Origin of the sequence: Arthrobacter stackebrandtii, assembly GCF_017876675.1 — a bacterium.
In the GTDB taxonomy this organism is placed as follows: domain Bacteria; phylum Actinomycetota; class Actinomycetes; order Actinomycetales; family Micrococcaceae; genus Specibacter; species Specibacter stackebrandtii.
Window position 1 is genome coordinate 401068 of sequence record NZ_JAGIOI010000001.1, and the last position, 57671, is coordinate 458738.

Genomic DNA, 57671 nt, shown 5'->3' on the forward strand with positions numbered 1-57671 from the left:
TCAGTGTCTACGAAGTGCCGACGTTACACACCCGATACACCCACACCCGCTACCGCATCAACCCACACGTGCTACCGAAAGCCTCTGCTAAACACAATGCTTGAAAACGGCGCTCTGGCGGCGCCAACACAGCAATAGACCGGTCAGCAAGGGGCTTTTGCACCACTCGGACGCCGACCGTCAGTACACCTCGATCCGCTACACCGACACCCTGGAAATTGAGGGGCTCATTCCTTCCATTGGCAGTGTCGAGGACGCGTACGATAATGCGGCCGCCGAAACCGTCATGGGGTTGTTCAAGAACGAAGCCGTCGCCAAGGGTTCACCGTTCCGTGCCGGTGCATTGAAGGCCGAAACCGACGTCATTGAGCTCGTCGTCGGCTGGGTCCACTGGTACAACTGTGAGACTTGTTTTAGCTGGTCTGGGACTGGCTGGCAGGATAGTTACCGGCCGCTCCACACTGCAGGCGTGACCCTTGGTACAACTGACCCTCATGGTGTCCTTTTGTGGACTTGTCCGTCTACCAGGATGGTTCGGCCGGTACCCGTCCGGCCCACCACGGTAGCTTGATTAGAAGATTGTCCACCCTCACGGGCGTGACCCCTCACAGTTCTGTTCCGTAGTGATTCCTACCCGGACTTGTACCGGCCGTCAACGGCCACCAACCAAGTCCATCACAAAAGGAAAAGCACGGTGACCGCTCTGTCTATCGTCTCTCATTGCCACCCATTTGTCGTGGGTGTCGACACTCACGCACGCAACCACGTCTACGCCATCCTTGACGCCACCAATGGCGCACTGCTGGATACGCAGTCTTTCCCGACTACCGCGGCCGGTATCAACCGCGCCATCAAATGGGTCGCACGCCGCACCAACGCCGACGCCGATACCCTCTGGGTTATCGAGGGAGCCGCGTCCTACGGAGCGATCCTCGCCGGTACCGTAGCCGCCCATGGATTCCCCGTTACCGAGGCTCCTCGTATGGATGCCAAGAAGAACCGCGGTGTCGGTAAAACCGATGCCTTGGACGCCCACCGGATGGGCATGGCCGTGCTGTCGTTGCCGGTCGAGAAACTGCGCTGCCCCCGCTTGAATGAAGGGATCCGCCAAGGCTTGCGGATCCTGGTCACCGCCCGCGAGTCCATGACCAAGGGCCGTACCCGTTCGATCAACGCATTGAACGCTTTGGTACGAAGTAACAATCTCGGCATTGATGCCCGCAGGAAGCTCACCCCAGTCCAGATCGAGGAGATCTCACGCTGGCGTGAACGCGTGGAAGAACTGGCTTTGAGTATCGCCCGCTCCGAGGCGGTCCGCCTCGCCAAACACATCCTGGACCTCGGTGAGCAGTTGGAGTCCAACGAGCAAAAGCTGGACGAGCTGGTCAAGGTCAGCGAAGCCGCGCCCCTGCTTGAGGAGAAGGGATTCCAGGCGGTCGCCGCGGCGAAATGTCTGGTGGCGTGGTCGCACGAGGGACGGGTCCGTAGCGAGGCTGCCTTCTCCTGTCTGGCCGGCGTGAATCCCATCCCCGCATCGTCCGGGAACACCGTTCGGCATCGGCTGAACCGTGGAGGCGATAGAAGGCTCAACAGTGCTCTTCACATGGCCGCGATCACCAGGATGACCTACGACTCTGAAACCTGCGACTACGTCGAGAAACGACGTGCCGAAGGTAAGACCGACAAAGAAATCCGACGTTGCATCAAGCGCTATCTGGCCCGTCGGGTGTTCAGGATTCTGACTGCCGCGGCTCAGGCGACAAAGGTGCAGGAAGCGGCTTGACAGATATAGAAGAGTCCATGATCGCCTGCATTCCTCACTAGATCACCAGACCCCGGAGGAATGCGAGCGAACCTACTAGGATGAAAATTCCGGCTCGTTACCCGACGCCGCCACAAAACGGCGGCATGACTCCTGGGACGGTTCAACTATCACCTCGTCCAAGGTTAGGTTAACGTCAAGAAAAGCTGAGCCGTTTGCCTAGCATATGAGGTAGGGACACTATGCTGGATTTGGCTCGCTCCGCTTATATCTGCTCACTTGAGGTTTATCGCGCAGCTTCGCGTTGACGGACATTGTCATAGCTAGAACGGAGCCACTAATCAGCCAAAGGATTGGAGTCGAAGCCATCGACGAAGCAGACTCCGACGATGCGACAGTCAGAAGGAATGCGATCGCAGTCCATATCTGCAAGCTATTCACCCGAGGAGTCTTCCGTAAGAGATGAAGCAGCTGGATCACAAAGACCACAAGTGCGATAATCATAGGCCAACCCAGCCAAGCCAGATAAAGGCCAAGCAGACTCTCACTGCCTACGCCAGTGGAGGTGCCCTCAAGTGCAGCTTGATATCCGGTGGTACCGAAGCCTTGACCGAACGGTGACCGGGCCCCAGCTATGAATCCCGTGACAAGCCCGTCTGAATGACTTGCAGTGGCGCCCTGTTCCAAGAACGTGGCTATCATGTATCCACCAAGTAGGAGTCCGACGAGAATTCCGGCCGACTTTCCAACCTTAACCCAGATAAAATAGATGATAGTGACGACAGCGAAGATCAAAATTCCAGCCCGAGCGTAGGAAAAATATAACGCCATGCCTGCCAGAACCAGAAATACCACCTTAGTTACCCCTCGCAGCTGGGCAACTGCCGCATATGCGCCCAACCCGACCATGAATCCCATCACCGGTGGATTCATGTACGGACCTCCGGGGCGAAATACAGTTTCTCCGCCAACTCCATCAGCAAAATATGCCGGTGGGAGCCCCTGTCGCAACCCCCTAGAGTCCCCGCCGATTGCCTCGACGTAATACCAGGTTGGATCAATTAGCGGCTTCTGCAGGAATTCTTCTAGAAGAACCCAAGCCACTGTCAAACCTGTAAATAATACAAGATAATTTCTCACCTTACGCCAAGGTATTTCTGCACGGAAGACATAGCCAGCGAAAATCAAACCGAACGGAAGAAGCACTTGTCTAGCCTGCGCCATGCCTACACCTACGTCAGGGGAACGAAGCACCCCGACGGCAACCAGGGCCAACAACAAGGCAAACAAGACGAATGCCCTGCTATCGCATTTTCTATTGCTGGTTAGGCTCTTGGGTACAGCAGCTGCGATCAGAACCGCGACCGGAACATCATCAATAAGCTGAAAGGCCGATGATTCCGTGATGCTGAGCAGTGATGCTTGCGCCCAACCAGAAGCGATGATGAGCAGGAGAAGAAGGTGATACGAACGCCGGAGGAGAAGGAAGATGCTGAAGAGGGCGACAGCGCCTCCTATGAAAATTGAAATCATCGGCTAATTATCCTTCTGGGTCGCCTTCGAGAATTCGAACGATAACACAACGCTCGAGTTTATCCGCATCGAAGTCAATCCTGGGCCGGTTGTCTCCGTTTGTGCCAGCGGGGGTCTGATCAAGAGCGGCACTCCGCAAGCACTGAAGGACCTCTGCGTCAAACGCTGTATATGCTCCATAAGGACAATTATACGGAGACAGAGACCCCTAAGTTTCCACTCTAAAAATCTCGAGATTTCATAGTCGTGAGGCTTTGCCGCGTCATTAATGCCTGTAGGGTGCCTCTGGCATGGGAGTGCGTAGTTACCACTCAACATTCCCTACCTAGTTGTTTCAGCCAAGGCTCGCCCGATTGCCCATTGCTGGCCTGGGTTTCGCCGTGGCTGACCCAACTAGTTTCGGGGGCACTTGGCGGTAGTGCGAGAGGAGACCACATCTGTTAAGCCGCTCGTTGTGAGGAGACGGGCGATGTTGTCAGTGCAACCGGCACAGACTGGACTTTATCTGACTCCGAATAGGTATCTCAATATCTACGGTCGTGGCCCAGCCGAAAACTGGGACCGACTATTTGTTGTCTACCAGTCCGAGGAGGTATGAGCCGTAGCCGCTCTTGACGAGGGGCTCTGCACGGCGTCGTAGTTCATCGTCGCTGAGAAACCCTTGGCGCCATGACACCTCTTCCGGGGATCCGACTTTCAGTCCCTGGCGGCTTTCGATAGTCCTGACGAAGTTCGATGCGTCATTCAGGTCGGCAAAGGTTCCCGTGTCGAGCCATGCCGTACCGCGCGGCAATATTTCAACCTGTAATTTTCCCCTGTTAAGGTAGACCCGGTTTACGTCTGTAATTTCGAGCTCACCCCGGGGGGAAGGCTGCAGTTCGCTTGCGATGTCGACTACTTCGTTGTCATAGAAATATAGCCCCGGCACTGCGTAGTGGCTGCGTGGTCGCTCCGGCTTTTCTTCAAGTGAGACAGCCAGCCCATTTTCATTGAGTTCGACGACGCCGTAGGCTTGTGGGCGCTGGACCCAATAGCCAAAGATGGCGCCACCGTCTATGTTGCTGTGACGCTGCAGCTGGGCGCCCATGCCTGCGCCGTAGAAAATATTGTCGCCGAGCACAAGTGCGACGGAGTCTTGGCCAATGTGGTCAGCACCTAGTGTGAACGCTTGTGCGAGACCATCGGGGGAGGGTTGTGTTTTGTAGGTCAGGTTTACGCCGAACTGGCTGCCATCGCCAAGGAGCCGCTGAAACTGCTCCACGTCGTGTGGCGTCGTGATGATCAGGATGTCGCGGATGCCGGCCAAGATAAGCGTCGAGAGCGGGTAGTAGATCATCGGCTTGTCATAGACCGGCACCAGTTGCTTGCTGATGCCGTGAGTAATGGGATGCAACCGAGACCCGGTTCCGCCGGCAAGTATTATTCCGCGCATCTTTCCATTTTGGTCGATAGAGCTGAAAAGTCCAAATTGTCGTACCTGTATCTCGCGTAGAGACTTGAATTACGACCATTCAGGCCCTGCAATGTCTCAGAAAGCACCGCAACCCAGTAGATTTGTGTGAATGAAGACTCTTTTGGTTACCGGTGGGGCCGGGTTCATTGGTTCTAATTTTGTCCATTATGTGCTTGAGCACACGGAGATGTCCGTGACGGTGTTGGACAAGCTGACGTATGCCGGGAATTTGGCGTCGTTGGAGGGTTTGCCGGCGGAGCGGTTCACGTTTGTGCGTGGTGATATTTGTGATGCGGGGCTGGTGGATTCGCTGGTGGCTGGGGTGGATGCGGTGGTGCATTACGCGGCGGAGTCGCACAATGACAATTCGTTGCAGGATCCGCGCCCGTTCCTGGAGACGAACATCATTGGCACGTACACGCTGATTGAGGCGGCCCGCAAGCACGGCAAGCGGTTCCACCACATCTCCACCGACGAGGTTTACGGGGATTTGGAGTTGGATGACCCGCAGAGGTTCACGGAGGAGACGGCGTACGCCCCCTCGAGCCCGTATTCGTCCACGAAGGCCGGTTCGGACATGCTGGTCCGTGCCTGGGTGCGCTCCTTTGGCCTGGCGGCGACGTTGAGCAACTGCTCGAACAACTACGGCCCGTACCAGCATGTGGAGAAGTTCATTCCGCGCCAGATCACGAACGTGATCGACGGGATCCGTCCCAAGCTTTATGGTGCGGGGGAGAACGTGCGGGACTGGATCCATGCCGATGACCATTCCTCGGCCGTGCTGGCGATCCTGGAGCGGGGCCGCATTGGGGAGACGTACCTGATCGGTGCCGACGGGGAGAAGAACAACAAGGACGTGGTGGAGTTGATCCTGTCGATGATGGGCCAGGCCCCGGACGCGTACGACCATGTCATTGACCGTCCCGGCCATGACCTGCGCTACGCGATCGAGTCCTCGAAGCTGCGCACGGAGCTGGGCTGGGAGCCGGAGTTCGCGAACTTTGATGCCGGCCTGGCCGAGACCATCAAGTGGTACCGGGAGCATGAGGGATGGTGGCGCCCGCAGAAGGCCGCGACCGAGGCGAAGTACAAGGAACAGGGCCAGTAACCGTCATGGGCATCGAATTTTCCAAGCCGCTCACGGCCACGCAGACCCCGATCCCCGGCGTCATCCTCTACGAACTGCCGGTCCATGGTGACAACCGGGGCTGGTTCAAGGAAAACTGGCAGCGGGAGAAGATGCTGGCCCTGGGCCTGCCGGACTTCGTCCCGGTGCAAAACAACATCTCCTTCAACGAAAAGGCCGGCACGACCCGCGGGATCCATGCCGAGCCGTGGGACAAGTTCATCTCCGTCGCGACCGGGAAGATCTTCGGCGCCTGGGTCGATTTGCGCCAGGGCCCCTCGTTCGGGGCCGTGTTCACCACCGTCATGGACCCCTCCCAGGCGATCTTCATCCCGCGCGGGGTCGGCAACGCCTTCCAAACCCTGGAAGACAACACCGCGTACACCTACCTCGTCAACGACCACTGGTCAGCCGACGCGCAGGGCCAGTACACCTTCTTGAACCTTGCCGATGAGCAGACGGCCATTAACTGGCCCATCCCGCTGGGGCAGGCCGAACTCTCCGAGAAGGACAAAAACCATCCCCGCCTGGCCCAGGTCACCCCCATGGCGGGCAGGAAGACCCTGGTGCTGGGCGCCGACGGGCAACTCGGCCGCGCCCTGCGCACCCTCTACGCCGGGGATGCCAGTGTCGAGTTCGCGGCCCGGGACGGCTTTGACCTGAGCAACCCGGACTCCTACACGGGCCGGAACTGGAGGAACTACGCCACGATCATCAACGCCGCCGCGTACACCGGCGTCGACACGGCAGAAACCCCCGCAGGCCGCACCCAGGCATGGGCCATCAACGCCACCGCCGTCGCGGACCTGGCCAAGGTCGCGACCGCGCACGGGATCACCCTGGTCCACATCTCCAGCGACTACGTCTTCGACGGCACCACCAACCTCCACACCGAGGACGAGGCCCTGTCCCCGCTGGGTGTCTACGGCCAGTCCAAGGCCGCCGGCGACCTCGCCGCGGCCACCGTGCCAAGGCACTACATCATCCGCACCAGCTGGGTCATCGGGGACGGGAACAACTTCGTCGCCACCATGGCATCCCTCGCCAACCGGGGCATCAAACCCGCCGTCGTCAACGACCAAACCGGCAGGCTCTCCTTCACCACCGACATCGCAGCAGCCATCAAACACCTCATCGACACCGGTGCGGCCCACGGCACCTACAACCTCAGCAACGACGGCGAGCCCCAAACCTGGGCAGACATCGCCGCCGACGTCTACGAACTCACCGGCCACCACCGCGCCGACGTCACCGGCACCAGCACCGCCGACTACTTCAAGGACAAAAACGCCGCCCCCAGGCCCCACCACAGCACCCTGGACCTGGCCAAAATCAAGGCCACCGGATACACCCCCGCCCCCGCAGCACAACGCCTGCGCGAATACCTCGCATTTATGTCGCCGATCACATAACGAAATGCGGTAGTTGACCGCATGAATCTGAGATACTGGAGTAGAAACCCCGCACAGTAATGCGAGCCGGTATAACAGCAGAAACCCCCCAGGGCGGTTCTCTTTAGGCGACGCCCAGACCAAGATCCAACTGTAAAGCAATTGCGTCGTTATTGAGCATCATTGGCGGCAACTCTTCAAACAAAGGACTGATCCCGCCAATGACAAAAGCAGTAGCCATCCTAGGGACACGCGGATACCCGAGTTATTACGGAGGATTTGAGACAGCAGTTCGTCGTTTGGCGCCGTATCTCGTTGACAACGGGTGGGAAGTTACAGTTTATGGCCGTCCTGGTGCTGTCAAAGTCGACGACCCAGAGCTCGACCGTCGAGTTGTAGCGATCAATACCCAAGGCATCGATTCCAAGAAGCTGAGCACGCTGACATTCGGTTTCACGTCCGCGTTGTCGACAATCGTAGCCAAACCTGACGTGGCGCTCATCATGAATGTTGCCAACGGTTTCTGGCTGCCGTTACTTAAGATGCGAGGCATCCCCACGGTTGTAAATGTCGACGGCATCGAGTGGGAACGTGCAAAATGGGGTAAGGCCGCGCGAAAGATGTTCCGTGCCGGTGCACGCTTCACCGCTACCTTTGCCAACCACTTGATTGCAGATGCAGAGGAAATTCAGCATCGATGGGAAACAAAGACGCATCGTCGTCTGGACTTCATACCCTATGGCGGTGACGTACCCGGGAGCTTGCCGGTGCCACGGGGAGTTACACCAGGAAACTATGCTCTCCTCGTCGCACGATTTGTCCCCGAAAATACCATCAATGAGTTCTTGGAGGCTGCGCGAACGATCGCAAAAACTCACGATGTCGTACTCGTCGGCACTGCGGGATATCAAGATCCAATAGAAGACAAAGTGAGAGAGCTCGTTGAGTCTGAAGCTAGAGTTACATGGCTGGGACACGTCAGCAATGACGAAGTCCTACACGGCTTGTGGCAGCATGCCGGCGTCTATTTCCATGGTCACAGTGTCGGTGGAACAAATCCAGCACTTGTTCAGGCCATGGCTTGCACAACACCCGTAGTTGCACGTGATACACCCTATAATCGTGAAGTCCTAGATGGTGCCGCGCTTTTTGTGGAACCGACACCAGACGAGATCGCCTCCGTCTGCCTCAAGGTGCTAACCGACTCTGATCTTCGACGAGAACTCGGTGAACGAGCATATGCTCGCTCTCGGTCCCACTACAGCTGGGAATCAGTCTGCGGCGCCTACGAGACGCTTCTAGAGAAGGCCATCGAATCTGGAAGTCGACATATTCGGATCTAAGACGAGCCGCTTTGTTGAAACTGTCAAATTTCTGGAGATTGGTGACAGTTTTATGCGTCAGGACTTAGGCGACGGTTGCCGTGGTTTATTTTCCAAAGGGTGTGCGGAAATTGGTGATGCCAACGTAGCTGATGCCTTTCGGTGGCCATGCGTAGCCTGCGATGATCTCACCTTGGGTGTTGGCGAAAGTGATGCCTTGAGCAAACCAGATCGCGGTGACAATTCATCCGCGCATCACCGCGGTCAAGGTGAATATGGTCCGTCCGATGTAGACGCCTCCATTGGAGTAGACCTTCAACTACTGGCTTCCGTGTCCCCAAGGATGGGTGATGCTCCTAGTGATTGTCCGCGGGATGCCCGTCTCCAAGGCGGTTTCTTCCCCCGCCTCGGCAACGGCAACCGTGGGTTCTGCTTGGTTCATGGAATCGAAACCGGGTTGGGCAACACTACTGGAATCTGAGCAAGGAACGCTAGCCTGCGCAAGGTTCGAGAAGGGTGCGGGCCTGGGGAGCTTCGGTGATCTCTGTGGCCTCCCAGGCTTGTTGTAGGGTACCCGTCCGGGTAAACCTTGGAGCGGGCGTTCGGTGTAGTAGATCAGGTCGAACCCATCAACCAACTCTCGCAGTTCTTGAAGAGTGTCTGCCAGTGGGTGCTTTTCTAACCAACGGAACTATGTCTGTTGAAACCTTTCGTTCATTCCCTGCGTGGTGGGATTGTCGGTGATCCCCTCGACCCCGAGGGAAGCCACATAGGTAAAAAGTTGTCCTACGTATGTCGCGCCGTGGGGAACTCGAGGCCGCACCGTTGTCCGTCAGCAAACTTTGCGGCACCCCGCGGGCTGCGGTGTCTTCGTTCACTACCGTCAGGCTCGCTTCGCTGCTTTCGGGCCAGGCCACGTAGGTGGCGACCACGAGACGGGAATGGTCATCCTGGAGCTGGAAGATCACGCATTTGGGCCCTACGGTGAGGACATACTCGATGGCGTCCAATTGCCAGCTGGCATGCAGCGCAAGATAGACAAATCTGCGGTGCGCAGCACGCGCTCGCTTCTCCGGCTCCGCCCAGGCAACACCCCCGCTCCCGAAAGACCCGAGCCAGCGACGCCTCGGACGGGGCATCCACCCGTCAGTGCCACCATCTTGTCGTGCACGCTGATCGGGCCGTGGCCCAGCCCCCGAGGAATCCAGGGCGGCATGCACCTTCACCGCTTCGTACTTGCGGTGCTCAGAGACTTTCGTGGGCGAGGTCTTCGTCCGGCGTGAGCGTCCGCAGACTCCAAGGCAGCAACCTGGCCCTCATCACGGGCCCTACCCCGGGTCACATAGAAGCTCTTGCGCCTCATCTCATGCTCAGTGCAGAAAACGTGGTCACGGCGCCCCGTGAGGCGTCTTCGGGCCATTGGGCGATAGCGAGGCGGCCACGAAGATCTACAGGCTCATTCATATGCGCCCACATTCTTTGCCACCGGCACCGGACGCCCGACGAAGTTCAATTCCGGCGGGAAGTGTCACCACCAAGAGGGCCGTTGTGTCACCGATGGGCTGAGGCAGAACTGTCACCGGTGCCCTGCGAGATAACATCATTACTCAACTACTGAGAGGCTTGATTGTCCTGTTGATGAGGTTGCGCGATCACCAGCGGGAAGAACGTCCTGTACGTGTCGCACCAAAATCAACAGTCCCTTGCTACCTTTTTCGACTCCGGTTCCGTCAAGTTCAACCGTCCACAGCGGCAACGACTGAATCCAGCAACCCGATTACAGCATCTTGGCCAACAGCAGGCCCAGCCCCGACTTCGCCATTGGTGCCCAATAGAATGGCACTCGGCACACCAGGGATACCGAGAATCGTGGCCGCCATGGAAGAGCCGTCATGTAAGGCAGACTCTGCCTCGCCAGCATAGGCCTTCGTCAAGCTTTCCAGGCTCCGACTGGTTACGACCTTGATCTGGACCGCTGCGTGCATCTTGGCGCGCCACTCCGGCAGCGCTTCGATGATCGGTGCGCAGGCGTCGCATCCGGGACGACCAAAAATCAGCAGCTGGGCTTGTTTACTTGATAAGTCACGCAAGGTTACGGCTTGGCCGGTGGAGTTTGTCAATTGGGCTTCCGGAATTGGTTGGCCTGACCAATCAGCCCCAACCAATTCATCAGAGGCACCGGATGCGCTGCTCGCGGATTTCATCCGAGGAATCACTGTCCACCCTACGAGCAGTGCCACAATACCCATCCAAAAAAAGTCACTGACATCGAAGTTGGCAACGGCGCCTACGACTCCGACTGATCCGTCCAGCCCAAATGCAAGGATCAATGATCCAATGGTCAGCGCGATGTTGCGGAGGAGGGTAGGCGGCCCCACGTGACCGGAGAACATTGCTCCAAAGCAGTTGCACTCGACAACATCCCGACGAAGGATGGTCCGGGCCACCAGAAATGTGAATACTCCGAAGAGTACAGCAGCGAAAGCCCCAAAGATTCTTAAGCCCAGACCGGATGCAAGGACCAATCCCCCACCGATGCAAATCTCAGCAATCGGCAAGGCTACTGCCACCAAGCGTGATTGCAAGAACTTCGGCAAGACAAACGATGCGGCAGCGGCCTGCGTCGCAGAAGGTGTTCGAAGTTTCAGCATTCCGCTGGCAATGAGCATCATTCCTAGCGTTAGTGGCAAGAGAAGTTGAATGGACGAGACCATCATGATCTTTCAGTTGGGAGCATCCGTTTGAGGTGCCACGCTCTGCCAGCAACATCCACGGAATCAATCCTCGGCATACTGCAATTCACAGGCGCAGGCTTAGCACGAGAGTACCTATATGACTCTATCGGTTCTGCTGCGCCTTCGACGCCGCTTTGCTTGCAGACAGAGAGTTCCGATCAACGTCATGTGAATTGCTTGGGGCGCATCTCCGAAGAATTCGGAAATGCGCCCCTTGCAGTTCAACGAACCGCGGTTCTCAGTGAGCGGCAGGGTTAGTTGGCGCTGCAAAGAATGAGAGTTGATGAAACATTGGCGGACGTCTTGGCGCCCGTCGCGGTATCACCGGCAGGAACGGTGGCCACTGCATTCAGTGTAAACGCAACGCTGATGGACAATGTGGTGCGCATTTCAAGTGTGGCGCCAGGAGCCAAATCCGCGTCCAAGGTAATCAAGCGATCAGTACCGCTGAGTACGGAAACACTAGCCAGTCCGCCAGTGATGCTGAAAACGCCAATATTGGCGATGCCCGAGCCCGAAACGGCAATAGTGGTGCCTGCAGGAATCGGCGCAGTGGCCGAAGCTGTCAGGGTGAATCCGGGGCCAAGGACTGCCAAAACGCCACAGGTCCCATTCAGGGCAAACGCGCCCGCATCAAGTCCGGATGCGCTGGCCGCCGGTGCGGCAATGGCTGCTGCGATGACTGGTACGGACCAGGCGGCGCCCTTGACTACGGCGCGGCGGTTGCGAGGCTTGTTGGCAAGACCCTGCTGTTCAATGTCAGACATGATTTCCCCCTAAGGAATGTTGACTTGCTATGTCCGCCCACCATCGGGCGACAGCATCCAGTCAAGCCCGGTGCTGCCTGTATTTCATCGAATCGATGCCCAGGTGTCGCAAAATGCGTTCTGGGCTGTCGCGGAATGAGCGCTTACCCACGTTGGGCACTTGACTATGCGGGCTGTTTGGCGCGGCGCTGCTCGCGGGCCCTGTCGCGTATTTCCGTGGGAGTGCCGGCGCAGGCGTCGCGCAGCGCCCGGCGCATCTGGACAACGGAGGAGAATCCTGACTGCACGGCAACCTGGTCGATGGTGAGGACGTCCAGCAGGGGGTCCTTGAGCTGGAGGATGGAAAGGTCGACGCGGTGTTGCAGGATGACGACGGCGATGCTGGCGTTGTGCGACTTGAACTCCCGCTGCAGCTGCCGGAGCGAGACGGACAATTCCCTGGCCAGCAACTCCGGCGTCAGGGCCCCGTCCCCCGCTCGTGCGGCGATGTAGTCCATGGCCTGGTCGAATATTCCCTTGCGGCGGGTGGCGACGAAGCGTGCGCCGCGGTTCTCCAACATGATGCCGCCGACCATTTCATGGACCAGCTTTTCCATGAAGTAGGAGGCCACCGAGGTGGTGTCCACGTCGGTCAGCGCCACCTCGCGCAGGAAGCCGAGCACGGGTGAGAGCATGGCCGATTCGGGGTCGAGTCCGCGCATGCCGTGGATCACGCCGACCCCGAAGTCCCGGAGCACTTGGGCGGGGAGGGAGACCGCTACAAGCTGGGCGTCGGCTGCCACTGCGACATCAAAGTTGGAGGTCCTGCTGAAGGCCCAGACGTCGCCGCGGCCGGCTTTGACGGGTGGCTCACCGGGCGGGCTGAGGAGTGCCAATTCGCCATCAACGACAAAGACCAGTGAAAAAGTGTCATCAGGCCGGTCGTCGGCAGCGATGGTGCACTCGCCCGCCTGAAGGTGCAGTGCCGTGACGGCGGTGGCGCCGAAGTCGATCCCCACCACGGTGCAGTGCTGCCCGCTGCCGAGGCGGAGGTTGAGGTCATAGTTGGGCGTGAGCCTGGGCAGGTGCATGGTGCCTGACTGCCCTGTGCGCGATGTGACCTTAAAACGAATTGCAGACACTGCCGTCCCCCGAGGCTCCCGTGCGGGGCAGGTCCCCGCATGGTGCCAATGTACGACAGCGGGCAGCACTATTAGCGACACCGAATGGCTAGTTTCGTTGGCCGTTCGGATAAGCCGTACGGCTATTGACGGGGCCCGCACCCGCCCAGGTTACCGGGTCTGATTGAGTGCGTCCTCGGCGGCGACCCAGGCAAGCATGGCGCACTTGACGCGGGCCGGGAATTTGGAGACGCCGGAGAGTGCCGCGGCGTCGCCGAGGATGTCCTCGTCGGCCTGGATCTTGCCGCGCGAGCGCATAACCTCGCGGAAGTTGTCCACCAGCACCTGCATTTCCCCGCGGTCCAGCCCCACGACCATGTCGCTGAGGATGGAGGCCGAGGCCATCGAGATCGAGCACCCGTCCCCGGCCCAGTGGATGCCGGACACCTTGCCGGCGTCGGTCTCAATCCGCAGCGTGATCTCATCGCCGCACACCGGGTTGAGCTGGTGGCACTGGCCCACGTTGGCGGGCAGCCCCTCCCCCGACATCTGCTCGGGTGCCAGGTCGCCGCCGCGCCGGGTCTTGGATTCTTCCAGGATGATCTGCTGGTACAGCGAATCAAGCTCACTCATGGCCTATGCCCCTTCCACGCCGAAGTAGCTGCGAACCCCGGCCACGGCGGCCAGGAAAGCGTCGACGTCGGCGGTTGTGTTGTACAGGTAGGCGCTGGCCCGGGTGGAGGAATTCAGGCCGAGGCGGCGGTGCAGCGGCTGGGCGCAGTGGTGGCCCACGCGGACGGCGATGCCGGCAGCGTCAAGGTACTGCCCGACGTCGTGCGCGTGCACGCCGGCCACCTCAAAGGCGGCAAGGCCTGCCCGGGGGACGCCCGATTCCGGGCCGAGGACCCGGATGCCGGGGATCTGCTCCAGGCCCTTGACCATGCGTTCGCCAAGTTCGGCCTCCCAGGCGTGGATGCGGTCCATGCCGGTTTCCTTCAGGTAGTTGCAGGCGGCGGCCAGGGCGACGGCCTGGGAGATGGGCTGGGTGCCGGCCTCGAAGCGCTGCGGGGCGGGCAGGTAGCCTGCCTCCTCCATGGTGACCGTGGTGATCATGGAGCCGCCGGTGAGGAACGGGGGCATGGCGTCGAGGAGCTCGGCGCGGCCGTACAGCCCGCCGATGCCCGTGGGGGCCAGCATCTTGTGGCCGGAGAACACGGCAAAGTCGACGTCGAGCGCCTTGACGTCCAGGGGCAGGTGCGGGGCGGACTGGCAGGCGTCCAGGACCACCAGCGCGCCCGTCCTGCGGGCGAGGGCCACGAGTTCGGCGACCGGGTTGATGACGCCGGTGACGTTGGAGACGTGGGTGAAGGAGAGGACGCGGGTCTTGGCGTTGATGAGCCCGGCGGCGGCGGCCATGTCCAGGGTGCCGTTGTCGTGGACGGGGATGAAGCGCAGGGTGGCGCCGGTGCGGCGGCACAGCTCCTGCCAGGGGATCAGGTTGGCGTGGTGCTCCATCTCGGTGACGAGGACCTCGTCGCCGGCAGAGAGCGCGAACCGGCCGGCCGCGGCGGAGACCGGCCCGACGCTGGCGTTGCCGAAGGAGTAGGCAATGAGGTTCAGCCCGGCCGTGGCATTTTCAATCCACACGAGCTCGTTGCTGTCCGCACCGATGAAGGCGGCGACAGTTTCGCGGGCATCCTCGAAGGCGTCCGTGGCGTGCACGGCGAGGGTGTGGGCGCCGCGGTGCACGGCGGCGTTGCGCTGCTCGTAGTACTCCTGCTCCGCCTCCATGACGCTCTGCGGATTCTGCGAGGTGGCGCCGGAGTCCAGGTAGACCAGCGGCCTGCCGTTGACGTCCTGGTCCAGAATGGGGAAGTCGTTGCGGATGCGCAGCACCTCGGCGTCATTCAGCGGCCCGTGGACATCGTGCAAAGTGGATACTGTCACCAAAATAGCGCTCCTGGGGCAATCGTGGAACCGCCCGGCTCCCGGACGGCTTCCGACGTACGGCAATACGTCAGAACAATCTCACCTAATTGTCGCATTGATTGGCGGGTCCGGCACCACAGGCATGGCTAAGCTGACCTCCTTGTGACTACGCTGTGCACATGGCAAAGGTGCAGGCCGCGGTGGTTGGCGGGGGAATTGTGGGCGTGGCGGTGGCACGGGAGCTGCTGGCGTCCGGCACGGCCGCGGCCGTCACGTTGTTTGAGAAGGAGCCGCAGCTGGCCGCCCACCAGACGGGGCACAACAGTGGCGTGGTCCACGCGGGACTGTACTACGAGCCCGGCGGACTGAAGGCGGCGCTGTGCCGGCGCGGGGTGGGCCTGCTGCAGGAACTGGCCGCCCGCCGCAACGTCCCATATGAGGAATGCGGCAAGGTGGTGGTGGCCCGGAACGGGGCCGAGCTGGCGCGGCTGAAGGTCATTCATGCCAGGGCGCTGGCCAACGGTGTGCCGGACGTGCGCATGGTGGACGCCGCGGAGCTGGCCCGGATCGAGCCGCACGCCCGCGGCATCGCGGCGCTGCACTCCCCCACCACCGCCATCACCGACTACGCAGCCGCCACCCGGGCCCTTGCCGAGGACTTCATCGATGCGGGCGGGGAGCTGGTGCTGGGGCAGGAGGTCGCCGGGATGCAGGAGCGGGGCACGCAGGTCCTGGTGGAGGCCGGGCCGCGCTCCGCCGCCTTTGACCTGGTGGTCAACTGTGCGGGGCTGCAGTCGGACCGGCTGGCAAAGGCCTCCGGCGACGCCGACACCCCGCGCATCGTGCCGTTCTTTGGCGCCTACCTCCTGCTCAGGCCGGACCGGAGGCGGCTGGTCAACGGCCTCATCTACCCGGTGCCGGACCCGCGCTACCCGTTTCTGGGCGTGCACCTGACCAAGCGGATCGACGGCGAGGTCATGGTGGGCCCGAACGCGTTCCTGGCCGGCGGGCGCGAGGCGTACGGCGCGCTGCAGCTGGTTCCCCGCGACCTGGCCGAGGTGGCCGGCTTTGCCGGATTCTGGCGCTTTGCCGCAGGCAACATCCCCGCAGCGGTCCGGGAAGGGCGGACCGTGCTGAGCCGGCGGGCGTTCGTCCACGCGGCACGGGCGTACGTGCCCGAGCTGGCCGTGGCGGACGTGGTGCCGGGCCGGCGCGGCATTCGGGCCCAGGCCATGAACGCCGACGGATCGCTCGTGGACGACTTTGCCATCACCGGCAGCCGGCGCATCCTGCAGGTGCGCAATGCGCCGTCGCCCGGGGCCACGTCCTCCATGGCCATCGCCGAGCACATTGTGGCACTGGCGGGCGGCCGGGCATGACGGCCGAAGGGAAGGCTGCTGCCCCGGAGCGGGGAAGGCTGCGGCGGGAATGGGCGCTGACGGCCCTAGCCTGCACGGCGTCCGCCACCCTGCTGGCCGCGGTGGTGGCCGGCATCCCGCAAAGCCAGCCGTCCGCCGTCGGACAGGCCGGCGTGGCCACCGTGACCGTGACCGACACCGCCTGCGGCGCCCAGCTGCCGCAGCAGCCCACGGGCCTGCGCAGCTTCGTGGTGGAAAACAGCGGCTCCGCACCCCAGGAGGTGTACCTGGTGGCGATGCCCGCGGTGGGCTCCGTGGTGCGCACGATCGTTCTGGGGCCGGGGACGTCCGTGCCGCTGTCGGCCGTCCTGGGGCCGGGGCAGTACGCGTTCCAGTGCCTGCTGGGCGGGCAGGAGCAGGGGCGCTCGCCGGAGTTCACCGTGGCGGGGCCGGTGCCGGAGGGCGCCAACCCGGGCATCGCCGAGACCTTTACGGGGGAACTGCAGAAGGCCGACAACCTCTACCTGAAGTACGTGGACCATGTGCTGGAGCAGCTGGACGCGGACCTGGGCACGCTGTCGGCCTCGCTGGCCTCAGGCGACCGGGGGCGGGCGCAGTCGGACTGGCTCACGGCCCGCCGGGAATGGTCGCTGCTGGGTGCGGCCTACGGCAGCTTCGGCGACCTGGGCGAGAGCATCGCCGGAAGCCCGGACGCCTCCCTCGGGGCGGCCGACCCCAACTTCAAGGGCCTGCTGCGGATTGAGCACGGGCTGTGGCACGGCGAAAGCCCGGAATCGCTGGTGCCGCTGGCGGACGCGGCCAGGGCGGACGTGGCCGCGCTGTCGGCGCAGGCGCCGACGCTGGTGGTGCAGAAGGGCTCGCTGCCGCTGCGCGCCCACGAGATCCTTGAGGACACGCTGCGCGACCAGCTCTCCGGCCAGGCCGACCAGGGCGCGGGCATGGCGCTGGCCATCACGGCCTCCGACGTGTCGGTCACCCGGACAGTGGTCACCGACCTCGCCGCCAGCCTGGATTCGAGGCGCCCCGGGTTCACCGACGAGGTGGCGGCCGGCTTGGACGCCATTGACGCCGCCCTGGCACCCCTGCACGACGGCGACTCCTGGACCCGGCTGCAGGACGCCTCCCCGGCGCAGCGGCGGCAGGTCAACGCCGCCGTGTCCGCCGCCCTGGAGGTCCTGGCCGACATCCCCCAGCTGCTGATCCTGCCGCAGGGCAGCGAATAAACCTCAAGGACGTGACATGAACAAGGACGGCAACGACACCGGCACTGGCACCGAAGGCGCGGGCGGCAGCTGCCCCTTCCCGGGGGCAGGCGGGGTGGGGCGGCGGCAGTTCCTGCGCCGTTCGCTGCTGCGCGGTGCCGTGGCGTCCGGAGCGGCCGTGGCCGCCGGGGCTGCGCTTTCAGGGGCCTCTGCGGCCCAGTCCGGGGAGGCGCCCGCGGCTGTGGCCGGCCCGGCGGAATCCTATCCCTTTGAAGGGCCGAACCAGGCGGGCATCTACCGCCCGGCCGCCCCGCAGGCGGCCTCCTGCTTTGCCGTGTTCGCCCTGACGGCGCAGGACGCCGGGGAGCTGAAGCAGCTGATGCGCACGCTCACCGCACGCATCCGCTTCCTGACCACCGGAGGGGTGCCGGCGCCCGCGGGTTCCGGCAGGCCGCCGTCGGACTCCGAGGTGCTGGGGCCGGTGGTGCCCCCGGACGGGCTCACCGTGACCGTGGGACTGGCGGCAGGGGCGTTTGACGGCCGCTTTGGGCTGGCCGGGAAGAAGCCGGAGGGGCTGACGGAGATGCGGGTCTTTCCCGCCGACGTGCCCGAGGCGAAGTGGATGGGCGGCGAGCTTCTCCTGCAGGTGTGTGCCAATTCCCAGGACACCGTCCACCACGCGCTGCGGGACCTGACGCGGCACACGCGGGCCTGGATCCAGCCGCAGTGGCAGGTCAACGGCTTTGTTTCGCCGCCGCGGCCATCCGGCACGCCGCGGAACCTGTTCGGCTACAAGGACGGCACGGCCAATCCGGCGGAGCAGGACGGGCTGGTGTGGATCGGGCCGGGGTCCGGGCAGCCGGACTGGGCCGTGGGCGGGACCTTTGTGGTGGTGCGCATCATCAAGATGCTCGTGGAGTTCTGGGACCGGGTGTCGCTGGCGGAACAGGACACCATGATCGGGCGGCGCCGGGACAGCGGGGCGCCGCTGGACGGCACGGTTGAGGCGGACGTGCCGCGCTACTCGGACGACACCATGGGTGCCGTGACACCGTTGAGCGCCCACATCCGCCTGGCAAACCCGCGCACGGACGAGACCGACGGTTCCCGCTTCCTGCGACGCGGCTACAACTATGTGCTGGGTGCCGACGCCAACGGCAACCAGGATGTGGGGCTGGTTTTCGCCTGCTACCAGGCCAACATCCAGAAACAGTTTGAGACCGTCCAGGAGCGCCTGGCGGATGAGCCCATGACCGACTACATCCAGGCGGTGGGCGGTCAATACTTCATTGCCCTGCCGGGTGTGGCCGGTGCCGGCGGGTACTTGGGCCAGACCCTCATCGAGGGCGCGTAGCCCGGGGCGCAAAGGCCCCTGATCCCAAGTAGTTTCGCGTGTCCCGGCCAAGTACTGGGGGCGGAAATCAAGTACAGGCCACGCTAGTGAGCGCTGTGCACCCAAGCCTAAAGTCAGCTACGGCTGCTCTTCTTTTTGCCTGCGGCAAGGCGCCCCGAGAACGTTTCGGAGCCCTGTCCTGGAAGCCGGAAGAGCGGGGTCGTCAGGGTCTCGACGGGCAGGTTGTTGTGTCGATTCCTTGATCCGTTGCAGGACTGACGCAGGGGCAATCGATGTTCAAGAATATTCAGTTCCGCGGGCCGGCACTGGTCCGCTTGGCAACCCTGCCCGTCGCCGCGGCGATGGTGTTTTCCTTCCTGACGGCGAGCATGGCCCCCGGACCAGCGGTGGAGACCGCCCAGGGCGCGGCCGCCGACCCGTGCGCCGTGCCCGTCACCAATGCCGTGGCGTGTGAAAACTCCAAGCCCGGCTCCAGCCCGCTGGACTGGTACGTGCCCGGGACGGGCGACCCCGACATCCAGGGCTTCGGCACCTCCATGAGCATCAACGCCGGGGAATCCATCTCCTTCAAGGTCAAGACGGCGGCCACCAAGTACCACGTGAACATCTTCCGGCTCGGCTACTACCAGGGCCTTGGCGCCCGGCAGATGCAGGGCGACATCCTTCCCTCCGCCACCCTCCCGCAGTCCCAGCCGGCCTGCGCGCAGTTCCCCGCAACCGGGCTCATCGACTGTGGCAACTGGGCGGTCTCGGCCAGCTGGGCCGCACCCGCGGACGCCGTGTCAGGGCTGTACATTGCGGTGCTGACCCGGGACGACATCGCACCGACCTCCGCCCACAGCGGCGTCAGCCAGATCCCATTTGTGCTCCGCAACGACGGCAGCACTACCGACATGGTTGTCCAGACCTCCGACCCGACCTGGCAGGCGTACAACTCCTACGGCGGCAACAGCCTGTACGGCTGCACCGTGGCCTGCCCGCCGGGCAACCCGCTGGCATACAAGGCAGCCTTCAAGGTCTCCTACAACCGCCCGTTCTTCTACACCAACATCAACGACCCCAACTGGTACCAGAGCTCCGAGTACCCCATGATCTTCTTCCTGGAGCAGAACGGCTACGACGTCAGCTACATCAGCGGCCTGGACACGGCCACCCGGCCGGCGCAACTGCTGAACCACAACGTGTTCATGTCCTCCGGCCATGACGAATACTGGTCCGGGGCGCAGCGCAGCAACGTGGAGGCCGCCCGCGACGCCGGCGTGAACCTGGCCTTCTTCACCGGCAACGAGATCTTCTGGCGGACCCGGTGGGAGCCCAGCCAGGCCGGCCCCGCCACCGCCAACCGCACCCTGGTGTCCTACAAGGACACCCACTTCAACGCACCCACCGACCCCGTGGAATGGACGGGGACCTGGCGCGACCCGCGCTACGGCACGGCCACCGGCGGCGGGAACCCGGAGAACGCCCTGACGGGCCAGATCTTCCTGGTCAACTCCGGCTCCACGGATATCACCGTCCCGGCCGCCTACGCCAAGATGCGGCTATGGCGGAACACGGCCGCGGCCAGCCTCACCGGCTCCCAGGTGCTGACGCTGGGCGCCGGGCTGGACACGCTGGGCTATGAGTGGGACGTTGACGCCGACGACGGCTTCCGCCCCGCCGGGCTCATCCGCATGTCCTCCACCACGTACAACGCCCCCGAGGTGTTCACCGACTACGGCTCCACCGTGGCACCTGCCACCGCCACCCACAACCTCACCCTGTACAAGGCGCCCAGCGGGGCCCTCGTGTTCGGCTCCGGCACCGTCCAGTGGTCCTGGGGGCTGTCCGTGGCAGGCACCGTCCAGTGGGCGTGGGGCCTGTCCGACGGCCGGCCCAACACCGATCCGAACATGCAGCAGGCCACCATGAACCTTCTGGCCGACATGAACGCCCAGCCGGCCACACCCATGGCCGGGCTGGTGCCTGCGAGCGCCTCGGCCGACACGACGGCCCCCGCCAGCACCATCACTGCACCGGCGGCCGGCACCACGGTGGCCGACGGCACCACAATGACCATCACCGGAACCGCAAGCGACACGGGCGGGGTGGTGGCCGGCGTCGAGGTTTCCACAGACAACGGCGCAACATGGCATCCTGCCGTGGGGACCGCCTCGTGGAGCTACACGTGGGTGGCGCACGGCACGCCCGCACAAACCATCCGCTCGCGCGCCACGGACGACAGCGGGAACATTGAGGCCAGCGGCCCGGCCAGGGTGGTGGGCACCACGTGCCCGTGCTCCGTCTTCGGCACCGCAGCCCCGGCCGTTGCCGATTCCGGCGACACGAACGCGGGAGAGTTTGGCGTAAAGTTCACCGCCGACACCACCGGGACCATCAAGGGGCTGCGCTTCTACAAGGCCGCAGCCAACAAGGGCACCCATGTGGGCAGCCTGTGGGGCCTTGACGGCACGCTGCTGGCCCGCGGCACGTTCACGAACGAGACGGCCAGCGGCTGGCAGACCATGACGTTTGCCACGCCGGTGCCGGTCACGGCGAACACCGTGTACGTGGCCTCCTACTATGCGCCGCAGGGCCACTACTCGGAAACCACCGGGTACATGTACAACAACCCCTCGCCCATGCCGCTGGGATCCAGCACCGTGGACGCCGGCCACCTGCACCTGCTGCGCAGCGTGCCCGGGACCGCCAACGGCATCTACACCTATGCCGGCGCACCCACGTTCCCGGACAAGTCCTTCAGCGGGGAGAACTACTGGGTTGACGTGAACTTCCTGCCCGACGCCGCCGGCGCCCCGGCCGTGATGGTCAAGACGCCGGCCAACGGGGCCACCGGGCAGGCCCGGGCCGTTGCACCGTCCGCAACGTTCAACCAGGCCGCGGTCCCGGCCAGCATCAGCTTCACGCTGGCAGGCCCCGGCGGGACGTCCGTGGCCGGTGCCACGAGCTATGCCGCCGGCACCAACACCGCCACGTTCACGCCGTCGGCCCCGCTGGCGTACGGCACCACGTACACGGCCACAGTCTCCGGTGCGGCCAATGCGGCCGGGCAGGCCATGGCCGCACCCGTGACGTGGAGCTTCACCACCCTGCCCGCGCCCGTGCCGCCCACGGTCACCTCCACCAGCCCCACCGCCGGGGCCACCGGTGTGGGGATTGCCGTGAAGCCCACGGCGACCTTTGACCAGGACGTGACGGCGGCGTCGATCACGTTCACCTTGAAGGACTCCGCCGGCACGGCCGTGCCCGCCACCGCCGCCTATGCCTCCGCCAACCGCACCGTGACCCTGACCCCGGGCCAGCCGCTGGCCTACGGCAAGCAGTACACGGCCACGGTCTCCGGCGCCACCACTGCGGCCGGGCTGCCGCTTGCGGCACCGAGCACCTGGTCGTTCACCACCACGCCGCCGCCACCGCCGCCAACCGTGGCCTCGGCCACCCCGGCGGACGGCACCGCAAACGCCGCCCTCAGCACGGCCCCCAAGGCCGTGTTCAGCACCGACGTGGCGCCCGCCTCGATCGTGATGACGGTCAAGGACGCCTCCGGGGCCGCCGTTGCCGGGGCCGTGGCCTACGACGCCGCCGCCAAGGCCGCGACGTTCACCCCGACCGCCCTTCTGGCGTTTGGCACCAGCTTCACCGCCACTGTCAGCGCCGCCACGAGCACTGCCGGGCAGGGCCTTGCGGCACCGTTCTCCTGGACGTTCACCACCGTGGCGGCACCCATCTGCCCGTGCACCGTGTTCTCCGGCTCCGACGCGCCCGCGACCGGGTCCGAACCGGACACGGACAAGGTGCAGCTGGGCATGAAGTTCCGGTCCGACCTGCCCGGCTACATCACCGGCATCCGCTTCTACAAGGGCTCTGCCAACACGGGCACGCACACCGGCTACCTGTGGAGCCGCACCGGCACCCTGCTCTCCTCCGTGACGTTCGCCAATGAGACTGCGAGCGGCTGGCAGCAGGCCGACCTGGCATCACCGGTGGCCATCACCCCCAACACCACCTACGTGGTGTCGTACCTGGCACCCAACGGCGGGTACTCCGCCACCAGCGGCGGCCTGGCAGCCGCCAAGGTCAACGCGCCCCTGACCGGTCTCGCCAGCGGCCTTGACGGGCTCAACGGCGTGTTCCGCTACGGCGACTCGAACTTCCCCACGGACAGCTTCCAGAACACCAACTACTGGGTGGACGCCGTGTTCAGCCCCACCGCCACCCCGGCTCCCAAGGTCTCGGCCACGACGCCGGCGGCCAACGCCTCCGGGGTGGTGCCCTCCGTGGCGCCGCGCGCCACATTCAACTGGGCCGTTGACCCGGCCACCGTGTCCTTCACCCTCAAGGACCCGGCCGGCACGGCGGTGCCCGGCACCCTGTCCTACGACTCCGTAGCCAACGCCTCCACCTTCACCCCCGGCCAGCAGCTGGCCTATGCGACGGCGTACACCGCCACCGTGTCCGGGGCGAAGAACCAGGCGGGAGGGACGATGGCTGCCCCCTACAGCTGGACCTTCACCACGATGGCCGCACCGGCCTGCCCGTGCAGCGTCTTCCCCGTCGCGGCAACACCTGGCACCACCAGCGCGAACGACCCGGACGCCGTCCAGCTCGGCATGAGGTTCCGCTCCGATGTGGGCGGCACCGTGACCGGCGTGAAGTTCTACAAGGGGGCGGGAAACACCGGCACGCACACCGGCTACCTGTGGTCCGGCACCGGGTCCCTGCTGGGCACGGTGACGTTCACCAATGAGACTGCCAGCGGCTGGCAGAGCGCCCAGTTCACCACGCCCATCCCGATCGCCGCCAACACGGCCTACATCGTGTCCTACTTCGCCCCGAACGGGCACTACGCCGCCGATTCCGGCGGGTTCACCGGCGCTGTGGACAAGGCGCCGCTGCACGCACCGGCATCGACGTCCACGGCCGGCAACGGCGTCTACCGCTACGGCGACTCCACGTTCCCCACGGCCAGCTTCCAGTCCTCCAACTACTGGGTCGACGTCATCTTCACGACCCCCTAGGCCCCCATGCACGCAATCCACGACTCGAAGGAGACCATCACCGTGAGCATCCATGTTGATCCCGCTGCAGATTCTCGGCTTGCCGCCCCAGTGGCACGGCCCGATTCCCGCCCGGACCATCCGGCGGTTCCCTGCAAGGTGGTTCTGGGCGGCACCGAGGTGGACCTGAGCACCTTCGAAGGCGCGGTGGATCGCATCATTGCCGCCGCAGGTGAACCGCGGGAGCGTCCCCTGGCCGTGGCCTCCGCCAACCTGGACCACGTGTTCCACTTCGGCACCAGCGGCCGCTGGCACGGCCTGCTGGAGAACAGCGGCAACCTCGACTGGCTTACGCTCCTGGACGGGGCGCCGCTGCGGGCCAAGGCCACGGCCCTGACCGGGCACGACTGGCCCCGGCTGGCCGGCAGCGACCTGATCGACCCGCTCCTGGACCGGGCCCGGGAGGAGGGCCTGTCCGTGGGGTTCCTGGGCGGCTCCGAAGCCACCCACGCCCTGTTGAAGGAACAGTTCGCCCGGCACCGCCCGGACCTGCAGGTCTCCGGATGGTGGGCGCCGGAACGCCCCATCCTGGCCGACAGGGACTCCTCGGAGGAACTGGCCGCCGAGATTGCCGCCTCCGGCACGGACATGCTGGTGGTGGGCCTGGGCAAGCCGCGGCAGGAGCTGTGGATGTCCGAATACGGGGCCCTGACCGGCGCCCCGGTGCTGCTGGCCTTCGGGGCCGTGGTGGACTTCCTGGCCGGGCGGATCCAGCGGGCGCCGCAGGCCGTGGCCGACGCCGGCATGGAGTGGGCCTGGCGGCTGGCCATGGAGCCCCAGCGCCTGGCCCGCCGCTACCTGGTGCAGGGCCCCGAAGCCTACCTGCGCATGAACCGCCACAGCAGCGTCGACGGCGCCCCCCGCACCGCACCGTTGCCCGTGCAGCCGCCCGCCAGGGCCGCCGAGACACCGGAAGGCGCCTTCACGCCGTCGGACTTCCTGGCGGATGTGACAGTGGTGCTGGTGACGTACAACAACGAAGCGGACATTGACCCGCTCCTGGAGGGCCTGCGCGGGGAGACGGGGTCGCAGTCGCTGAAGGTGGTGGTGGCCGACAACGGCTCCAGCGACGGGACCTGCGAGAAGCTGGCCGCGCACCCGGACGTCATCCTCGCGGAGACCGGCGGGAACGTGGGCTACGCCGGCGGCATCAATGCGGCGCTGCGGCAGGCCGGCCCACACCACGACGTGCTGGTGCTGAACCCCGACCTGCGCATCCTGCCCGGCGCCGTCAGGACGCTGCGGCGGCGCATGCGCGTCTCCGGCGCGGGCATTGTGGTGCCGAGGCTGCTCGACGCCGACGGCACCACCTACACGTCGCTGCGGCGCGAGCCGACCCTGGGCAAGGCCGTGGGCGACGCCCTGTTCGGCGGGAAGCTGGCCGGGCGGCCGGAATGGCTGAGCGAGATCGACTACAACGCTGAAAGCTACCAGTTCCCGCACCCGATCGAATGGGCAACCGGTGCCGCCGTGCTGATTTCCGGGACGGTGGCAGGGCACGTGGGTGACTGGGATGAACAGTTCTTCCTGTACTCGGAGGAGACCGACTACTTCCGGCGGGCGCGCGAGCACGGGCACACGGCCTGGTTTGAGCCGTCGGCGTCGATGGTGCACAGCCGGGGCGGTTCCGGGGCCTCGGCTGACCTGGCGGCGCTGATGGCCGTCAACCGGGTCCGCTACGCCGCCACCCACCACTCACGCGGCTACGCCGCCCTGGTGCGGTCCGTGGGCGCCACCGCCGAGCTGGCCCGCTCCTACAAGGCCGGGAACCGCCGCGCCTTCATGGCCCTGGCGGGCATGCGGGACTGGAAGTCGCTCCCCCACGCCAGCTCCGCACCCGCCCCGGCCGCCGCGGTCGGGGAGTTCCCCTCCGGTGCCGTCATCATCCCGGCACACAACGAGGCCGCCGTCATTGCCCGCACGCTGCGGCCGCTGGCTGCCCTGGCAGCCTCCGGCGCCGTGGAGGTGATCGTGGCCTGCAACGGGTGCACGGACAACACCGCAGCGATCGCCGCCTCCTTCCCCGGCGTGATCGTGCTCGACTTCAAGACGCCGTCCAAGACGGCCGCCCTGAACGCCGCCGACGTGGCCTGCACCCGCTGGCCCCGCCTGTACCTGGACGCCGACATCGAAGTGGCCCCGGATGCCGTGGCCGATGTGTTCCGCCACCTGGGCAAGCCCGGCGCCCTCGCGGCCCGCCCCTCCTTCCGCTACGAAACCAGCGGGGCCGACAGGCTGGTCAAGGCCTACTACCGGGCCCGCCTGCGGATCCCCGCCATGAGCGAACACCTCTGGGGTGCCGGCGCCTATGCCGTCAGCCTGGCCGGGCACGCCCGCTTCGGCCACTTCCCCGCAGCCACCGCGGACGACGCCTTCGTGGACTCCCTGTTCAAGCCGTCGGAGAAGGCCGTGCTGCCAACCCGCCCGGTGGTGGTCCGGGTGCCGCTGCACACCCGCGAACTGTACCGCACGCTGCGGCGCATCTACCGCGGCAACCAGCAGCTGGCGCTCAACACGGCATCCGGCGATGCGATGCCGGCCGTCCCTGCCGCGGCCCAACCGGCCGGCGGCACGGGCCTGGGCAAGCTGCTGCGCAGCGTCACCGGCCCGGCAGCCCTCGTGGACGCCGGCATCTACGCATCGCTGGCGCTCGCAGGCAAGGCCACGCGCAGCAGGTCGCTGACGCTGGGCGGGGGCTGGGACCGGGACGAAAGCAGCCGCACGGCCTGAGACCTCCGGCAGCCCGCCTGCTTGCCTTCCGGCAGCAGGCGGGCTGCGCGACGGGTGTGGCGGCACGGCCGTCCCCCACAAGAAGACCAGCCCGGGCCGTGAGGCACGCGGGCTGGCCTTGGTGGATTGGGAATACGGCTGGTTCACGGGACGCGGTGCCCGTCACCTCTTCCCGGCCGCAATCTCCGGGCGGCCCGGCGCCCCTCCGGGCTTCGCAGCAACGGCTCCCACAGCAGCAAGCGGGGTTCCGGCAAGGTCGGCCGGGCCGGGTGCCCCCGACTGTCCGTCAGGCGCGCCGGCCGACCCCGCCGTGCCGTCAGCGTCTGCAGCCGCACGCTGCCGTGCCTGGTGGCGGCGCCGCCGGCGGATGGCCCGGATGGCGCGGTCGCCGAGCTGCGGGACGCCCGTCACCAGGCCCAGCGTCAGCAGGCCCAGGATCAGGAGGGCCTTCTTGTTGCGCACCCCGATGTACATGATGTTGGGGATGGCCGGTGCCAGCTCAGTGGTGATGTAGGCGACCGGCTTGACCCCCATGTCCACCTGCGGTGCCAGCGCCAGGGTGTCGAGCCGGTCAACAATGGCGTTGAACTGGCCGGCGACCGCTTCAGGGGACGGGCCCACGACCTCCACCGTGATGAGCGGCCGGTTGAAGTTGGTCTGCCACTGTCCGCCCGCGTTGGGCACATACACCTTGTAGCCCTGCCGCACGCCGGTGGAATACAGCGGTGCGTCGGTGGTGCTCACCTGGATCCCCCTGCCGTCGGCGTTGAAGCGGCGCTCCACCATGGCGGCGTAGTAGACGGTCCGGCCGGGGTCGGCGCTGAGGGAGTTTCCGCCCACGGCTGCCGGCGGCGGCAGGAACAACAGGTTCGCCGTCGAGTAGTAGACCCCGCCGGCGTGGTCGGCGGCAAGAAGCAGCGGAAGCATCAGGGCCAGCACCGCTGCCGTCAGGTACCAGCGGCGGACCATGATGATGCCTTGGCGGCGCAGCCGCCGGCGGATGGCCTTGAACAGTTTCATGGTGCAGCCACCGGCTTGGCCGGCACGGAGTTCCGGGTCAGGTTCCAGTACGACCCGCACAACCCCAGCACCAGGAACAGCATGCCGCAGGCCTGGGGAAAGGCAAAGCAGTCAAAAAAGGCCGTCAGCAGCGCCCCGCCAATTGTGGAGGCGAGCAGCGCAGTCCCCAGGTGTTTGAGCAGCGGGTCCGGTTCCCGCCGGCTGCCGGCAAGGGCCACCGCCCCGGCGCAGACGATGACCAGCAGCAGCGCGATGATCCCCACGAGCCCCGTCTCTATTGCAGCGCTGAGGTACTGGTTGTCTAGGATCCGGTAGGAGGGCAGAAAGGTGCCAAAGCCCCGGCCAAAGAACGGGCTGAGCTCAACGAAGCCAACGACGGTGTCATAGCTGCTGGTCCGCGAGCTGACGCTGGAGGAGCCGCCCGAGAACATGCCCACGATGGTGCCCATCATGCCGGGCACGGCAACATAGACACCGACCAGGACCACGGCAAAGGCCGCGATCATGCCGCGCCGGGCGGCACGGGGCCATGTGGGCAGCAGGACCAGGACCACCGCCACCAGCCCCAGCAGTGCGGAGCGGGTGACGGACAGGACGGAGGAGAGGGCTATGGCTGCCACGGGAAACCACCGCAGGAAGGCCGAACGCTTCTTGTCATACAGTGCCAGGGTCAGGCAGAACGGCAGCGCCATGACCAGCACCATGGCATATTCCAGGGGGTGCATGGCCGTGGCATCTGCCCTGATGAAGCCGGCGCGGGCCTCCGTGCCGCCCACGGCCGACGACGTCAGGCCCGGGATCTGGATGGAGTCGACGATGCTGATCCCCGTGAAGAACTGCACCAGCCCCAGCCCCGCATAGAGGCCGGCGAGCAGGCACAGGCGCCGGATCAGCACGAGGAACCGTTCCCCGCTGGGCACCCCGTCGTTGGCCACGAGCAGGATCCCGGCAAAGGCGGCAACCCGCAGCAGGCCCATGTCTGCAACGCTGATGTCGGTGGGAGGCAGGGCGCTCAGCGACGCCATGGCATAGCTGGCTGCCACCGCAGCACAGTAGACAAACATGGCGGTGCGCACGGGCTGGAACCGCCGGGTCCAGGCCGCGTGCGGGTGCTGGATGTGGTGCCAGCACCACCACAGCAGCGAGGCCAGGGCAAACAGTCCTGCCGGGGCGCCTGCCCCGCCCAGCGCAGCCACGCGCCGGTCGGAGGGCACCACCAGCAGGACCAGCAGGTAAAAGGTCAGGACCGTGACGGCGTCCGACGCCTTCGGCCGGGCAGAATGCACGGGGTGCCCCGGTGTCCCGGCGTTCTTGGTAATTTTCAACATGTCGGCGCACTACCCCCTGCGGGCCAGCGCTGTTCCGGCATCGGCGGCCAGGGGGGCGGGCGCCGGCGTGGCAGGGGCATCCGCCCCGGGAGCCTGCTTCGCCGGGGAGGCCGCCTTCCCTGCCTTCCCCGCCGAATTGGCCGCGGCCTTCGTGGCGGCCTTGCTGGGCGGGGCTGCCGTGACTTCCCCCTGCTGCAGGTTCACAGGATTTTGGCCATCCATCGGCGGCTTCCTGCCGGCCTTCTGCTTCTTGATGCGCGGGGGGCGGCGGCGGCGCCGGGCCATCAGCATCCTGTCGACCAGCCCGGTCAGCAGTACCGTTGCGGCTCCACCGGCCGCCACGGTCATGAGGGTCATGCGGATCCGGTCCTTGTTCTGCGGCTTGGCCTCATGGTCTGAGGCGATGTTCATCGACGAGATGCGGGCGTTGTCCGGGATCTTCAGCTGGTCCTGCAGGGTCTTGAGGTTGTCCGGGATCACCTTGATGACGTTGTTGAGCAGCCGCAGGGTGCTGGCCTCGGACGTGGATTCGGTGGTCAGCAGCATGATGGGGCCGGTGGTGCTGATGTCCCTGTCCAGGGAGTAGGTGGTGCCCGGCTGCTTGTGGGTCAGCGGGGTGCTGATGGCTTCCGAGTTCATCTTCACCACCAAAACGCTCATGGCCTGGTCGAGCCCGCCCATGTACAGGTACGGGTTCTCCCCCTCCACGACGGCCGTTGCCGGGGGCACCAGCACGATGCTGGCCGTGGCCTTGTAGGTCAGCGGGACCACCCCGTAGACCATGTAGGCGCCGTACAGTGTCAGGCCGAGGCCCAGCACCACCATGTACCAGCGGCGCAAGAGGCCCTTTCCCAAGTCTTGGAGAAACATCAGCCGTTCACCTCCCCTGCCCATGTGCCAGCTGTGCGCGCGAATTCGCGGCGCCTGTACTGCTTTCCCTGTGTATTCATTGTCAAGACCTTCTCCCCCAGTGGATTTCCTTGATTACTTTCTGGCAGCCAGCCCGGCCTTGAACCGGTCCAGCCCTTCCTTCCCTGCCACGGTCATGACAGATTTCTTGACCGCGGCCCGAAGCGTTTCCCTGGCAGCGCGCCTGGGTGCGTTCCAGACGGCATCCATGACGACATCCCTGCGGCTGGTGCCTGCGGCGTCCTCAAGCAGTGCACCGAAGGCCGGCAGGTACGGGTCCGGGGCCACCCTGCGCCCGTGGATCCTGTTGCTGACGTTGAGGTCGTGGATGACCTGCAGCCAGGCCGGCTGCCCGGAAATTTCGACGACGGGCATGTGCAGTCCCAGCCTGTTGTGCCAGTCGGCCCAGCAGCCCAGTGGTGCTTCCCAGTTTTCGCGGACGGAGCAGAAGGCGTTGTCCCTGTCTGTCCTCAGGTACACCGCGCTGCCGTGCTTGATCAGGCCCCGGCTGAAGTACAGGGCGCTGCGCGGGCCGGCGGCCGGCATGCGCTGCAGGCGGGAGACAAAGTCGCCGGCCAGCCCGTCGTCGTTGTCCAGGTTGGTGGTCAGCAGCTGCTGCCGCCGCCCGCCGGTCAGGTGGTGGAGGTCATCCATGAGTTCGCCGTGGCTGACTGACTCGCGGAAGACCGGTGTCAGGGCCGAGGCCGACTCCCACTCCGCAATCCGGTGCCGGAGCCACGACGGCGACTCCGGGTCAAAATAGCTGATCCAGTGGAAGTCCTGGGTGTCCTGGGCCATGACGGAGGGCAGGCAGTAGCGTTCAAACAACGCGACGCGCTGGCGCAGCCAGCCTTCATGGGCCCGCACGGTGCTTTCCACCCCGACGGAGGGCAGGTTGAACCGGGTCAGGAGGACGTGGTCCACGGTGGCATTCATATCTTCACCTTGTAGATGTGGTAGGAATATTCGGCTTTGAAGGTGTCCTTGAAGGTGTTGTTCGCGGCGACGTCGATGGTGCGGTCTTCGTACAGGACCTCCACCTTCTTGCCGCTGATGCCGGCGGGCAGGGTGAACGTCCTGGCACCCGGGTTGAGTGCGTCGTCGACCATGGAGAAGATGTAGGCGTAGCCGTCCTTCGCTTTGAGCATGGTGTCCAGCCCGGGCCCAAAGCTGTACTTGTAGCTTTGGCTGTTCAGCACGGGTGCCAGGTCGTGGATGCGGTTGTTGATCTCCCCCGCCGCGGCAACTTGCGGGGCGGCGCAGAACTTCGGGTCCACCTGTGTCTGGCGGACGATGCTGCCGCCCGTGCACGTGCCGTTGAGGCTCTGGTTGAAGTACACCAGCCCCCGGGCCTCGTGGATGAGCGAGTTCATGACGGCGCCCTGCAGCTGGCCGGCCGTGACGTTGGCGACGAACGGCTGGTCGTCGCCCGGGCCGCCGTTGAGGATCTCCACAAACTGCCACAGGGACTGCAGCTTGCCGTCTGTCACGTCCCGCTGGCGCAGCGATTCCATGGTCTTTCCGTAGCTGGAGGCGGTGCGGCAGTTGGTCTGGGTCACCGGGACCAGGTAGCGCACAGGCATGGGGTCCCAGCTGCAGAACGGCACCGTGTACCAATACATGTCAACGCTGGCCACGTCGGTGTAGGCGTTGACGTACTTTTCCGAGTCCTTGGCCGGCATGTCCTGGCCGATCACGATCTGGGAGAAGTTGACGTAGTTGAACCGGCCGTCACCGGCGTACTTGGCCTTTTGTTCTTCCAGGTACTTCTGGCCTTCTGCCGCCGTGGCAAAGCGCCCGTCGGTTTCATCGTCCAGGAAGTCGCCCACCCAATACTTGCTGCTGTCGGTGAATCCGTCGTTGAGCTTTCCGCCGATCCAGAACATGTTGTTGTCGGCGAACAGGGAATACGGGGTGGTGTCGGCCATGCCGATGTAGGAGTTGAAGCCAAGGGACTTGTCATACTGGGCCTCGGCGTCGGAGCTGATGCCGTTGTACCAGATGACAATGGGGAAGAATCCGGGGTCGCTCCAGCCGGCCGCCTGCGGCTTGGCAAACTGCTTCCAGTACGCACTGCCGCCCTCCCAGGGGATGCGGGGCAGGTCAAGCTCGGCGGGGCCGGTCTCTGCCGCGCCGGGGGCGGCGACGGCCTCCTCCAGCGGCGGGCTGGTGCAGCCTGCCGCCACGAGGGACAGGAGCACCACCGCCGCCACCGGGGCCGCCTTGGCTGATGCGGCCCTGAACGGTGCGGACAGAATCCGAACCAGGCTGTTTCGCGTGCTCACAGTACCTCCCCATAAAAAGTCTCCAAGTCGGCGCGGAGACCGTCCGCCGTGTAGTGGTTCAAGATTGCGGCCGAGGCCTTGAGCCCCCGTTCCTCGCGCTCTGCATCGGGCATGTCCATGGCATCGAGGAGCCCGCGCAGCAGCGTGGTGGTGTCCACGGCGGGGGTGCAGTAAGACGGGTCGAAGAATTCCCGCCCCCCGCCTCCCGCGTAGCCGACGACGTAGGCGCCCGAGGCCATTGCCTCGGCCGGCGGCAGGCCGAAGCCGTCGCGCTCGCTGAGGCTGAGGAAGATGGCGCTGGACCGCATGGCGGCCGCCACCTGGGACTCGTCCATGTTGGCAATCTCCAGCAGCTCCCAGCCTCCGGGCATGCCGACCCCCACGGCACGCAGCAGGTGCCTGAGCTGGTGGAGCTCTTCGGGGCGGCGCGAGGGCATGTAGGCGATGCGACGCGGGGCCGGTCCCGTCCGCGTGGTGAAAACACGCCCGTCCACCACGTTGCGGACCACACCCACGGGCAGCGGGTCAAAGGCGTATTTCAGCAGTTCCGCCCCGTCGCGGGAGACGGTCAGCAGCGCCGCCAAGTTGCCGGCCGTGCGGTAGGGGTGCCCGGCCGCGGTGTCCGTGAACGGAATCCTGTCGAAGGTGTGGTGCGGGCCCTGGTTGAAGACGACCTTGCGGACCTCCGGCGGAAACAGGTGCAGTGTGGGGCCGTAACATTCCGGGACGGCAAGGATGTCGTTGGCCTTCAGTTTCACCGTGGCGGCCGAGACCACCGGGGTCTGGTTTTCAAACCAGTCGCAGCGGAAGCCCTCCTTGGCGTGCAGCACGGCGGCCCGGATGCCCAGGTCCCGGAGGGCGTCGACGTGCTGGTAGATCACCTTGACGCCGCCGCTGGGCTTCGTCTCCATGGGGGCCAGGTAGTAAACGGCCGGGTCGCCGGCGGCTGCGCCCACGTGCAGGCGCGGCGGCTTGCGCCAGCGCAGGTCGGACCAGTTTTGGTAGGCGGCCACGGATTTCCGCACGGCTTCACGCGCCTTCATGGCTGCCACCCCCAACGCCCCGCGCACTGTCCGCTGCCTGGTTGCCGCCGTGCGCCGGTGCACCCTGGCGGGGCAGGGCCAGGGCGGCGTCGAGGATGCGGGCTCCAACGTGCTGCCATGAGCAGTTCGCCGCAGCCTGCCGTGCCGCGGCTCCCATGGACCGTGCACGTGCGGGGTCGGCGAGTGTGCGCATCGCCGCTGCAATGGCGCCGGTGTCCAGGGGATCCACCACGAGGCTTCCGCCAGGCAGCAGCTCCGCGGCGCCGCCCACGGTGGTGGCGATGACGGGCAGCCCGGCCGATCCGGCTTCCAGGCAGGAGATCGGGGAGGGGTCGAAGCGGCTGGGGAGGACGAAGCAGGTGGCCGCAGCGTACAGCCCGTCAAGCGTGCGCTGGCCCGGCGCATCGTCCCGTGAAATCATGCCGTGTCCGGTGACTCCCGGGGCGTCCAGGGCGGGGTGCCCTCCGACGACGTCGAGGGTGGCTGCGGGAAAGTCCTGCCGGACCCTGGCAAAGGCCTCCAGCACGGCGGCACCGTTCTTGCGCTGCCAGTCCACGCCGACAAACAGGTAGCGCGGGGTGTCCCAGCTGCGGTTACCGGCTGCCGCGGTGCGCGGACGGTGGCCCATGCCCACCACGGCGATGCGTTCCGGGTCGATGAGGTAGTCGGCGGCGAAGGAGGCGGCTGCCCACCGGGTGCTGACGGCGCACAATTGCGCGGCGCCGCTGGACGCGGCCTGCCGGCCGATCCAGGCCCGGACGTGGCGGTCTGCAAATCCGGCCTGGCTGATGTCGGATTCGGGGTTGGCCCACATCTGGGCGAGGGTTCCGTCGTCGTAGCTGATGCACGGGGCGGCCCCGGCAACGGCGGCGCGGAGATCGTACATTTCCGTGCCCATGGCCACGATGGCGTCCAGGGGGCCTGCCGCCTGGACGCTCCGGTGCAGCGCGCGCGTGCGGGCCCATTGGCGCACCGGCATCCTGTCCGCGACGGCGCCGCGGTGCCCGCCCAGGCGGGACGCCAGCGCGACGCCCTGGTGGAGGCCGGGCGGAACCGCGGCGGCCAGCGGCACCAGGTCCACGCCGTTGGCGGCGAGGCCCCCCGCCAGGCCGGCCGGAGTTCCCGACCAGTTCCGCGGGTCCAGCGGCTGGGCCGCAGGATACAGAAGTCCAATGCGCATCAGTTTCCTCCCCCCATGGTGGCCACGCGGCGCCCGTGCCCTGTGGTGCGGCTGCGCATCCGGACCAGCCGGTCGCGCGCGCCGCGGACAACGTTGGCGGCTTCCAGTGGCAGTTCCCGGCTCCAGGCGCGCGGGCCGTAGTGCCGGAGCAGCCGCTCGTACACGGCGGCCTGCCTGTCTGCCATGGCCTGCAGGCCGAAGCTGGCTGTGGCGAAGTCCCGGCTGAATGCACCGAGCGATTCCCGCAGCCCGGCGTCGGCCAGCAGGGGCCGCAGGCATTCAATGAGCTGTTCGACGGCGTCGGTCCGGGCTTCGTCAGACCAGAAGCTGTTGCGGAACAGCCCGTCGGACGTGGCCGGGGTGAACGTCTTGAACCAGCCAAATTCCCCCGTCACCACGAGCGGCTTTGCAAAGGCGAGCCCGCGGGCGGCCGAGCCGCCCATGCCCACGACGACGTCGGCTGCATCATAGGCGCCGCGGGGATCCGACATCGGCCCTGTCAGGACAACCAGTGGCCGGCCGTGCCGGGCATTGACCTGCGCCGCACGGGCCCTGATGCCTGCTTCTGCATCACCCGTGCCCACGATGACCAGGTCCGCCCCCACATCCCCCATGCGGTCCATGGCGTCGATGGCCAGATTCACGCTGAGTGACTTCATGGACTCATCCAGCCGGGTGACGGTGACAATCTTCAGCCGCCCCTGCTCCAGTCCGTGGTGTTGGGCAAAGGCCCGACCGGCCGTGCCGGACGGGGCGTCGCGGTCCAGGTCCACGGGCGGGCTGATCAGCTCCACGCCCTCAGCCCGGCCGGCCAGGTCTTCGGCGAGGTACCGGGTGCCGACGACCAGGGCGGGACTGCGCGGGGTGCCGGGGTCCACCGCCATTTCGTAGATGGTCAGGGCCAGCGGGCGCCGGCCTAGCAGGCACGGGCCCCACAGGGCTGCCCGCGCGGTCCAGGAACCGTAGATGTGCACGATGTCCGCGCCGTGGCGCTCGGCCAGCCGCGACATGGCTGCTGCCCCGGCCCGCGTGCTGCGGGGCCGCTCAAAGGTTTCCAGCGGCACGCCGCGTTCGGCGGCGATGTCGAACAGGCTGGGCCCGTTCCGCGGCAGCGTGTCCACCGGTCCGGCCAGGACGGAGTCGTATCCGCGGGCCGTCAGCGCCCATGCCATGTCCACGGCGTTGATCTGTGTTCCGCCGAGCGCCAGGTTGTTCAGCTGCACCAGGACCTTGGTCATGGCGTCCCTCCCGCCTGGAGCGCGGGCTCCCGGCCTGCACGCCGCGGCAGCAGCGCCATGATGTGGCTGCGGGTGCCCAGGAAGTACACGGCAGCGCCGATGCAGCCGCCAACCGCGACCTTGAGGATGTCCGTGCCGATCGGGGCGGTCAGCAGCAGGGCCAGGAGCGCCGCGGCGGTCGCGGCGAGCACGGGCCGGACCATGGCACGGGCCAGCTGGCCCAGGCGGACGCCGGTGGAGCGGTGCAGCGCGGTGAGGTAGACGGGCAGGGTGACCAGGCTGATGACGGCCAGGTGGGCCACGCCGATCCCCACGAGCCCGCCCAAGTGGATGCCGGCGGCCAGGGCGGGAACGAGGAAGGCCAGGGCGATGGCCTGGACGAGGAACAGCACACCTGTGCGGCCGGTGGCGATGATGATGTTGGCGAACAGGACGCCGATGACGGAGACCACCCCGTAGAAGGACAGCACGGCAAGGACGGGCCCGGCCGCCGCCCACTGGCCTCCGTAGATGGTGGTGATGAGGGGCGTGGCAAAGGCGCAGGTGAAGGCGGCGAGGGGGCAGGCCACGAGCGCCACCGTGCGCAGTCCGGCGGCGATGGCGGCGGAGGTGTCCCCGCCGTCGCGAAGCACCGTGGAAAAGGCGGGCAGCACGATGCCGTTGAGCATGGCGCCAATGACAGCCCCGGACCACATGCAGACGTTGAAGGCCAGCATGTACAGGCCGACGTCGGCCTCGCCCATCATCCGCCCGACGAACACGTAGTCCACGTTCAGCAGCACCTGGCTCAGGATGTTGGCGGCGGCCAGGGGCAGCCCGAACCGAAGGAGCGGGCGCAGGAAGGCCGGCTCAAATCCGGGGAGGTAGTTCCGCTTGATCGACAGGACCATGATGACGCCCGCCACCAGCTGGCCGGCCACGCGCGACCAGGCAAAGGCCGAGGCGCCGTCGCCGCCGAGGGCCAGCAGCACCAGCACTGCGGCGGAGGGCAGGAAGGCGAGGATGTTGGCCCGGAACAACAGGTCCTGGCGGAAGTCGCGCTGCAGCTGGGCGCCGGGGACGGCAAACGGGCCGATCATGGCCACGCAGAGGGCCATGATCCTGATGGGCCCGGCGGCGTCGGGCGAGCCAAGAAAGACGGCGAGCGGCTCGGCGCCGAGCGCCATGAGCGAGCCGAGCACCAGGCTGGTGGTGACGGAGATGGTCACCACGGTGGGTGCAATCTTGTCGATGTCGATCTCGGTCCGGGCGATGACGGAGGCAACCCCGAGCTCAGCCATGCTGACCAGGACGGCCTGCACCGTGACGGCCAGGGCAAAGACACCCAGCTCGTCAGGCGCCACGATCCGGGCCACCACCGCCATCAGGGCGATGTTGCTGATGCGCAGCAGCATGGTGCTGGCACCAGTCCAGAGCGCCCCGCGGCGCACGTCCGTGACGAGGGCGCCTGATCCTTCGGCGGACCCGCCAGTCGTGGACGCGGCCATCACGGGCAGCCCCGGAGTGTGGGTGGTCATTGCAGCCGCACCTGCCTCACGGCCCGGGCCACGGCGTCCGCGACCCGTTCCTGCTGCGCCTGTGTGATGTGCGGGAACAGCGGCAGGGACAGGATCCGCCCGGCGGCGGCCTCGGCCACGGGGAAGTCGCCGGCACCCTTGCCCAAATAGGAAAACGCCTTGGTCAGGTGGATCGGGGTCGGGTAGTGGATGCCGGCGCCGATGCCGGCCCCGTTGAGCCGCGCCAGCACGCCGTCGCGGTTCTCCAGCTGCACCACATAAAGGTGCCAGGCATCCGTGTAGCCGTCCCTGCCCTGAGGCGCCGAGACGCCGGGAACATCGGCCAGCAGGGCGCCGTAGCGTGCCGCCGCCTCCCGGCGCAGGCCGTTCCAGCGGGGCAGGTGCGCCAGCTTGGCGTCCAGTACCACCGCCTGGACGGTGTCCAGCCGGGAGTTCATGCCGACGACGTCGTGAACGTACTTTTCGCTGCTGCCGTGCGCTCCCAGCATGCGCACCGTGGCGGCGAGGTCGGGGTCGCCGGTGGTGACGGCACCGGCGTCGCCGGCGGCACCGAGGTTCTTGCCCGGGTAGAAGCTGGTGGCCGCGGCCGTGCCGAAGGATCCGGACACCTGCCCGTGCCATTCGGCGCCCTGCGACTGGGCGGCGTCCTCCACCACCGGGATGCCGGCTGCGAGCGCGATGTCCAGGATCTGCGGCATGGGTGCCAGCTGGCCGAACAGGTGCACGGGCACGATGGCCTGCGTCCTGCCCGTCACGGCTGCGGCGGCTGCGTCAGGGTCGATCAGCAGGTGCCCCGGGTCCACGTCGACGAGGACGGGAAGGGCGCCGATGCGGGCCACGGCCTCGGCGGTGGCCACGAAGGTGTTGGCGGGCAGGATGACCTCCCCGCCGGGGCGCACGCCGGCAGCGCGCAGTGCCAGTTCCAGGGCGTCGGTGCCGTTGGCCGTGCCGATGCAGTGTGCGGTTCCGGTGAAGCGTGCGTAGGCGTCCTCGAAGCGGGACACGGCGGGCCCGCCGATGAAGGCGGCCGTGCGCAGGACCTCGCCAAGCTCCTGTGCAATGTCCCCGGCGATCTCCGCCATCTGGGCCGGCAGGTCAACGAGCGGGATGTGCCCCATGTCCACGTGTGCGGTGTCGGTGAGTGACATCTCAGTGCCTCCCGTCCGTCGAGTTGTTGCCGGGCAGCCCGGGCCGCCCGCTGAGGGGGTGGGCCGGAACGCCCGCCCAGGTTTCGCCGTCGGGCACGTCACTGAGGACGGCGGCCCCCATGCCGACGACGGCGCCCGCCCCCACTGACACCTTTTGCCGCACACTGGAGTTCATGCCCAGGTAGGCGCCGCGGCCGATGTGGACGCCCCCGCCCAGGGCGGCACCGGCGGCGAGGGTGGCGTAGTCATCCACCTCGTCGTCATGCGTGAACACGACGCCGGGCATGGCCACCACGTGGCTGCCGAGCCGGACGCCCGCGGTCAAAACCACATTGGCCAGCAGGATGCAGCCGGCCCCGAGGGTGGAGCCTTCTGACACGACGGCCGAGCCGTCCACGACGGAGGCGTACCGGACGCTGCCGATGCCGAGCCCGGCGAGCAGCAGCGCGATCCGCTCGCGTGCGGCCCCCTGCCCGGCGCAGAGCACGAACGACTCCGTGGGGTAGGCGGTGGCGTCGCTGATGCGGCCCAGCACGGGGATGCCGTCGATGGTTTCGCCGGCGCGGGCGGGGTCGTCGTCGAGGAAGCCCACCACGTGGGCCGAGTCCGACGCGCGGGTGGCGGCGAGGACCTCGCGGGCCAGGCCGCTGGCGGCCACCAGGATCAGTCCTGCCATGGCGGCTGCCCTCCCCCGGTGCGCACGGCGTCAATGACCCGTTGCTGCTCTTCGGCACTCATGTGGTGGAAGAGCGGCAGGATCAAGGTGTTGTCGGTGAGCCGCTCCGTCACCGGCAGCGCCGCCGTGCCCGTGTCCCGGCCCGCATAGGCGGGCTGGCGGTGGGCGGCCATGATGCCGCGGCGGGCGGAGATGCCCAGCCCGGCCAGGTGTTCCAGCAGGCCCTCCCGGGTGGTGCCGTAGCCGGGGAGCACCTCGAGCCAGAACGACTGGAAGTTGCTGGTGCCGTGTGCGGGGTCCCCGGGGATGCGCAGCCCTGGAACGCCTGCGAGCGCCTGCGTGTAGGCGGCGGCGAGTTCGCGGCGGCGCTGCACGGCTGCGGGCAGGCGCCCCAGCTGGACCAGCCCGACGGCGGCCTGCATGTCCGTCATGCGGAAGTTGAAGCCGATCTCCGTGTACTCTTCCGGCGGTGCCAGCACCGAGCCGTGCCGGCTGGCGGCCGAGGCGCTCATGGCGTGCTCGCGCAGCGTGGCCGCGCGGCGGGCCCAGTCCTCCCGGGACGTGGTGAGCATGCCGCCCTCCCCCGTGGTGAGGATCTTGCGCGGGTGGAATGACCACGCGGCAATCTCGGCCCCCGCCCCCACCGGCCGGCCGCGGTACGTGGAGCCGGCCCCGCAGGCGGCATCCTCGATGACGGTGATGCCGCGCGGGCCGCACAGTTCCCGGATCGGGTCCAGGTCCACCGGCATGCCGCCCTGGTCGACGACGATGACGGCGCGTGTGGCCGGTGTCAGCGCGGCGGCAATGGTTGCGGCCGTGACGTTCCCCGTTGCGGGCTCGACGTCGGCAAACACCGGACGTGCGCCCACGTACGTTGGGGCGTTGGCCGTGGCGATGAAGGAGAAGGACGGCACGACGACGTCGTCCCCGGCCGTGATTCCGGCGACGGCCAGGGCCAGGTGCAGGGCGGTGGTGCAGTTGGAGGTGGCCACGGCGTGTGCCGCCCCCTGCGCCGCGGCAAACTCGCCCTCAAACCGCGCCACCCGCGGGCCCTGCGCCACCCAGCCCGAGGCGATGACCTCGGCGACGGCGTCGGCCTCCTCCTGCCCAAGCCACGGCTTCATGACGTTGATGCGCGGCGGCGCGGCGGCCGGGGCGGCTGCGGAGTCCGCCTTCGCTGCGGCGGCAGCTGCCTGCTGCGGGCCGGCGGGTGCCGGGGACGGCACCCGGGTGCCGTCCACTGCGAGGGCGGGTGCGCCGTCGTACCTCACTTGGCACTCCCGCTTCCTGCACCGACCAGCCGGCCGGCGGCGATCTCCTCCCGCAGCGGCGCCCACCAGTCGACAAGCTTTGACAGCCCCTCGTCCAGGCCGGTGGTGGCGGTGAAGCCGAGGTCGCGCTGTGCAGCGGAGACGTCGGCGAGGCGGCGGGCGACGCCGTTGACGGCGCGCTCGGGGCCGTGCTCCACGGGCAGTTGGGAGCCCATGACCTCCAGCAGCGCCTCGGCCAGGCCCAGCAGCGACGTCTCCGTGCCGCTGGCGACGTTGTAGACGCCCTCGGTGATGTTGCTGGCGGCGGCCAGGATGTTGGCGCGGGCGATGTCCTCGGTGAACACAAAGTCCATGGTCTGCTGCCCGTCGCCGAAGATCAGCGGGGGCCGGCCGTCGGCGATGCGTTCCATCCACCGCACCAGCACCTCCGTGTAGAGGCCGTGCACATCCATGCGCGGGCCGTACACGTTGAAGTAGCGCAGCAGCACGTAGTCCAGGTTGTGCATGGCCTTGAAGCTGCGGGCCATGCCCTCGTTGAATGACTTGGCCGCACCGTAGAAGGTGTCGTTGTTGTGGTGGTGGTGGCGCTCCGTGGTGGGGAACTTCTCCGCCATGCCGTACACGGAGGCGCTCGAGGCGGCGATGACCTTGTCCACCTTGTGGGCGGCGGCGGCCTCCAGGACGGTGAATGTGCCGTCCACCAGCACCTCCAGTGCCAGCCGCGGCTCCTCCGCACACTGGGTGATGCGGATGGCGGCCTGGTGGAACACGAGGTCCTTGCCGGCGGTCACGTCGTGGACCAGGTCGCGGTCGCGCAGGTCCCCCTCAACGAGGCTCACCCTGCCTCCGGCCAGGGCGTCCGCCAGGTTGGCCCGGCGCCCCCGCACGAGGTTGTCCAGGACGTCGATGTGCGCCGCCCCCGCCTCCAGCAGCTGGTCGACGACGGTGGATCCGATGGTGCCGGCGCCTCCCGTGACCAGGACTGTTGCACCTTGTAGATTGCTCATCGCGTTCCCTCCAGTTCAGGTTCATATGCGGCAACCCGGCTGTGTTCGCCGTCTGCCGCAAGGCTCTTGCTTGCCGCTTCCAGCACCGAGAGCACCCGCAGGCCCGAGAGCCCGCCGGTGCGGGAGGGGCGCACGCCCCGGATGCTGTCCGCAAACTCCTTCACCATGGAACCGAGCGCCTCCTGTTCCGGCAGCGCCGGGGACCAGGTGTCGCCGAGCCGGTACGACACGGCCTGCGCCTTGCGTTCGGCAGCCGTGGTGGAAGCCTTTTCAATGTTCACGCCGCGGTCGTAGACGCTGATGCGCTGCTGCGGGTTCAGGTCGTCCCAGACCAGTGTCCTTTTTGAACCGCCGATGACCATTTGGCGGATCTTGGTGGGGCTGAGCCAGTTCACGTTGATGTGGGCCATGGCGTTGTTCGGCAGCGAGAAGGTCAGGTGCCCCACGCAGGCCTTGCCGCTGCCCAGCGGGTCAGCGCCCTGGGCGGCCACCGTCTGCGGCCGCAGCCCTCCGGGGAGGATGAAGTCGATGACCGAGAGGTCGTGCGGGGCAAGGTCCCAGAAGACGTCCACATCCGGCTGGATGAGGCCGAGGTTGATGCGCACCGAGTCGATGAACAGCACCTCTCCCAGGGCGTCCTCGGCGATCAGTTCGCGGATCTTCAGGGCTGCCGGCGTGTAGCAGTAGGTGTGGTCGGCCATCAGGGTCAGGCCGGCCGCGGCGGCAAACTCCACCATTTCCACGCCCTGCTCCCAGTGGTCGGCGAGCGGCTTCTCCACCACCACGTGCTTCCCGGCCCGCATCGCAGCCATCGCCACCGCGTGGTGCGTGCGGGCCGGGGTCGCAATGGCGACCGCATCGACGTCGTCCCCGGCAAACAATTCCTCCAGGGAGGCAAAGACAGGGACATCCCCCAACGGCCGGGCGATCTTCAAGGCCCGCTGAATGTCCATGTCCACGATGGCGCGCAGGTCCCACTCCGGGCTGGCCTTGAAGTTTCGGGCCAGGTTGGGGCCCCAATAGCCGGCTCCAACGACGGCGACCTTCAAGACTTCATCTTCGGGCAGCAGGTTCAGCTGCTGCAGCGGGTGGGGAATCGAGACCATGACACTAATTCCATTTCTTCTTCAGTTGTGAGGGCTGCACTGTTGCAACACCCTTAGTAGGCACCTGTGGGTGCAACGACTGCCTTGAACGTCCGCCACAAGATGACCAGGTCACCTGTCAGCGACCAGTTCTCCACGTAGTAGAGGTCCAGGCGCACCGCCTCGTCCCAGGCGAGGTCGGAGCGGCCGCTGATCTGCCACAGCCCCGTGATGCCGGGCTTGATGAGCAGCCGCCGCTGGACGGGCTGCTGGTATTCGGCCACTTCCGTGGCAAGCGGCGGGCGGGGGCCCACCAGGCTCATGTGCCCCTTGACGACGTTCCAAAACTGGGGCAGCTCGTCCATGGAGAAGCGGCGCATCCACCGGCCGGACCGGGTGACTCGGGGGTCGTTGGCCATCTTGAACAGGACCCCGGCACCTTCGTTGCCGTCCTGCAGCGCCGCCAGCTTCGCCTCGGCACCGACCACCATGGAGCGGAACTTCACCATCTTGAACGTCTCCCCGTTGCGGCCGATCCGTTCCTGGAGGAACAGGACCGGGCCCGGGCTGTCGAGCTTGACCACAAGGGCCAGGACCAGGAACAACGGGGTCAGGACCAGCAATGCAGCCGTGGCCAGCAGCATGTCCATGACGCGCTTGAAGACGTGCTTGCCGCCGGAGTACTGGGGCAGCTCCACCCGCATGAGGGGCAGGCCCTCCAGGGGGCGGAAGTGGACGCGCGGCCCGGCAACATTCGTCAGGCTCGAGGCCAGCACGAGTTCGGTGTTCATGTCCTCCAGGCGCCAGCCCAGTTCCTGGATGGCCTTGGGGCCTCCCGGCAGGGCGCCGGCCACGATGACCGCCTCGGCGCCGGTCTTGGCCACGACCTCGGCAATGTCTGCGGCGGTGGAGAGGACGGGCACGTGGTACCAGGGCGGCAGCAGCGACATGCCCGGGGCCAGGGTGGTCAGCGCGGCCCCGGCCACCCGGTAGCCGGTGGAGAGGTTGCCGCCCAGCTGGCCGATCACGTATTCAACATCCTGCGGGTTGCCGATCACCACCACGTTGGACAGCGACTTGCCGGTGTCGCGCTGGCGGGCCAGCCAGCCGCGCCACAGCCAGCGTTCAGCCACCAGAAGCACAATCCCCAGCGGCAGCGCGACGGCGAAGAACCCGCGTGAGACCTCAATCTGGAACACCAGCAGGGCCATGGCCATGAGGCCGAAGCTGCGCAATGTTGCCTGGGTCACGCGCCGGTACTCGGTGACACCGGCACCAAAAACGCTCTTCTCCCGCGAACGGCAGTACGCCAGGTCGGTCAGCCACAGCACCACGATGGCCATGCACACCCACATGTAGCCGGTCTCCTTCAGGTCTGCCGGCTCGTGGATCCCCACCACGCCGAAGCGGCTGAGGTAGGCCACGGCCACCACGACGGCGACGACCAGGGTGTCGCTGATCCGGAGCTTGGTTGCGTACCGGGCGGACCATGGGGAAGCTTCCCTGCCGCCCGCCGCGTCCAATTTGGCGCTGCGGGCATCCCACACGCTGTGCTTGGGCTTCACGCCGGCGCCCTTGCGGCCTGCGCTGCCCGTCGCGGGGCGGCGCAGGTGCGGGATGATGCGCAATTCAGTCATGGCGGACACCAAAGACCGAATCGGGGAACGCCATCGTGCAAAGAAAGGGAGCCGACGACGGCTGGGGGAAAGCCTTGGTCTCAGAAGGCTTATCCGCCGCCGGCTCCGAATGTGGAGTCCGGCCGTTGCGGCCGGACAGTGTTCCTGGCAGGGCAGCGCGGAAGGAATTCCTGCGTGCGGGCTCCAGGGAGGGGAACAGGCTCAAACCTGCGGGGAAGATGCTGGACACACCACGGACGGGCACACCGCCATGGCTGATGGCGGCAGGGGCGGACGTGAACATTGTGAGACCTTCCATGACGAGACCGGTGTGAGCTGAACAACACCTCTAGTCAACGGCAGCCGCCACGGCAAAACACGAGTGATCAATACTGGATCTGGTGGGAACCTGAGTACTTTGTTTTGCTTCCGAGTACTTGGTTGGGGCCGCCCACTACTGGGCGGGCGGGCAAGTACTCGTGCCCCGCCTGGTTTTAAAGCACAGCTGCGCCACTTGTTTCCACTTGCTTGAGCCGGCAGAGCGGGGCACGTGTCCACCGTGCCCGGCGTTTCCCACACCGGGCATGCCGCAACGCCAGGTGCTGCCCGCGCCGGCCCGCGCGCACCCGGGGCAACCCCCATGGTGGGCCCGGTGAAAAGGGACGCTGGTCTCCACAGGGGGCGGGATCAGAGGGAGTCGGCGAGGTCCTCGCGGGCGGAGATGCCCAACTTGGCGTAGGCACGGTAGAGGTGGCCCTCCACGGTGCGCACCGCCAGGGTGAGTTCGGCGGCGATGTCCTTGTCGCTCAGGCCCTGCGCTGCGAGCCCTGCGATCTGGCGTTCCCGCTTGGTCAGTTCACCGGCGGCGTCCACCCTGGCGGGTATGGCCGGTACCGTGGACGAAAGCTTGCGCAGGTCCGCCCGGACCTTCTTGGCCTGCTCCCGCCTGCCGGTGCCGTTGAGGACAGCGACCGACCGGGTCAGGGCGGCGTGCGCAAGGCCCAGGACGCCTGCCTCGGCCAGGAGATCCCCGGCCTCCTTCAGCCCGGCACCGTCGCCGGCGTGCAGCGCCGCGGCGAAGCGGCCGATCCCGCGGGCCCATGGCCCTTCCACTTCCGCGGCCACGGCCGCCAGCCGTCCCGCAACGCCTTCATCCCCCAACTCCAGTGCCAGTGCCAGTGCGTTCAGTTCCAGCATCTTCGACTCGGAGTCCCGCGCAGCGTCAGCCTGCACCATCAGCTGCGCCAGCCATCCGCCGTCGGGCTCCAGGGTGTGGCGGGCGGCCGCAAGGAAGGCCTGTTCATGGGCCAGCACCACGTGCATTCCGGTGCTGTCCACGTGGGCGTCGATCAGGGCTGCGGCCTCCTCGCGCCGTCCCAGCCGTGCCGAGCAGAAGGCCGCCAGCGCGGTGCAGTACCCCAGGAGCTGCTGGGGGTCGCTGAGCCGCAGGGCGTCCAGCCCGGCCGTGAGCACCGTCAGCGCATCCTCGTAGGAGCCCGCCCGGACCATGGCCATGCCCCGGACCACGCTGGCGCCGCCCCCGAAGGAGAACATGATGGGCCCGTCCTCCATGCCGAACTGGTCCATGACGCCGGTGGCCGCCTGCCAGTAGCCGGCGCACAGCAGTGCGGTGAGGTGGCGGAGCATGATGTTCTCGGGCAGGAAGAAGACGTCGTTTTCCTCGGAATGCTCGAGTGCAAAAGCCTCCGCCGCGCGTGAGGACCCCTGCTCGGGCAGGCCCTGCGCGATCAGCCGTTCAGCGTCCATGGTCAGCGCCATCGTCCGGTTGAGGCGGTCGGCCGCGGTGGGCAGTCCGTGCAGCGACTCCAGCAGCTGTGTCAGCTCCGTCATTTCCGCGTACCGCCCGGCCCGCGACAGCCCCATCAGCTCCACCATGAGCGCACTGCTTTGCGAGTAGGCGCCGATCATGTCCGCCTGCTCCGGCTCGGCCGCTGCCAGCCTCCGCCCCGCCTCCCGCAGGTCCTGCGCGTCCGACAGCAGCGTGGACACCGGCATGCCCAGGGCGGAGCGGGTGGAGGCGCGCAGCAGGGCCCCGAACGTGAGGTCCTGCACGCTTGCGGCGTCCGCCGGCAGCGACTCCATGAGGGTGAAGGCACCCTTGTAGTCGCCCAGGTTGTACTTGGCCCGGGCCCTGACCATGACGGCGCGGAATTGGAAGTCCCGGCCCTTGATCTGCTTGGCCAGCTCCAGCGCCGTGATCGACTGGAACAGCTTCGTGGCGAGCACCGCGGCGCGCAGCAGGGTGTCGTCACCAACGTCGACGCCCACCTCAAGCGCCCACAAAACCCGCCGCAACAGCGATTCCTTGGTGCCGCCGTCGTGCGTCAAGTCCCCTATCAGCCGCTCGTGGAGCACCCTGCTCTGAGCCACCGGCACCATGTCCCGGATCACCTGGCCGTAGATGGGGTTGGCGAGGACCAAAAAGTCGGACGACGGCGGCTGCCGGGCGATGAGGGGCCAGTCCAGCAGTTCGCGGATCGCCCGGGGCGCGACCAGGCCCTTGAGCGCCGATTCCGCCAGCGGCTCGGCCAGGGCCACCAGGTTCAGCGCCTGCTGGCCCTCCGGCGTAAGGCCGCGCAGCACAGCCTTCACCGCATCCTCCAGCCCGCGGCCATGCGGCACCAGTTGGTATTCATCAAGCCAGGTGCCTCCCTGGTGGATCAGGCTGCCGCGCTCCAGGCCTTCGGTCACCAACAGGTGCAGGAACAGCGGGTTGCCTCCGGATGTGAACCAGTACTGCCAGCTGGTGGCAGGAAAGACGGGCCCGCCGAGCATCGCCTCGCAGTAGTCGTGGCCCTGCTGCTGCGTCAGCGGGTTCAGCACGATGTTCTCCGCCAGGCCGGTGGCCCACAGCCTGGGCAGCGGCTCGGGCAGCCCGTGCCGGACCGAATGCGAGGCCACCACGTTGACCGTTCCGGCCATGGCCAGGGAGACAATCAGCTCCGCCGTGCCGGGGTCGATGGCGTGGGCGTCGTCGAGCAGCAGGAGGGGCAGGTCGCCGCTGCCGAGCACGACCGACGGGTCCGGGTGGGGTGCCCCGGGTCCGTCCGGCGGCCCGTCCAGGACTGCCTGCTGCGCGTCCAGGACGGCCAGCACCTGGCGCAGCACTTCCAGCCGGTAGGATTCCGTGGCGGTGTCGGCAAGGTTCAGGTACGGTGCCAGGACGCCGAAGGGGATTCGGGCCAGCGACTGGGAACCGTGGATGGACAGGACCGGGACGTAGTCCCTGGCACTGCGGCCCAGCCGCTGCAGGATGGTGGAGGCGCCCAGGCCGCTGTCGGAGGTCACGAACACGGCGCGGCAGTCCTCGGCGCGAATGGCGGAGATGATGTCCGCCAGCTCGTCTTCACGGCAAAAGGGCTCATTGCCGGCACCTGCGCCGCTGTGCAGCAACCCCGTCACAGGTGGACCCATTTCTCAAGGTCGGTGCGCGAGGTGATGCCCAGCTTGGCGAAAACCTGGTAGAGGTGGCCTTCGACGGTGCGCACCGAGACGCCGATCTTGGCGGCGATGTCCCTGTTGCCCATTCCGCGGATGGCCAGCCTGGCCACCTGCAGTTCGCGCGGGGTCAGCGGCACTACGCCCGGCGCCAGGTCCTGCTGCTCTTCCGGGACCACGCCGCGCAGGCGGTTCTTCGCCTCCCGCTGCAGCCTGCTGTCCCCGTGCGCCTTGGCCAGCCGCAGTGCCAGCTCGTTGGCATGGCGCTCGAGATGGGTGAATTCCATCTCGCGGGCGCGGTCTCCCGCTTCCAGGGCCGCCTGGGCACTGCCCTCGACGGCGGCCCGGGCCAGCAGCCGCCCGGCCGTCGCCAGTGGGCCCTGGCAGTTTTGCACCATCTGGTCCAGGAGTTCGTACTGGCCCGGGGCGCCGGCGGTGACGGCACTCAACAGGATGGCGGTGGCCGGGGTGGCGTTGCCGTCCGCAAAGGCGGCCCCGGCCAGCTCGGCGAGCCGGTCCACGGCACCTTCGTCGCCGAGCGCCAGGGCGGCCAGCGCCTGGAAGTGGTCGGACAGGGTCCGGTTGACCCACGTGACGTGCGGGCCGGCCGCCTTGGCCATGGCCAGGTACCGCCAGCCGTGGTCGGGGTCCCCGAGCCGTGCGTAGACACAGGCCAGCACCGAGTACACCAGTTCCAGCCCGGTGTAGGTGTCCCTGACCTCGAGCTGGGCTGCGGCGCACAGCAGGATCTCCGCAGCCTCCATGTCCCGGCCGGCGGAGGCGTAGGCAATGCCGAGCGACAGCTCCAGCGCCCCGCCCCGGTAGTGCAGGGAACTGTTGGAAAATTCGATGGCCTGCTGCAGTTCACGTTCGGCACGGCGCCACTGCCCGCTCCAGGTCAGGGCCACAATGCGCCCGTACAAGTGCCAGTCGTGCAGGCGCACCACCACGTTGTGGCGGGCCGCCTCGGCGTCGACCGCCTCCGAGAGCTCCACGGCATCGCGCTCGTGCCCGGTGGCGGCCAGGGCCATGGTCAGCAGCGAGGAACTGTTCAGCCGGTAGCTGCGGTCAGAGGGATCCTTGCTGGCAATCTTCAGGTCATGGATGACCTTGCCAAACTCACCCCGATTGACGGCGACCTCAAAGCGCGCCAAGTTGTAGAACTTTTCCGCCTCGGCCCGCTCCGTGCCCTCGGCCTGCTGGACTTTCTCCCACGTCCGGTCCAGGATCTGCCGGATGCGCGGCATGGCGTTTGGCTGCCACACGAGGGAGACAGCCAGGTCCTGTGCCCACGAGGCATATTCCGGGGCCGTCAGCGCATCCAGGACCTCGGGCGGAAAGTTCTCCAGGACGGTCGCGGCCTTGCTGTAGCCTGCCATGGCGTGGTGGGCCCGGCTGCGCTTTTGGGCTGCGGCAACGGCCAGCGGATGGCCGGGCGGCACATGGTTGGCGCAGGCCAGTGCCAGCTGGGGGTCGAACAGCTGAAGCGCGGCTTGTGCTGCGGCCAGCGCCACCTCAGGTTCCATGGCCATGCCGGCTTCGTTGAGCCAGCTGGCCAACATCAGCAGCTCCTGCGGGCTCAAGTCCTCCGCATCCAGGGAGAGCACGGAGGAGAGCTCCTGGAAATACGCGCCCTTCTGCTGTGCGCTCATCTGGTTGCGGATGGTCTCCCCCACATAGGGTTCGGCAAAGCCCACGGTCTTGCGCCGGTCCGCGGCAATCACCACGAAGCCGCGCTCCTCCAAAGAGGTGACGGCGTCGGCGCCCAACACCTGGATGGCCATGGCAAGGGGCACTTCCTTGAGCAGCGAGAACTTCTCAATGTACGTGCGCAGCTGCGGGCTTTCACGTGCAAGCCGCGATTCCACCAGCTCCAGCAGGACATCATCGGAGAAGCGGCCAAACCGCCCCGCCGGCACCCAGACGCCGTCGTTCGATTTCAAGGCCCCGCTGCCGAGGTATTCATGGACCAGGGCCTGCAGGACCAGGGGGTTTCCGGCGCTGAATGCAAACAGCTGGGCCACCACCGCTTCCGCCACTGGCCCGTCCAGCGCCTTGGACAGAAGCTCACGCACTTCGGCACGCGAGAACGGCGCCAGCCGCTGCTGGGCGAGCAGGCCATCCTTGAGCATCCAGGCAAGGTCCTCGGGCAGGTCCGCAATGGTGCGCGCCACCACCAACAGCTTGGCCCGGCCGCTGAGCACGAGGTGCATCAGCACGCCCATGCTGAGGGTGTCGATGCCGGGCAGGTCATCCAGGTTCAGCACTATGGGGCGGCCATTGGCCTCCTGCAGGACCTGGTCCACCATGGCGCCAAGAATCGCCGCGGGGCTTTCGCTCTGTCGGGCGTTGAGGCGGGCCAGCTGCACGGGGAAAATGGAGTAGGGGACATCACTTGGCACTCCTGTGCCAAAAAGATTGACGACGTGGGTGGTGGAGCCGATGCGGCGGGCCACATTGCGGGACAGCGCGGTCTTTCCCACGCCGCGGGGACCCAAAATGACGGCACCATGAAGGAGCGGGTCGGCCAGGTGTGCCTGGACAACTTCAATGTCCCCTTGGCGCACCAGTGAAGACCATTGACGCCGTTCACCTGCACCCAGTGCCCGCCGTTGAGACTGCGACTCCCCCAGTAATAGTCGTTGCGCTGCGGCCAATCCCCACACATTCGTCATACGTAGTCACCCTCTGAGCCACGTCATACCCGTGGATCAACACAAACGGGTGTGGCCTAGGGTGATTCTAACAGCGATTGTGACGTTAAACTCTTAAATGTGCCCGACGTAAAGGCTAGCGGAACTTGTCCTGGGCCGCCGTTAGCCCGTCGCTGACCAGCAGTTCGACGGCGTCGGCCGCATTGTCGATCAGGAACGGCAGCGCCTTGTTCTCGGCAGTGGAGAAATCGCGCAGCACATGGCTGGCAGCATCGGCACGTCCGGGCGGGCGCCCCACACCGGCACGCACCCGGTAATAGTCCTTGGTCCCCAGCGTCCGGGAGATGTCGCGCAGCCCGTTGTGGCCGCCTTCTCCCCCGCCCAGCTTGACCTTGACAGTGTCAAAGGGGATGTCGATTTCGTCATGGACGGCGATGACATTCGCGGCCGGGAGGTTGTAGAACTTGGCGAGTGCCGCCGTCGGGCCTCCGTTGAGGTTCATGAAGACGGTGGGCTTGGCCAGGATCAGCTTGTGCCCGCCGGAGGACAGGCGGCCGGTGGCGACCAGGGCCTTGGCTTTGTGGGTCTTGAAACCGGCTCCCAGGCGGGAGGCAAGTTCCTCAACCACCATGTAGCCAATATTGTGCCTGTTGCGGCTGTAGCCGGGCCCGGGATTCCCGAGCCCGACTACAAGCCAAGTGTCACTCATGCGTGAGATTACTCTGCAGCTGCTTCGTCAGCTTCAACCTCGGCGACAACAACCGGCTCGGCGAAGTGAACGATGAGCAGGTCTGCTTCGGTGACGAGCTCGACGCCTGCAGGCAGGACGAGGTCGCCGGCGAGGACGTGCTGGCCGGCGGCGAGTCCGTCGATGGTGACCTCGATGTGTGCCGGGACGTTGGTGGCGTCGGCGGAGACGCTGACAACAACTTCTTCCTGGTTGACAACTGTGGCCGGGGCGGGCTCGCCAACGAGGACCACGGGAACGTCAACGATGACCTTTTCGCCCTTGCGGACGGTCAGCAGGTCGATGTGCTCGACGATCTGCAGTACGGGGTCGCGCTGGACGTCCTTCACCAGGGCGAGGTGCTCTTCGCCGTCGAGGGTGATGGTCAGCAGTGCGTTGGCGCCGCGGATCGCGCGAACGGTCTCGCGCTCCGGCAGGACCAGGTGGAGGGGGGCTGCGCCGTGGCCGTAGATGACAGCAGGGATCTGCTTGGCACGGCGGATGCGGCGTGCCGCGCCCTTGCCGAACTCGTTGCGGGCTTCGCCGGTGAGGTTCAATTCAGACATAAAAATAGCTCCTTCTTGTGTGGTGGGCGTGGACTAAACAGGTCAACACAATCCATCACAAAAGTTACGGAGCTGTGGGACCCAGTCGATCACGGACCCGATGGTGCCAGGTCCCTCGCCAAGGTTTACTGGTCAAGTTTAGCAGAACGACGGCGGGCTCCCGACCGGCTGCACAGACGCCGGCGGCCGCCTCCCGGTGAAGGGAAGCGGCCGCCAGCGGTAGAGACTTAAGGTCAGGCGTCGCCGTCGAACAGGCTGGTGACTGAGCCGTCCTCGAAGACTTCCTTGATGGCACGTGCCAGCAGGGGCGCGATGGAGAGCACCGTGAGGGTCTCGAAGCGCTTCTCGGCAGGGATCGGCAGGGTGTCGGTGACGACGACTTCACGGGCACCGCAGTTGGCGAGGCGCTCGGCGGCGGGGTCGGAGAACACGGCGTGCGTTGCGGCGATGATGACATCCTTGGCGCCGGCGTCCTTGAGGACCTTCACGGCGCCGGCGATGGTTCCGCCGGTGTCGATCATGTCATCGATCAGGACACAGGTGCGGCCTTCAACCTGGCCCACCACGGTCTTGGACACGGCCTGGTTCGGCACGGTCAAGTCGCGGGACTTGTGCACGAAAGCCAGGGGGGCCCCGCCCAGGCGCTCGGCCCACTGCTCAGCCACGCGCACGCGGCCGGTGTCGGGCGAAACTACGGTGACGGCGTCGTCCCCGATGACCTTGCGGATGTGCTCGGCCAGCAGCGGGATCGCGAACAGGTGGTCCACGGGGCCGTCGAAGAAGCCCTGGATCTGGGCCGTGTGCAGGTCAACGCTCATGATGCGGTCGGCGCCGGCCGTCTTGTACAGGTCCGCGACGAGGCGGGCGGAGATGGGCTCACGGCCGCGGCCCTTCTTGTCCTGGCGCGAGTACGGGTAGAACGGTGCCACCACGGTGATGCGGCGGGCGGAGGCGCGCTTCATGGAGTCAACCATGATGAGCTGCTCCATGAGCCAGTTGTTCAGCGGGGCCGGGTGGGCCTGGATGATGAAGACTTCCTTGCCGCGCACGCTCTCGCCGGAGCGGACGTAGATCTCACCATTGGCGAAGTCGTAGGCCGACATGGGCAGGAGCTCCGTGCCCAGGCAGCGTGCAACTTCCTCGGCCAGCTCGGGGTGCGCCCGGCCGGTTGCCAGCACCAGCTTCTTGTCGACGTTATGGCTAAGTTCGCTCATGATTTTCTTTCTCGCATGTGGTGGGGGTGGTGAGAAGTTTTAGTTGCCGGTGGCTGCAGCGGTGGCTGCCTGGCCCGCGGCCTGGGCGGAGACGCTGCCGGGGCGGTGTGCCTCGGTCCAGCCCTCGGCGTTGCGCTGCGGGGCGACGCTCATGGTCAGTGCGCCGGCCGGGACGTCCTTGCGGACAATGGCGCCGGCGCCGGTGAAGGCCCCGTCCCCCACTGTTACGGGCGCCACGAACACGGTGTTGGATCCGGTGCGCACGCCCGAGCCGATGACGGTGCGGTGCTTGTTGACGCCGTCGAAGTTGGCGGTGATGTTGCCACAGCCGATGTTGGTGTCCTCGCCAATCTCGGCGTCGCCCGCATAGCCCAGGTGGCTGAGCTTGGAGCCTCGGCCGATGGTGACGTTCTTCGTCTCGTAGAACGCGCCGATCTTGCCGTCGGCGCCCAGCACGGTGCCGGGGCGCAGGTAGGTGAAGGGGCCAACGTGGGCGCCCTCGCCGATCACGGCGCCGGAGCCGTGGGTGCGGGTGACTTCCGCGCCTTCGGCAATCTGCACGTCGGTGAGCGTTGAGTCGGGACCCACGACGGCGTCGCGCGCCACGGTGGTGGTGCCGTGCAGCTGGGTGCCGGGCAGGATGGTGACGTCCTCGGCGAGCTCCACCGTGGAGTCGATCCAGGTGGTGGCGGGGTCGATGATTGACACGCCGGCGCGCATCCAGCCCTCAACGATGCGGCGGTTGTGCTCGGTGCCGAGCGCGGCCAGCTGAACGCGGTCGTTGGCGCCCTCCACCTGCCAGCGGTCGGTGGTCGAGACCGCGGCGACCCGGCCGCCGTCGAACCTGGCCAGGGACAGGACATCGGTGAGGTACATCTCGCCCTGGTTGTTGTCAGTGGTGACGGACTTGAGCGCCTTGCGCAGGACGGCGGCGTCGAAGGCGTAGATGCCGGAGTTGATCTCACGGATTTCGCGTTCCTCGTCGGTGGCGTCCTTGTGCTCGCGGATGCCCAGGACGGTGCCGTCGGCGGGGTTGCGGAGGATGCGGCCGTAACCGGTTGCGTCGTCGAGGACTGCGGTCAGCACCGTGACGGCATTGCCGTCCGCGTTGTGCGTAGCGACGAGTTCGGTGAGCAGTGCGGCGGTGAGCAGCGGGACGTCGCCGTAGGTGACAACCACGGTGCCCTCAACCGGCGCCTGGGCGTCGAGCGCCTCAAGGGCCTGCTGGACGGCGCGGCCGGTGCCGGGGATCTCGTCCTGGTCCACGATGATGGCGGTTTCATCCAGCGCCGCGATGTGGGCGGCGACGAGGTCACGCTCGTGGCGGACCACCACGGCCAGCTTCTCCGGTGCCAGGCCCTGGGCTGCAGCCATCGCGTGGCCCACCATGGAGATGCCGCCAATGGGGTGCAGAATTTTGGGTGTCCGGGACTTCATCCGGGTTCCGGCGCCGGCGGCCAAAACAATGACGGCTGCCGGGTTGTTCGTGGGGTTGTCTTGGGGGCTCACTAAGTGGCACTCCTGCCCGGACACAAGTCCGTTTTCAAACGTACGCAATGGGAAACTATTCCATGGTACCTGCTCGGCACAGGTGCCTGAGCTTTTGCCAAGTGGTTCCGCCCATAGGATTCGAACCTATACTCCACAGCTCCAAAGGCTGGGGTGCTGCCATTACACCAGGGCGGACCATGCACCACCAGCCGTTGCTGGAAGCTCACGAGAATATAGTGTGCCACGGCCACGGCGACTTTCGCGAGTTGGGCGCGGGCCCGCCGCGGAATTTGGCGGCGCGGGGTGGCCAAGCTCACAGCGGCGCCCGCGGCTGCCCGCAGTCACCGCATCTCGTGCCGCTGTCCGGAACGGATGCGGGCAAGGGCCTGCTCCACCCACGCCAGCAACACCTCCGGATGGTACAAGGCGACATCGGCGGGGATCCTCAGCCGCCACATGCCCTCGAGCACGTACATGGTGTCCCTTTGGAGGTCCTCTTTCCAGGCCCTGGGATCGTTGTGGTATTTTTCCCCGTCAATTTCCAGGCCAAGTATGCCGTCGATCAACAGGTCCAGGTGGCCCGCATTCCGAACATAGGCCTGGCCCTGAACGTTGTATCCCGCCCTCCGCAGGTGGTACCTGCTGCATGTTTCCGCGATGGACATGGACTGGGGGTCGATCATCTCCACGATGGCCCGCGCGGCGGCACCCGCACGGCCTTGGAAGGAGTTCCGCAGATAGTTGATGGAGCATTGCTTTTTGACGACGGCGGATTCAAGGACGGCCAGGGCTTCGACTTCAGTACCGCACCGGACGCACTGCTGCAGGACATCTGCCAGGGTCTGTTTGCCCGAGACACGGTGGACGACGCAGCCGGGAACCGGCCTGCCGTGGGCCGCGGCAACATGCAGCTGTTTGGGCTGCTCCAGAACCCACAGCCCGAGCCCCGCCACCCTGCTCAGGCAGGTACGGCGGGCCTGGTGGGCCGCAAGAAACGCATCCTCGGGCGTGGCTTGGAAAGTTGCATACACGCCCCTGGCCCGCTGAAAAATCAGCCCGCCTTCGACGGCGGCCCGAATCTGGCGGGTGGACACGCCGTGGCCCAACAGGTCTTTCTGCCGTGCAACCCCGCCAAGTGAAGCAACCAAGGCGTCAAGTGGCACCCAGTCGGGGCTTCTGCTGTCGCTCATGGCACCATGTTTCGCTACAAGCACCGTCGGCGGCAGCCCGTCGTCGAAAATGTGGGCGAAACGTGCCCCAGCCAGGCCTGTGGAGGAATGAATGCCGTTCTGGGCTCTCAGGAGCGTGCTGTTCTACGCAAGGCTAGGAGCTGGCCTGACGCACAACACTGTTCTGAGTCACGGCAGAGCCTAACTCTGCGCCGAACAGCACGGTGGCACCCACCCAGCACCCGGCGGCGTGCAAGACAGAAAAGCGTCCGCATTTCTGGAGTTTTCAGCTGTCTCCAGCCATTTCAGCATCAGAGCGTGCTGTTCTGCGCAAGGCTAGGTGCTGGCCTGACGCACAACACTGTTGTGCGTCACGGCAGAGCCTAACTCTGCGCAGAACAGCGCGCTGGCACCCACCGAGCACCCAGAGGCGCGCAGGCCCAGGGAATTACTCGAGCACCTCGGAGGCCTCGAGCCACTCGAGCTCCATGCCCTCGCGCTCGGCGGCGAGCTTGGCCAGCTTGTCCTGCAGCTCGCCCAGGCGATCGTAGTTGCCCACATTCTCGGCCATCTGCGCGTGGATCTTGGCGTCGGCAGCAGAGTTCTTGGACAGCTGGCGCTCCAGGCGGTTCAGCACCTTGCGGGCATCGCGCTTCTCCGCCTCGGACGGACCGGAAGGTGCGGCGCTGCCGCCGGCAGCAGCAGGGCTCCCGGAGGACGGCCCAACACCGGCACCCGCGCGCAGTTCCAGGTACTCGTCGACGCCGCGGACCAGGCCGCGCAGCTTGCCGTCTCCCAGCAGGGCCATCTGGTGGTCGGTGACGCGCTCCAGCAGGTAGCGGTCGTGCGAAACAACCACCAGGGTGCCCGGCCAGCCGTCCAGCACGTCCTCCACGGCGGCCAGGGTATCCGTGTCCAAGTCATTCGTGGGCTCATCGAGCATGAGCACATTGGGCTCCCCCACCAGCAGGCGCAGCAGCTGCAGGCGGCGGCGCTCACCGCCGGAGAGGTCCTTGACCATGGTCCACTGCTTGTCCTTCGTGAAGCCCAGCTGCTCCACGAGCTGCCCGGCCGTCATGTCCTTGCCGCCCACGTCGAAGGAGCGCTTCTCCCGCTCGATGACCTCGATGACGCGCATGTCCAGGACGTCGTCCAGCTCGCGGACCTCCTGCGTCAGCACGGCGGTCTTGACGGTTTTGCCGGTCTTGACCTTGCCGGACGACGGCGTGACCTCGCCGTTGAGCAGTCGCAGCAGGGTGGTCTTTCCCGCACCGTTGACGCCCACCAGGCCCAGTCGCTCGCCGGGTGCCAGGCGCAGGGTGATGTTCTTGAACAGTTCCTTGGCGTTCTCCCCCTCGCCGTACGTCAGCGACACGTTTTCCAGGTCCAGCACGTCCTTGCCCAGGCGGGCCGTGGCCATCTTGGACAGGGCCACGGTGTCGCGGGGCTCGGGGACGTCGGCGATGATCGCGTTGGCGGCCTCGATGCGGAACTTGGGCTTGGCCGTGCGGGCCGGGGCGCCGCGGCGCAGCCAGGCCAGTTCCTTCTTGACCAGCTGCACGCGCTTGCTCTCCATCACGGAGGCGGTCCGGTCACGCTCCGCGCGGGCCAGGACGTAGGCGGCGTAACCGCCGTCGAACGGGTCAATGACACCGTCATGGACTTCCCAGGTCCGGTTGCAGACCTCGTCCAGGAACCAGCGGTCGTGGGTGACCACCAGGAAGGCGCCCTCGTTGGCGCGCCAGCGCGCGTTGAGGTGCTTGGCCAGCCAGGCCACGCCCTCCACGTCGAGGTGGTTGGTGGGCTCATCGAGCATGATGACGTCGTCATCGCCGATCAGCAGCTTGGCCAGCGCAACGCGGCGCTTCTGCCCGCCGGAGAGCGAGTGGATGTTGGCGTGCCAGTCCACCTCGCCCACCAAAGCGCCCATGATCTCGCGGATCTTGGGGTTGGAGGCCCACTCGTGGTCGGCCGCCTCCCCCACAATCGCGAAGCCCACGGTGTCGTCGCCGTCGAGCACGTCCGACTGGTCCAGGTACCCGACCTGGACGCCGCCGCGCACGGTGACGCGGCCCGAATCGGCCGTTTGCCGCCCGGCCAGCAGTCGCATCAGCGTGGACTTGCCGTCACCGTTCCGGCCCACAATGCCAATCCGGTCGCCCTCCTCCAAACCGACACTGACGCCGTCGAGCACGGTCCGGGTTGCGAAGGCGATGCTTAGATTTTCT

The 57671-nt window shown here is 66.5% G+C and carries 40 protein-coding genes and 1 tRNA gene (1 of these 41 running past the window's edge); 10 read left to right on the top strand and 31 right to left on the bottom strand.

The window, feature by feature from the left end; translation table 11 throughout:
- Window positions 1-157 precede the first annotated feature (157 nt).
- Window positions 158-571 (top strand): hypothetical protein, encoded by a 414-nt coding sequence (locus JOF48_RS20115; RefSeq protein ID WP_209676705.1) that lies wholly within the window; start codon window positions 158-160, stop codon window positions 569-571.
- A 123-nt stretch (window positions 572-694) separates the two neighbouring features.
- On the top strand, window positions 695-1783 hold the full coding sequence (locus tag JOF48_RS01665) for an IS110 family RNA-guided transposase (RefSeq protein ID WP_209676708.1): 1089 nt from the start codon (window positions 695-697) through the stop codon (window positions 1781-1783).
- Between the two features lie 219 nt (window positions 1784-2002).
- Here JOF48_RS01665 and JOF48_RS01670 read toward each other — a convergent pair whose 3' ends face one another.
- On the bottom strand, window positions 2003-3295 hold the full coding sequence (locus JOF48_RS01670) for a hypothetical protein (RefSeq protein WP_209676710.1): 1293 nt from the start codon (window positions 3293-3295) through the stop codon (window positions 2003-2005).
- A gap of 565 nt (window positions 3296-3860) precedes the next feature.
- Window positions 3861-4727 carry a glucose-1-phosphate thymidylyltransferase RfbA gene (gene rfbA, locus JOF48_RS01675; protein ID WP_209676711.1) on the bottom strand — a complete coding sequence of 289 codons (867 nt, stop codon included), beginning with the start codon at window positions 4725-4727 and terminating at the stop codon, window positions 3861-3863.
- Window positions 4728-4857: 130 nt separating this feature from the next.
- Between rfbA and rfbB the strand changes: the two genes are divergently transcribed.
- The 3 genes from rfbB to JOF48_RS01690 all read left to right on the top strand — a co-directional run bounded on the left by rfbB (window position 4858) and on the right by JOF48_RS01690 (window position 8608).
- The gene (gene rfbB / locus JOF48_RS01680; RefSeq protein WP_209676713.1) at window positions 4858-5856 is read left to right on the top strand and encodes a dTDP-glucose 4,6-dehydratase; all 999 of its coding nucleotides are present in this window, start codon (window positions 4858-4860) and stop codon (window positions 5854-5856) included.
- A 5-nt stretch (window positions 5857-5861) separates the two neighbouring features.
- Complete coding sequence (locus JOF48_RS01685) at window positions 5862-7286, top strand: sugar nucleotide-binding protein (RefSeq protein WP_209676715.1); 1425 nt, start codon at window positions 5862-5864, stop codon at window positions 7284-7286.
- Window positions 7287-7438: 152 nt separating this feature from the next.
- Window positions 7439-8608, top strand: a complete 1170-nt coding sequence (locus JOF48_RS01690) for a glycosyltransferase (protein ID WP_209676717.1) — start codon at window positions 7439-7441, stop codon at window positions 8606-8608.
- Window positions 8609-10323: 1715 nt separating this feature from the next.
- Here JOF48_RS01690 and JOF48_RS01695 read toward each other — a convergent pair.
- The 5 genes from JOF48_RS01695 to JOF48_RS01715 form a co-directional block, all read right to left on the bottom strand.
- Window positions 10324-11304: a MauE/DoxX family redox-associated membrane protein gene (locus tag JOF48_RS01695; RefSeq protein ID WP_209676719.1), complete on the bottom strand. Its 981-nt coding sequence runs from the start codon at window positions 11302-11304 to the stop codon at window positions 10324-10326.
- Between the two features lie 272 nt (window positions 11305-11576).
- Window positions 11577-12089 carry a hypothetical protein gene (locus tag JOF48_RS19455; RefSeq protein ID WP_245346362.1) on the bottom strand — a complete coding sequence of 171 codons (513 nt, stop codon included), beginning with the start codon at window positions 12087-12089 and terminating at the stop codon, window positions 11577-11579.
- 164 nt (window positions 12090-12253) lie between these two features.
- Window positions 12254-13159, bottom strand: coding sequence for a helix-turn-helix domain-containing protein (locus tag JOF48_RS01705; protein ID WP_209676721.1), 906 nt, complete (start codon window positions 13157-13159; stop codon window positions 12254-12256).
- A gap of 201 nt (window positions 13160-13360) precedes the next feature.
- Entirely contained in the window at window positions 13361-13822 is a 462-nt protein-coding gene (gene sufU / locus JOF48_RS01710; protein ID WP_209676723.1) for a Fe-S cluster assembly sulfur transfer protein SufU, read from the bottom strand.
- Window positions 13823-13825: 3 nt separating this feature from the next.
- The gene (locus tag JOF48_RS01715; RefSeq protein ID WP_342591122.1) at window positions 13826-15136 is read right to left on the bottom strand and encodes a cysteine desulfurase; all 1311 of its coding nucleotides are present in this window, start codon (window positions 15134-15136) and stop codon (window positions 13826-13828) included.
- A gap of 161 nt (window positions 15137-15297) precedes the next feature.
- Between JOF48_RS01715 and lhgO the strand changes: the two genes are divergently transcribed.
- The 5 genes from lhgO to JOF48_RS01740 all read left to right on the top strand — a co-directional run bounded on the left by lhgO (window position 15298) and on the right by JOF48_RS01740 (window position 26840).
- Window positions 15298-16497 (top strand): L-2-hydroxyglutarate oxidase, encoded by a 1200-nt coding sequence (lhgO, locus tag JOF48_RS01720; RefSeq protein WP_209676725.1) that lies wholly within the window; start codon window positions 15298-15300, stop codon window positions 16495-16497.
- Window positions 16494-17720 (top strand): EfeM/EfeO family lipoprotein, encoded by a 1227-nt coding sequence (locus tag JOF48_RS01725; RefSeq protein WP_209676727.1) that lies wholly within the window; start codon window positions 16494-16496, stop codon window positions 17718-17720. The genes lhgO and JOF48_RS01725 overlap by 4 nt, the downstream gene beginning before the upstream one ends.
- Before the next feature lie 16 nt (window positions 17721-17736).
- Window positions 17737-19053 carry a Dyp-type peroxidase gene (locus tag JOF48_RS01730; RefSeq protein ID WP_209676730.1) on the top strand — a complete coding sequence of 439 codons (1317 nt, stop codon included), beginning with the start codon at window positions 17737-17739 and terminating at the stop codon, window positions 19051-19053.
- 272 nt (window positions 19054-19325) lie between these two features.
- Window positions 19326-24071, top strand: coding sequence for a DUF4082 domain-containing protein (locus JOF48_RS01735; protein ID WP_245346363.1), 4746 nt, complete (start codon window positions 19326-19328; stop codon window positions 24069-24071).
- 42 nt (window positions 24072-24113) lie between these two features.
- A complete protein-coding gene (locus tag JOF48_RS01740) occupies window positions 24114-26840 on the top strand; it encodes a WecB/TagA/CpsF family glycosyltransferase (RefSeq protein ID WP_209676732.1) in 2727 nt (908 codons plus the stop codon).
- A 162-nt stretch (window positions 26841-27002) separates the two neighbouring features.
- Here JOF48_RS01740 and JOF48_RS01745 read toward each other — a convergent pair whose 3' ends face one another.
- The 24 genes from JOF48_RS01745 to JOF48_RS01860 form a co-directional block, all read right to left on the bottom strand.
- A complete protein-coding gene (locus JOF48_RS01745) occupies window positions 27003-27860 on the bottom strand; it encodes a hypothetical protein (RefSeq protein WP_209676734.1) in 858 nt (285 codons plus the stop codon).
- Window positions 27857-29188, bottom strand: a complete 1332-nt coding sequence (locus JOF48_RS01750; protein ID WP_209676736.1) for an O-antigen ligase family protein — start codon at window positions 29186-29188, stop codon at window positions 27857-27859. Before JOF48_RS01750 ends, JOF48_RS01745 begins: the two co-directional genes overlap by 4 nt.
- A 9-nt stretch (window positions 29189-29197) precedes the next feature.
- Complete coding sequence (locus tag JOF48_RS01755; RefSeq protein WP_209676738.1) at window positions 29198-30058, bottom strand: YveK family protein; 861 nt, start codon at window positions 30056-30058, stop codon at window positions 29198-29200.
- A gap of 114 nt (window positions 30059-30172) precedes the next feature.
- Complete coding sequence (locus JOF48_RS01760) at window positions 30173-31033, bottom strand: glycosyltransferase (RefSeq protein WP_209676740.1); 861 nt, start codon at window positions 31031-31033, stop codon at window positions 30173-30175.
- Window positions 31030-32382: a hypothetical protein gene (locus tag JOF48_RS01765; RefSeq protein WP_209676743.1), complete on the bottom strand. Its 1353-nt coding sequence runs from the start codon at window positions 32380-32382 to the stop codon at window positions 31030-31032. Before JOF48_RS01765 ends, JOF48_RS01760 begins: the two co-directional genes overlap by 4 nt.
- Window positions 32379-33425 (bottom strand): glycosyltransferase, encoded by a 1047-nt coding sequence (locus JOF48_RS01770; RefSeq protein ID WP_209676744.1) that lies wholly within the window; start codon window positions 33423-33425, stop codon window positions 32379-32381. The genes JOF48_RS01765 and JOF48_RS01770 overlap by 4 nt, the downstream gene beginning before the upstream one ends.
- A complete protein-coding gene (locus tag JOF48_RS01775) occupies window positions 33412-34605 on the bottom strand; it encodes a glycosyltransferase family 4 protein (protein ID WP_209676745.1) in 1194 nt (397 codons plus the stop codon). Before JOF48_RS01775 ends, JOF48_RS01770 begins: the two co-directional genes overlap by 14 nt.
- Window positions 34605-35843 (bottom strand): glycosyltransferase family 4 protein, encoded by a 1239-nt coding sequence (locus JOF48_RS01780; protein ID WP_209676746.1) that lies wholly within the window; start codon window positions 35841-35843, stop codon window positions 34605-34607. The genes JOF48_RS01775 and JOF48_RS01780 overlap by 1 nt, the downstream gene beginning before the upstream one ends.
- Window positions 35840-37360, bottom strand: coding sequence for an oligosaccharide flippase family protein (locus JOF48_RS01785; protein ID WP_209676747.1), 1521 nt, complete (start codon window positions 37358-37360; stop codon window positions 35840-35842). The genes JOF48_RS01780 and JOF48_RS01785 overlap by 4 nt, the downstream gene beginning before the upstream one ends.
- Entirely contained in the window at window positions 37357-38508 is a 1152-nt protein-coding gene (locus JOF48_RS01790) for a DegT/DnrJ/EryC1/StrS family aminotransferase (RefSeq protein ID WP_209676748.1), read from the bottom strand. The genes JOF48_RS01785 and JOF48_RS01790 overlap by 4 nt, the downstream gene beginning before the upstream one ends.
- 1 nt (window position 38509) lies before the next feature.
- Window positions 38510-39184 (bottom strand): NeuD/PglB/VioB family sugar acetyltransferase, encoded by a 675-nt coding sequence (locus JOF48_RS01795; RefSeq protein WP_209676755.1) that lies wholly within the window; start codon window positions 39182-39184, stop codon window positions 38510-38512.
- Window positions 39172-40308 (bottom strand): DegT/DnrJ/EryC1/StrS family aminotransferase, encoded by a 1137-nt coding sequence (locus JOF48_RS01800; protein WP_209684010.1) that lies wholly within the window; start codon window positions 40306-40308, stop codon window positions 39172-39174. Before JOF48_RS01800 ends, JOF48_RS01795 begins: the two co-directional genes overlap by 13 nt.
- Window positions 40309-40451: 143 nt before the next feature.
- Window positions 40452-41462, bottom strand: coding sequence for an NAD-dependent epimerase/dehydratase family protein (locus JOF48_RS01805; protein WP_209676757.1), 1011 nt, complete (start codon window positions 41460-41462; stop codon window positions 40452-40454).
- Window positions 41459-42568: a Gfo/Idh/MocA family protein gene (locus JOF48_RS01810; RefSeq protein WP_209676759.1), complete on the bottom strand. Its 1110-nt coding sequence runs from the start codon at window positions 42566-42568 to the stop codon at window positions 41459-41461. The genes JOF48_RS01805 and JOF48_RS01810 overlap by 4 nt, the downstream gene beginning before the upstream one ends.
- Before the next feature lie 53 nt (window positions 42569-42621).
- A complete protein-coding gene (locus JOF48_RS01815; protein WP_209676761.1) occupies window positions 42622-44184 on the bottom strand; it encodes a sugar transferase in 1563 nt (520 codons plus the stop codon).
- Between the two features lie 666 nt (window positions 44185-44850).
- Window positions 44851-47586, bottom strand: a complete 2736-nt coding sequence (locus JOF48_RS19810) for a LuxR C-terminal-related transcriptional regulator (protein ID WP_209676763.1) — start codon at window positions 47584-47586, stop codon at window positions 44851-44853.
- Window positions 47583-50189, bottom strand: coding sequence for a helix-turn-helix transcriptional regulator (locus tag JOF48_RS19965; protein ID WP_209676764.1), 2607 nt, complete (start codon window positions 50187-50189; stop codon window positions 47583-47585). The genes JOF48_RS19810 and JOF48_RS19965 overlap by 4 nt, the downstream gene beginning before the upstream one ends.
- A gap of 223 nt (window positions 50190-50412) precedes the next feature.
- A complete protein-coding gene (gene pth, locus JOF48_RS01830) occupies window positions 50413-50985 on the bottom strand; it encodes an aminoacyl-tRNA hydrolase (protein WP_209676766.1) in 573 nt (190 codons plus the stop codon).
- An 8-nt stretch (window positions 50986-50993) separates the two neighbouring features.
- On the bottom strand, window positions 50994-51569 hold the full coding sequence (locus JOF48_RS01835; protein WP_209676768.1) for a 50S ribosomal protein L25/general stress protein Ctc: 576 nt from the start codon (window positions 51567-51569) through the stop codon (window positions 50994-50996).
- A 233-nt stretch (window positions 51570-51802) separates the two neighbouring features.
- Window positions 51803-52783, bottom strand: a complete 981-nt coding sequence (locus JOF48_RS01840; RefSeq protein WP_209676770.1) for a ribose-phosphate diphosphokinase — start codon at window positions 52781-52783, stop codon at window positions 51803-51805.
- Between the two features lie 39 nt (window positions 52784-52822).
- A complete protein-coding gene (glmU, locus tag JOF48_RS01845; RefSeq protein ID WP_209676772.1) occupies window positions 52823-54292 on the bottom strand; it encodes a bifunctional UDP-N-acetylglucosamine diphosphorylase/glucosamine-1-phosphate N-acetyltransferase GlmU in 1470 nt (489 codons plus the stop codon).
- A gap of 102 nt (window positions 54293-54394) precedes the next feature.
- Window positions 54395-54469, bottom strand: a tRNA-Gln gene (locus tag JOF48_RS01850).
- A 146-nt stretch (window positions 54470-54615) separates the two neighbouring features.
- Window positions 54616-55464: a type IV toxin-antitoxin system AbiEi family antitoxin domain-containing protein gene (locus JOF48_RS01855; RefSeq protein WP_209676774.1), complete on the bottom strand. Its 849-nt coding sequence runs from the start codon at window positions 55462-55464 to the stop codon at window positions 54616-54618.
- A gap of 427 nt (window positions 55465-55891) precedes the next feature.
- A protein-coding gene (locus JOF48_RS01860) for an ABC-F family ATP-binding cassette domain-containing protein (RefSeq protein ID WP_209676776.1) crosses the window boundary here: on the bottom strand, window positions 55892-57671 show its 3' portion. It continues 20 nt past the right edge of the window; 1780 of the gene's 1800 nt are visible here — the last part of the coding sequence; its start codon lies beyond the right edge, outside the window; it ends in the stop codon at window positions 55892-55894.

Bases quoted from the DNA above. Each gene is read 5' to 3' on its own strand.
- JOF48_RS01795 (WP_209676755.1), bottom strand. From the start codon at position 39,184: ATGGCAGGACTGATCCTGGTGGCCGCCAGCGGCCTGGCCCGCGAGGTC.
- JOF48_RS01755 (WP_209676738.1), bottom strand. From the start codon at position 30,058: ATGTTTCTCCAAGACTTGGGAAAGGGCCTCTTGCGCCGCTGGTACATG.
- pth (WP_209676766.1), bottom strand. From the start codon at position 50,985: ATGAGTGACACTTGGCTTGTAGTCGGGCTCGGGAATCCCGGGCCCGGC.
- JOF48_RS01730 (WP_209676730.1), top strand. From the start codon at position 17,737: ATGAACAAGGACGGCAACGACACCGGCACTGGCACCGAAGGCGCGGGC.
- JOF48_RS01750 (WP_209676736.1), bottom strand. From the start codon at position 29,188: ATGTTGAAAATTACCAAGAACGCCGGGACACCGGGGCACCCCGTGCAT.
- rfbB (WP_209676713.1), top strand. From the start codon at position 4,858: ATGAAGACTCTTTTGGTTACCGGTGGGGCCGGGTTCATTGGTTCTAAT.
- JOF48_RS01670 (WP_209676710.1), bottom strand. From the start codon at position 3,295: ATGATTTCAATTTTCATAGGAGGCGCTGTCGCCCTCTTCAGCATCTTC.
- JOF48_RS19455 (WP_245346362.1), bottom strand. From the start codon at position 12,089: ATGTCTGACATTGAACAGCAGGGTCTTGCCAACAAGCCTCGCAACCGC.
- JOF48_RS01695 (WP_209676719.1), bottom strand. From the start codon at position 11,304: ATGATGGTCTCGTCCATTCAACTTCTCTTGCCACTAACGCTAGGAATG.
- lhgO (WP_209676725.1), top strand. From the start codon at position 15,298: ATGGCAAAGGTGCAGGCCGCGGTGGTTGGCGGGGGAATTGTGGGCGTG.
- JOF48_RS01810 (WP_209676759.1), bottom strand. From the start codon at position 42,568: ATGGTCTCGATTCCCCACCCGCTGCAGCAGCTGAACCTGCTGCCCGAA.
- JOF48_RS01735 (WP_245346363.1), top strand. From the start codon at position 19,326: ATGTTCAAGAATATTCAGTTCCGCGGGCCGGCACTGGTCCGCTTGGCA.
- JOF48_RS01760 (WP_209676740.1), bottom strand. From the start codon at position 31,033: ATGAATGCCACCGTGGACCACGTCCTCCTGACCCGGTTCAACCTGCCC.
- JOF48_RS01775 (WP_209676745.1), bottom strand. From the start codon at position 34,605: ATGCGCATTGGACTTCTGTATCCTGCGGCCCAGCCGCTGGACCCGCGG.
- JOF48_RS01685 (WP_209676715.1), top strand. From the start codon at position 5,862: ATGGGCATCGAATTTTCCAAGCCGCTCACGGCCACGCAGACCCCGATC.
- JOF48_RS01780 (WP_209676746.1), bottom strand. From the start codon at position 35,843: ATGACCAAGGTCCTGGTGCAGCTGAACAACCTGGCGCTCGGCGGAACA.
- JOF48_RS01790 (WP_209676748.1), bottom strand. From the start codon at position 38,508: ATGTCACTCACCGACACCGCACACGTGGACATGGGGCACATCCCGCTC.
- JOF48_RS01745 (WP_209676734.1), bottom strand. From the start codon at position 27,860: ATGAAACTGTTCAAGGCCATCCGCCGGCGGCTGCGCCGCCAAGGCATC.
- JOF48_RS01725 (WP_209676727.1), top strand. From the start codon at position 16,494: ATGACGGCCGAAGGGAAGGCTGCTGCCCCGGAGCGGGGAAGGCTGCGG.
- JOF48_RS01805 (WP_209676757.1), bottom strand. From the start codon at position 41,462: ATGAGCAATCTACAAGGTGCAACAGTCCTGGTCACGGGAGGCGCCGGC.
- rfbA (WP_209676711.1), bottom strand. From the start codon at position 4,727: ATGCGCGGAATAATACTTGCCGGCGGAACCGGGTCTCGGTTGCATCCC.
- JOF48_RS01800 (WP_209684010.1), bottom strand. From the start codon at position 40,308: ATGAAGCCGTGGCTTGGGCAGGAGGAGGCCGACGCCGTCGCCGAGGTC.
- JOF48_RS01855 (WP_209676774.1), bottom strand. From the start codon at position 55,464: ATGAGCGACAGCAGAAGCCCCGACTGGGTGCCACTTGACGCCTTGGTT.
- JOF48_RS01815 (WP_209676761.1), bottom strand. From the start codon at position 44,184: ATGACTGAATTGCGCATCATCCCGCACCTGCGCCGCCCCGCGACGGGC.
- JOF48_RS01705 (WP_209676721.1), bottom strand. From the start codon at position 13,159: ATGCACCTGCCCAGGCTCACGCCCAACTATGACCTCAACCTCCGCCTC.
- sufU (WP_209676723.1), bottom strand. From the start codon at position 13,822: ATGAGTGAGCTTGATTCGCTGTACCAGCAGATCATCCTGGAAGAATCC.
- JOF48_RS01840 (WP_209676770.1), bottom strand. From the start codon at position 52,783: ATGAGCGAACTTAGCCATAACGTCGACAAGAAGCTGGTGCTGGCAACC.
- JOF48_RS01835 (WP_209676768.1), bottom strand. From the start codon at position 51,569: ATGTCTGAATTGAACCTCACCGGCGAAGCCCGCAACGAGTTCGGCAAG.
- JOF48_RS01770 (WP_209676744.1), bottom strand. From the start codon at position 33,425: ATGAAGGCGCGTGAAGCCGTGCGGAAATCCGTGGCCGCCTACCAAAAC.
- JOF48_RS01785 (WP_209676747.1), bottom strand. From the start codon at position 37,360: ATGACCACCCACACTCCGGGGCTGCCCGTGATGGCCGCGTCCACGACT.